Source organism: Pseudomonas sp. TAE6080 (genome assembly GCF_018732265.1).
Classification (GTDB): domain Bacteria; phylum Pseudomonadota; class Gammaproteobacteria; order Pseudomonadales; family Pseudomonadaceae; genus Aquipseudomonas; species Aquipseudomonas brenneri.
On sequence record NZ_JAHIDY010000011.1, the window covers coordinates 1 to 57,671 of the forward strand.

General features: G+C 61.0%; 41 protein-coding genes, 2 pseudogenes and 1 riboswitch (1 of these 44 running past the window's edge). Of the genes and pseudogenes, 19 read left to right on the forward strand and 24 right to left on the reverse strand.

Annotated elements, in window-relative coordinates:
• Positions 1-141 precede the first annotated feature (141 nt).
• Positions 142-2,031, reverse strand: a complete 1,890-nt coding sequence (gene thiC, locus KL786_RS10395; protein ID WP_065942887.1) for a phosphomethylpyrimidine synthase ThiC — start codon at positions 2,029-2,031, stop codon at positions 142-144.
• 150 nt (positions 2,032-2,181) lie between these two features.
• Positions 2,182-2,287, reverse strand: a riboswitch (TPP riboswitch).
• A 196-nt stretch (positions 2,288-2,483) separates the two neighbouring features.
• Between thiC and KL786_RS10400 the strand changes: the two genes are divergently transcribed.
• Positions 2,484-3,920 carry a TolC family outer membrane protein gene (locus KL786_RS10400; RefSeq protein WP_215517566.1) on the forward strand — a complete coding sequence of 479 codons (1,437 nt, stop codon included), beginning with the start codon at positions 2,484-2,486 and terminating at the stop codon, positions 3,918-3,920.
• A gap of 10 nt (positions 3,921-3,930) precedes the next feature.
• Here the strand turns inward: KL786_RS10400 and waaA are convergent, their stop codons facing one another.
• Together waaA and KL786_RS10410 are read right to left on the reverse strand one after the other, a co-directional pair.
• Positions 3,931-5,208: a lipid IV(A) 3-deoxy-D-manno-octulosonic acid transferase gene (waaA, locus tag KL786_RS10405; protein ID WP_215517567.1), complete on the reverse strand. Its 1,278-nt coding sequence runs from the start codon at positions 5,206-5,208 to the stop codon at positions 3,931-3,933.
• 23 nt (positions 5,209-5,231) lie between these two features.
• Complete coding sequence (locus tag KL786_RS10410) at positions 5,232-6,122, reverse strand: LysR family transcriptional regulator (RefSeq protein ID WP_215517568.1); 891 nt, start codon at positions 6,120-6,122, stop codon at positions 5,232-5,234.
• A gap of 201 nt (positions 6,123-6,323) precedes the next feature.
• On the opposite strand from KL786_RS10410, the gene KL786_RS10415 reads away from it, so the two are divergent.
• The 4 genes from KL786_RS10415 to KL786_RS10430 all read left to right on the forward strand — a co-directional run bounded on the left by KL786_RS10415 (position 6,324) and on the right by KL786_RS10430 (position 9,785).
• The gene (locus KL786_RS10415; RefSeq protein WP_029299169.1) at positions 6,324-6,659 is read left to right on the forward strand and encodes a DMT family transporter; all 336 of its coding nucleotides are present in this window, start codon (positions 6,324-6,326) and stop codon (positions 6,657-6,659) included.
• A 134-nt stretch (positions 6,660-6,793) separates the two neighbouring features.
• Complete coding sequence (locus KL786_RS10420) at positions 6,794-7,969, forward strand: NAD(P)/FAD-dependent oxidoreductase (RefSeq protein WP_215517569.1); 1,176 nt, start codon at positions 6,794-6,796, stop codon at positions 7,967-7,969.
• Positions 7,966-8,778, forward strand: coding sequence for an aldo/keto reductase (locus tag KL786_RS10425; RefSeq protein ID WP_215517570.1), 813 nt, complete (start codon positions 7,966-7,968; stop codon positions 8,776-8,778). The genes KL786_RS10420 and KL786_RS10425 overlap by 4 nt, the downstream gene beginning before the upstream one ends.
• A gap of 41 nt (positions 8,779-8,819) precedes the next feature.
• The gene (locus tag KL786_RS10430) at positions 8,820-9,785 is read left to right on the forward strand and encodes a hypothetical protein (protein WP_032862097.1); all 966 of its coding nucleotides are present in this window, start codon (positions 8,820-8,822) and stop codon (positions 9,783-9,785) included.
• Positions 9,786-9,812: 27 nt separating this feature from the next.
• Here the strand turns inward: KL786_RS10430 and KL786_RS10435 are convergent, their stop codons facing one another.
• From KL786_RS10435 to msbA, 3 genes are all read right to left on the reverse strand, one after another.
• The gene (locus tag KL786_RS10435; RefSeq protein WP_215517571.1) at positions 9,813-10,742 is read right to left on the reverse strand and encodes an NAD-dependent epimerase/dehydratase family protein; all 930 of its coding nucleotides are present in this window, start codon (positions 10,740-10,742) and stop codon (positions 9,813-9,815) included.
• Between the two features lie 11 nt (positions 10,743-10,753).
• On the reverse strand, positions 10,754-12,190 hold the full coding sequence (hldE, locus tag KL786_RS10440) for a bifunctional D-glycero-beta-D-manno-heptose-7-phosphate kinase/D-glycero-beta-D-manno-heptose 1-phosphate adenylyltransferase HldE (protein WP_032862101.1): 1,437 nt from the start codon (positions 12,188-12,190) through the stop codon (positions 10,754-10,756).
• Between the two features lie 105 nt (positions 12,191-12,295).
• Complete coding sequence (gene msbA, locus KL786_RS10445) at positions 12,296-14,116, reverse strand: lipid A export permease/ATP-binding protein MsbA (RefSeq protein WP_215517572.1); 1,821 nt, start codon at positions 14,114-14,116, stop codon at positions 12,296-12,298.
• 124 nt (positions 14,117-14,240) lie between these two features.
• On the opposite strand from msbA, the gene KL786_RS10450 reads away from it, so the two are divergent.
• A complete protein-coding gene (locus KL786_RS10450) occupies positions 14,241-14,897 on the forward strand; it encodes a phosphotransferase (RefSeq protein WP_215517573.1) in 657 nt (218 codons plus the stop codon).
• A 2-nt stretch (positions 14,898-14,899) separates the two neighbouring features.
• On the opposite strand, the gene KL786_RS10455 is transcribed toward KL786_RS10450, so the two are convergent.
• The 4 genes from KL786_RS10455 to KL786_RS10470 form a co-directional block, all read right to left on the reverse strand.
• Entirely contained in the window at positions 14,900-16,306 is a 1,407-nt protein-coding gene (locus KL786_RS10455) for a hypothetical protein (protein ID WP_353844659.1), read from the reverse strand.
• 227 nt (positions 16,307-16,533) lie between these two features.
• Complete coding sequence (locus KL786_RS10460) at positions 16,534-17,439, reverse strand: glycosyltransferase family 2 protein (RefSeq protein ID WP_090292814.1); 906 nt, start codon at positions 17,437-17,439, stop codon at positions 16,534-16,536.
• The gene (locus KL786_RS10465; RefSeq protein WP_065942896.1) at positions 17,432-19,186 is read right to left on the reverse strand and encodes a carbamoyltransferase family protein; all 1,755 of its coding nucleotides are present in this window, start codon (positions 19,184-19,186) and stop codon (positions 17,432-17,434) included. Before KL786_RS10465 ends, KL786_RS10460 begins: the two co-directional genes overlap by 8 nt.
• Before the next feature lie 150 nt (positions 19,187-19,336).
• Positions 19,337-19,678 (reverse strand): YceK/YidQ family lipoprotein, encoded by a 342-nt coding sequence (locus tag KL786_RS10470; protein WP_032862107.1) that lies wholly within the window; start codon positions 19,676-19,678, stop codon positions 19,337-19,339.
• Positions 19,679-19,842: 164 nt separating this feature from the next.
• Here KL786_RS10470 and KL786_RS10475 point away from each other — a divergent pair, with 164 nt between their 5' ends.
• Positions 19,843-21,954 (forward strand): TonB-dependent receptor family protein, encoded by a 2,112-nt coding sequence (locus KL786_RS10475; RefSeq protein WP_215517575.1) that lies wholly within the window; start codon positions 19,843-19,845, stop codon positions 21,952-21,954.
• A gap of 155 nt (positions 21,955-22,109) precedes the next feature.
• Here KL786_RS10475 and KL786_RS10480 read toward each other — a convergent pair whose 3' ends face one another.
• The 9 genes from KL786_RS10480 to glnE form a co-directional block, all read right to left on the reverse strand.
• Positions 22,110-22,424, reverse strand: a complete 315-nt coding sequence (locus KL786_RS10480; protein WP_215517576.1) for a hypothetical protein — start codon at positions 22,422-22,424, stop codon at positions 22,110-22,112.
• A gap of 126 nt (positions 22,425-22,550) precedes the next feature.
• Positions 22,551-23,999, reverse strand: a complete 1,449-nt coding sequence (locus KL786_RS10485; protein ID WP_215517577.1) for a lipopolysaccharide kinase InaA family protein — start codon at positions 23,997-23,999, stop codon at positions 22,551-22,553.
• Entirely contained in the window at positions 23,999-24,751 is a 753-nt protein-coding gene (locus KL786_RS10490; protein ID WP_215517578.1) for a lipopolysaccharide kinase InaA family protein, read from the reverse strand. The genes KL786_RS10485 and KL786_RS10490 overlap by 1 nt, the downstream gene beginning before the upstream one ends.
• On the reverse strand, positions 24,748-25,482 hold the full coding sequence (locus KL786_RS10495) for a lipopolysaccharide kinase InaA family protein (protein ID WP_215517579.1): 735 nt from the start codon (positions 25,480-25,482) through the stop codon (positions 24,748-24,750). Before KL786_RS10495 ends, KL786_RS10490 begins: the two co-directional genes overlap by 4 nt.
• Positions 25,482-26,288 carry a lipopolysaccharide core heptose(I) kinase RfaP gene (gene rfaP / locus KL786_RS10500; RefSeq protein WP_215517580.1) on the reverse strand — a complete coding sequence of 269 codons (807 nt, stop codon included), beginning with the start codon at positions 26,286-26,288 and terminating at the stop codon, positions 25,482-25,484. Before rfaP ends, KL786_RS10495 begins: the two co-directional genes overlap by 1 nt.
• Positions 26,288-27,409: a glycosyltransferase family 4 protein gene (locus tag KL786_RS10505; protein ID WP_215517581.1), complete on the reverse strand. Its 1,122-nt coding sequence runs from the start codon at positions 27,407-27,409 to the stop codon at positions 26,288-26,290. Before KL786_RS10505 ends, rfaP begins: the two co-directional genes overlap by 1 nt.
• Positions 27,409-28,470 (reverse strand): lipopolysaccharide heptosyltransferase I, encoded by a 1,062-nt coding sequence (gene waaC / locus KL786_RS10510; RefSeq protein WP_215517582.1) that lies wholly within the window; start codon positions 28,468-28,470, stop codon positions 27,409-27,411. Before waaC ends, KL786_RS10505 begins: the two co-directional genes overlap by 1 nt.
• Before the next feature lies 1 nt (position 28,471).
• Positions 28,472-29,506, reverse strand: a complete 1,035-nt coding sequence (gene waaF, locus KL786_RS10515; protein ID WP_215517583.1) for a lipopolysaccharide heptosyltransferase II — start codon at positions 29,504-29,506, stop codon at positions 28,472-28,474.
• Between the two features lie 198 nt (positions 29,507-29,704).
• Positions 29,705-32,644 (reverse strand): bifunctional [glutamate--ammonia ligase]-adenylyl-L-tyrosine phosphorylase/[glutamate--ammonia-ligase] adenylyltransferase, encoded by a 2,940-nt coding sequence (gene glnE, locus KL786_RS10520; RefSeq protein ID WP_215517584.1) that lies wholly within the window; start codon positions 32,642-32,644, stop codon positions 29,705-29,707.
• A 383-nt stretch (positions 32,645-33,027) separates the two neighbouring features.
• Here glnE and aceE point away from each other — a divergent pair, with 383 nt between their 5' ends.
• The 4 genes from aceE to msrA all read left to right on the forward strand — a co-directional run bounded on the left by aceE (position 33,028) and on the right by msrA (position 41,142).
• Entirely contained in the window at positions 33,028-35,673 is a 2,646-nt protein-coding gene (gene aceE / locus KL786_RS10525) for a pyruvate dehydrogenase (acetyl-transferring), homodimeric type (RefSeq protein WP_215517585.1), read from the forward strand.
• A gap of 11 nt (positions 35,674-35,684) precedes the next feature.
• A complete protein-coding gene (aceF, locus tag KL786_RS10530) occupies positions 35,685-37,325 on the forward strand; it encodes a dihydrolipoyllysine-residue acetyltransferase (RefSeq protein WP_215517586.1) in 1,641 nt (546 codons plus the stop codon).
• 411 nt (positions 37,326-37,736) lie between these two features.
• Positions 37,737-40,427: a putative bifunctional diguanylate cyclase/phosphodiesterase gene (locus KL786_RS10535; RefSeq protein ID WP_215517587.1), complete on the forward strand. Its 2,691-nt coding sequence runs from the start codon at positions 37,737-37,739 to the stop codon at positions 40,425-40,427.
• Between the two features lie 67 nt (positions 40,428-40,494).
• On the forward strand, positions 40,495-41,142 hold the full coding sequence (gene msrA, locus KL786_RS10540) for a peptide-methionine (S)-S-oxide reductase MsrA (protein WP_032862125.1): 648 nt from the start codon (positions 40,495-40,497) through the stop codon (positions 41,140-41,142).
• 119 nt (positions 41,143-41,261) lie between these two features.
• Here msrA and KL786_RS10545 read toward each other — a convergent pair whose 3' ends face one another.
• The gene (locus KL786_RS10545; RefSeq protein WP_032862126.1) at positions 41,262-42,098 is read right to left on the reverse strand and encodes a 23S rRNA (adenine(2030)-N(6))-methyltransferase RlmJ; all 837 of its coding nucleotides are present in this window, start codon (positions 42,096-42,098) and stop codon (positions 41,262-41,264) included.
• A 277-nt stretch (positions 42,099-42,375) separates the two neighbouring features.
• Between KL786_RS10545 and KL786_RS10550 the strand changes: the two genes are divergently transcribed.
• Together KL786_RS10550 and KL786_RS10555 are read left to right on the forward strand one after the other, a co-directional pair.
• Positions 42,376-43,323 (forward strand): hypothetical protein, encoded by a 948-nt coding sequence (locus KL786_RS10550; protein ID WP_215517588.1) that lies wholly within the window; start codon positions 42,376-42,378, stop codon positions 43,321-43,323.
• Positions 43,313-43,687 carry a hypothetical protein gene (locus KL786_RS10555; RefSeq protein WP_215517589.1) on the forward strand — a complete coding sequence of 125 codons (375 nt, stop codon included), beginning with the start codon at positions 43,313-43,315 and terminating at the stop codon, positions 43,685-43,687. Before KL786_RS10550 ends, KL786_RS10555 begins: the two co-directional genes overlap by 11 nt.
• A gap of 82 nt (positions 43,688-43,769) precedes the next feature.
• On the opposite strand, the gene putP is transcribed toward KL786_RS10555, so the two are convergent.
• Both putP and KL786_RS10565 read right to left on the reverse strand, forming a co-directional pair.
• Complete coding sequence (gene putP / locus KL786_RS10560; RefSeq protein ID WP_032862131.1) at positions 43,770-45,254, reverse strand: sodium/proline symporter PutP; 1,485 nt, start codon at positions 45,252-45,254, stop codon at positions 43,770-43,772.
• Positions 45,255-45,477: 223 nt separating this feature from the next.
• Positions 45,478-45,684: a hypothetical protein gene (locus tag KL786_RS10565; RefSeq protein WP_154841359.1), complete on the reverse strand. Its 207-nt coding sequence runs from the start codon at positions 45,682-45,684 to the stop codon at positions 45,478-45,480.
• Between the two features lie 29 nt (positions 45,685-45,713).
• On the opposite strand from KL786_RS10565, the gene putA reads away from it, so the two are divergent.
• A complete protein-coding gene (gene putA / locus KL786_RS10570) occupies positions 45,714-49,667 on the forward strand; it encodes a trifunctional transcriptional regulator/proline dehydrogenase/L-glutamate gamma-semialdehyde dehydrogenase (protein WP_215517590.1) in 3,954 nt (1,317 codons plus the stop codon).
• Between the two features lie 349 nt (positions 49,668-50,016).
• Positions 50,017-51,819, forward strand: a complete 1,803-nt coding sequence (locus KL786_RS10575; RefSeq protein WP_215517591.1) for an acyl-CoA dehydrogenase — start codon at positions 50,017-50,019, stop codon at positions 51,817-51,819.
• Here the strand turns inward: KL786_RS10575 and KL786_RS10580 are convergent, their stop codons facing one another.
• Both KL786_RS10580 and KL786_RS10585 read right to left on the reverse strand, forming a co-directional pair.
• The gene (locus KL786_RS10580) at positions 51,820-52,113 is read right to left on the reverse strand and encodes a cell division protein ZapA (RefSeq protein WP_032862135.1); all 294 of its coding nucleotides are present in this window, start codon (positions 52,111-52,113) and stop codon (positions 51,820-51,822) included. It lies immediately after the preceding gene.
• Positions 52,110-52,340 carry a hypothetical protein gene (locus KL786_RS10585; RefSeq protein WP_032862136.1) on the reverse strand — a complete coding sequence of 77 codons (231 nt, stop codon included), beginning with the start codon at positions 52,338-52,340 and terminating at the stop codon, positions 52,110-52,112. Before KL786_RS10585 ends, KL786_RS10580 begins: the two co-directional genes overlap by 4 nt.
• Positions 52,341-52,681: 341 nt before the next feature.
• Between KL786_RS10585 and KL786_RS30095 the strand changes: the two are divergent.
• From KL786_RS30095 to mscK, 4 genes and pseudogenes are all read left to right on the forward strand, one after another.
• Positions 52,682-53,338: pseudogene (locus KL786_RS30095) on the forward strand (MCP four helix bundle domain-containing protein); the annotation flags it as partial.
• 303 nt (positions 53,339-53,641) lie between these two features.
• Positions 53,642-54,241: pseudogene (locus KL786_RS30100) on the forward strand (methyl-accepting chemotaxis protein); the annotation flags it as partial.
• 147 nt (positions 54,242-54,388) lie between these two features.
• Positions 54,389-56,131, forward strand: coding sequence for a potassium/proton antiporter (locus tag KL786_RS10595; RefSeq protein WP_215517593.1), 1,743 nt, complete (start codon positions 54,389-54,391; stop codon positions 56,129-56,131).
• Between the two features lie 70 nt (positions 56,132-56,201).
• Positions 56,202-57,671: the 5' portion of a mechanosensitive channel MscK gene (gene mscK / locus KL786_RS10600; protein WP_215517594.1), read on the forward strand. 1,869 nt of this gene lie beyond the right edge of the window; 1,470 of the gene's 3,339 nt are visible here — the first part of the coding sequence; it begins with the start codon at positions 56,202-56,204; the stop codon falls past the right edge of the window.

Sequence of the window (57,671 nt, forward strand, 5' to 3'; positions counted from 1 at the left end):
ACTCATGCTGCTGAGGCTGCTAGCTGAAACTGTCCAACTTTTCGGGGGCAGTCCATTCGACCGCATTCCAGATGTGGAACTCGATCGAGTGGGAGCGGGCTTGCTCGCGATGAGGCCCTTACAGGCGCCTGCGATCTCGGATCAGACCTTTTTGTAGAGCTGGCTACCTTCCTGCTTGAACCGCTCCGCCTGCTCGGCCAAGCCCTTGGCCACATCCACATCCACCGCCTCGATACGCTGGTTGGCCGCGTACTCGCGCACTTCCTGGGTAATTTTCATCGAGCAGAATTTCGGCCCGCACATCGAGCAGAAATGCGCGACCTTGGCCGAATCCTTGGGCAGGGTTTCATCGTGGTAGGAGCGCGCGGTGTCCGGGTCCAGGCCGAGGTTGAACTGGTCTTCCCAGCGGAACTCGAACCGCGCCTTGCTCAAGGCGTTGTCACGGATCTGCGCGCCTGGATGACCTTTTGCCAAGTCTGCCGCATGGGCCGCGATTTTGTAGGTGATGATCCCGGTCTTCACGTCATCCTTGTTCGGCAGGCCCAGGTGTTCCTTGGGCGTGACGTAGCAGAGCATCGCGCAACCGAACCAGCCGATCATCGCCGCACCGATGCCTGAGGTGATGTGGTCGTAGCCCGGTGCAATGTCAGTGGTCAGCGGGCCGAGGGTGTAGAACGGCGCTTCGTCACAGCACTCCAGCTGCTTGTCCATGTTCTCCTTGATCAACTGCATCGGCACGTGGCCCGGACCTTCGATCATGGTTTGTACGTCGTGCTTCCAGGCGATCTTGGTCAGTTCGCCGAGGGTTTCCAGCTCACCGAACTGCGCGGCGTCGTTGGCGTCGGCAATCGACCCCGGGCGCAGGCCATCGCCGAGGGAGAAGCTGACGTCGTAGGCCTTCATGATTTCGCAGATTTCATCGAAATGCGTGTAGGTGAAGTTCTCTTTGTGATGCGCCAGGCACCACTTGGCCATGATCGAGCCGCCACGGGAAACGATACCGGTGACACGCTTGGCGGTCAGCGGTACATAGCGCAGCAGCACGCCGGCGTGGATGGTGAAGTAGTCGACGCCCTGCTCGGCCTGTTCGATCAGGGTGTCGCGAAACAGCTCCCAGGTCAGGTCTTCGGCAGCGCCGCCGACTTTTTCCAGGGCCTGGTAGATCGGCACCGTACCAATCGGCACCGGCGAGTTACGGATGATCCACTCGCGGGTTTCGTGGATGTGTTTGCCGGTGGACAGGTCCATCACGGTGTCCGAGCCCCAGCGAATGCCCCAGGTGAGTTTCGCCACTTCTTCTTCGATGGACGAGCCCAGGGCGCTGTTGCCGATGTTGCCGTTGATCTTCACCAGGAAGTTACGGCCGATGATCATCGGTTCCAGTTCGGTGTGGTTGATGTTGGCCGGGATGATCGCGCGGCCGCGGGCGATTTCTTCGCGCACGAACTCCGGGGTGATGATTTTCGGCACGCTGGCGCCGAAGCTGTGGCCGGCGTGTTGCTGGGTCAGCAGGCCGGCCGCGCGGGCTTCTTCAAGCTTCATGTTTTCGCGGATGGCGACGTATTCCATCTCGGCGGTGATGATGCCCTGGCGCGCGTAGTGCATTTGCGTGACGTTGGCCCCGGCCTTGGCACGGCGCGGATTTTTAACGTGGGCAAAACGCAGGGCGGTCAGTTCGGCGTCGCTCAGGCGCTGCTGGCCGAAGTGCGAACTGAGGCCCGACAGGCGCTCGGTGTCGCCACGGGATTCGATCCACGGCGAACGCACATCGCCCAGGCCCTTGCGCACGTCAATGATGACATTCGGGTCGGTGTACGGGCCGGAGGTGTCGTAGACCACCACGGGCGCATTGATTTCGCCGCCGAAATCGGTGGGGGTCACGTCGAGGCTGACCTCACGCATCGGTACGCGGATGTCCGGGCGGGTGCCCTGCACATAGACTTTTTGCGAGCGGGTAAACGGCTGCACGGATCCCGAGTCAACCTTGGCCGACTCACTCAAATGCACGGTGTTTTTTAGTTTTGTACTCATCACGGGCTCTCCAGACACATCCAGGCAGTGGATTTTTGTCGGAGCGAACCTGTGACGGACGGACGCACTGGAACCAGTGCTGTGCTTGGCGCACGAGGGCTGTTCGATTGTCGAACAACATCCCGGACGAAGCACAAGAGGACTCGCCGGGTGACGAGAAATCTTGTTCCCTACGCAGGCGCTAACCTGATCAGGTTCAACGGGATCCGGTATTTACCGATCTCAGCCTCATAGCAAGGCACCCCGACAAGAACGCGGCCAGTCTAGACCATGAAGCAGGCAAATTGCCAATAGCGGTGCATTCAGCGTGATGAATGGCGCAATTACAGGATTGTTGCGCCGTGATACGGCCACTACACTCGGCTACTGTCTCAACGCCTTGACGCTATGGATTGCTCGTCGTAGCCTTGGGCGCTAAATTATCGCCGTAATATTTATCTAGGGATCGCCTCATGCTGCGCAAACTTTCACTGGCTCTTGCCGTGTCTTGTGCGACCAATGGAATGGTCTGGGCAGCTGAAGCGCCCTTGTCGACCAAAACCGACCTGGTCAGCGTCTACCAGGAAGCGGTGGACAACAATGCCGACCTGGCCGCCGCCCGCGCCCAATACGGCGCGCAGAAAGAAGTGGTGCCCCAGGCCCGTGCCGGCCTGCTGCCCAATCTCTCGGCCGGTGCCGACATCAACAATGTGCGCACCCAGATCGACACACCGTCGGCCACCGCCAATCGCGACGCCCACACCTGGCGCGCAACCCTGAGCCAGCCGCTGTTCCGTGCCGACCGCTGGTTCCAGTTGCAAGCCGCCGAAGCCGTCAACGAGCAGGCTGCGCTGCAACTCTCGGCCACCGAGCAGGAACTGATCCTGCAAAGCGCCGAGAACTACTTCGCCGTGCTGCGTGCCCAGGACAACCTGGCCTCGACCAAGGCCGAAGAGGCTGCCTTCAAGCGCCAACTGGACCAGTCCAACGAACGTTTCGACGTGGGCCTGTCGGACAAGACCGACGTGCTGCAATCCCAGGCCAGCTACGACACCGCGCGGGCCAACCGGATCCTCGCCCAGCGCCAGGTGGATGATGCGTTTGAAGCGCTGATCACCCTGACCAACCGCCAATACAACGCGATCCAGGGCATCGTCCACACCCTGCCGGTATTGCCGCCGTCGCCCAACGACGCCAAGGCCTGGGTCGACACCGCCGGCCGGCAGAATCTGAATTTGCTGGCCAGCAACTATGCAGTCACCGCCGCCGAAGAAACCCTCAAGCAACGCAAGGCCGGCCACGCGCCGACCCTGGATGCGGTGGCGCAATACGAGAAAGGCGACAACGACGCCCTAGGCTTCAGCAACCCCAACCCACTCGGTACTTATCGCGGCGATGTCGAACAACGCACCATCGGCCTGCGCCTGAATATCCCGCTGTACAGCGGCGGCCTCACCAGTTCCCAGGTGCGCGAATCCTATTCGCGCCTGGGCCAGACCGAGCAGCAGCGCGAAGGCCTGCGCCGCCAGGTGGTGGAAAACACCCGCAATCTGCACCGTGCGGTGAATACCGATGTGGAACAGGTGCAGGCACGCCGCCAGTCGATCATCTCCAACCAGAGCGCAGTGGAAGCCACGGAAATCGGTTACCAGGTGGGCACGCGCAATATCGTCGATGTGCTGGATTCGCAGCGCCAGCTCTACGCGTCGGTGCGCAACTACAACAACAGCCGCTACGACTACATCCTCGACAACCTGCGCTTGAAGCAGGCAGCGGGGACATTGAACCCGGGGGATCTGCAGGATCTGGCGCGGTACCTGAAGGCTGACTACAACCCGGACAAGGACTTCCTGCCGCCAGACCTGGCCAAGGCTGCGGCCGAACAACTGAAGGCCCGCCCCGGCTACTAAACCCACAAGGTCAGCGGTTGATCAGGCGATCGAGGCCATCGAGCAAGCGCTTCAACGCCCCCTGATTGCCCTGCATCACCTTGAGCCCCGCCTGCGCCATCTTCCGGGCATCCTGCGGCAGTTCGAACAACTGCCGCACCGCCTCGGCCAATCCCTCGGCATCCTCCACCTCCCGCAACGCCCCGGCTTCGCGCATCATCGCGGCGATTTCAAGGAAGTTGAACAGGTGCGGGCCGCTGATCACCGGCTTGGCCAGCGCTGCGGGCTCCAACAGGTTGTGCCCGCCGTTGGGCACCAGGCTGCCGCCGACAAAAGCACTGTCGGCCAAGGCATACAAAAACAGCAACTCGCCCATGGTGTCGCCCAGCAACACCGAGGTCTGGGCGTTGACCGGCGCGCCGCTGGAGCGCCGTACCGTGGCAAACCCCTGCTGCTGGCACAGCTCAAACATCGTGTTGAAACGCTCCGGATGCCGGGGCACCAGAATCAACAGGGCGTTGGGATAGCTGGTCAGCAACTGCCGATGGGCCGCCAGCACCACTTCATCTTCACCCTCGTGGGTACTGGCGGCGATCCACACCGGGCGCTCGCTGGCCTGCCACTGCTCGCGCAACGCGGAGGCACGCTCTAGCAATTGTGGATCAATGGTCAGGTCAAACTTGATCGAACCGGTGACTTCGACCGTTTCCGGGCGTGCGCCCAGGCTACGAAAACGCTCGGCCTCGGTGGCGGTCTGCACGGCGAACAAGCTCATTTCTGCCAGCATCGGTGCTGTCAGTTTGGCGAAACGTCCGTAGCCCTTGGCCGAGCGGGCCGACAGCCGCGCATTGGCCAGGACCACGGGAATCCCGCGCTTGGCGCACTGGTGGATATGATTGGGCCACAACTCGGTTTCCATGATGACCGCCAGCCTGGGCTGGACCCGGTCCAGAAAGCGTTTGGCGGCACACGGCAAGTCATAGGGCAGGTAGCAATGCTGGATGCGCGGCTCATTGGCGAACAACGCCTGGATCCGCTCGGAACCAGTGGGCGTCATACAGGTGACGGTGATCGGCAACTCAGGGTGGCGCTCCAGCAAGCCGCGGATCATCGGCGCGGCGGCAATGCTCTCGCCGACCGACACCGCGTGCACCCAGATCCCACCGGGCTTGAGTACCGGCAAACCGTAGGAAAAGCGCTCGCTGACGCGCTTGGCGTAGGCCGGCGCCTTGCGTGCCCGTAGCCATAGACGTAAGGCCACCAACGGCAGCGCCAGATAAAACAGACAGCTGTAGAGAGTTCTATTCATGGCGGCGGAGTTTATCGGCTTTTTCAGCCGATCGCCTGCAAACACTCGGTAAAACGTTCGGCCAGAAAGCGCGCCGCCGGGCCCAAGGGTTCATCCCGGCGCCAGACCAGCTCCACCACCAGGGCGGGCGGGGTCCATTCACTGTCCAACTCAACCATCTGCCCCTGATATGTCGGGTATTGCACCACATGCCGCGGCAGCCAGGCCCAGCCCAGGCCACGGGCCAGCCACTCGGCCAACACGTAGAAGCTGTCGGCACGCCAGACCTGCGGGCTGGCCGCCTCGCTGCCAGGGTAGACGCTGGTCTGGGTCGACATCAGCAACTGGCGAAACTGCGCCAGGCGCTGACAATCGACAAAACCGCCCCTGGCCAGCGGATGCCCGACGCCGCACACCGTGACCATCTCCACGCTGCCGACCACCCGCCGCTCCAGCGCTTCGGGGATCTGGTCGTGATAGAACAGCAACCCCAGGTCCGCTTTGCGCTCGACTAATTTGCGTGCGACATCCCCCTGGGCCGTGCTCGATAATTGCACTTCCAGGCTAGGAAACTTCCCGGCCAGCGCCTCAAGGCTGTCGAGTACCGGCTGATACAGCATGGCTTCGTCCTGGGCCAGGCGCAGCCGTGCTTCTTCGCCACGCATCAGGGACAAGGCGCGGCCATTGAGGCGCTCGCACTGGCGCAGCACTTCCCGAGCCTCCTCCAGCAGCACCGTGCCGGCCTCGGTCAACCGGGGCTGGCGGCCGCTGCTGCGATCAAACAGGCTCACGCCCAGGTCGGCCTCCAGTAAGGCAATACCACTACTTACCGCCGATTGCGCCTTGCGCTGGTCCCGCGCCACCGCTGAAAACGAGCGCTGCTCGGCGACGCTGACAAACAGGCGCATCTGCTCCAGGTTCCATTGCACGCTCATGGGTTAAACCTATCTTGAATTCGGATAGGTAATGACTTTACCCCATCTGAGAACGCACTAAAATGCCCACCTTTGTAGGAGCGAGCTTGCTCGCGAAAACCCCAAGAACACCACGTTCAACCAGGTTATACGCGTAATCGTTAACGATTTTCGCGAGCAAGCTCGCTCCTACAGTATTGAGCCCATCCCGAGGATTGCCCCATGAACGTCGCCTACTACTACCTGGCTATCGCCATCTGCTCGGAAGTGATCGCCACCGTTTCCATGAAAGCGATCAAGGGCTGGAGCACACCGATCCCGTTGTTGCTGGTTATCGTCGGCTATGGCGTGGCGTTCTGGATGCTGACCCTGGTGGTGCGCACCGTCCCGGTGGGCGTGGCCTATGCGGTATGGGCCGGGATGGGCATTGTCATGGTCAGCATCGCGGCGCTGTTTATCTATGGGCAGAAGCTCGATCTGCCGGCGATGCTCGGGATGGGCTTGATTGTGCTGGGGGTGGTGGTGATTCAGTTGTTTTCGAAAACGGCAGGGCATTAGAAAAACAGCTGCAAGTTTCAAGCGGTAAGCGGTAAGAAAAAGCAAGGTTGCCCGCTTCTAACTTGACGCATGCAGCTTGAAACTTGCAGCTGCGCGGTATACTGCCTCTTTTCAATCGCCGAGGTCAGCCGCGCATGCCATCCGTTATTTCCACCGACGTCCTGATTGTCGGCGCCGGGGTTGCCGGCCTCTGGCTCAATGCGCGCCTGCGCAGCCAGGGGTTTTCCACGATTGTGGTGGAGAACGCGACCCTGGGTGGCGGGCAGAGCGTGAAGTCCCAGGGGATCATTCACGGTGGTGCGAAATACGCCTTGCACGGTGCCCTGACCGGCGCCTCCGAAGCCATTGCCGATATGCCGCGACGCTGGCGTGAAGCGCTGGCGGGTACAGGCGAGTTGGACCTGACGGGCGTGCGCCTGCTGTCCCAGGCCCATTATCTGTGGTCGCCGGGCACCCTGGCCGGCAATCTCACCAGTTTCTTCGCCAGCAAAGCGGTGCGCGGCCGTGTCGATCAGGTCAAGGGCGACGATTTGCCGCCAGCCCTGCAAGACCGTCGCTTCAAGGGCAAGGTCTATCGCCTGGCCGAACTGGTGGTGGATGTGCCGAGCCTGATCGAACGCCTGGCGCAACTGGCCGGTGACGGCCTGCTCGCCGGGCAACAGATCGAGCCACTGCTTGAGGGTGGCATCCTGGTTGGCCTGAAAGTCGATGGCCGGGCGATTCGCGCCCAGCGCATCGTGCTGAGTGCCGGCGGTGGCACCGCCGAGCTGCTGACGGCCCTGGGCCTGAGCCAGCCAGCCATGCAAAAGCGCCCGCTGCATATGATCATCGCCAAGGGCCCCGGCCTCAAACCTTTGTACGCGCATTGCCTGGGCGGCGGCACCAAGCCACGGATCACCATCACCACGCACCCAGCCGCTGATGGCAATTGGGTGTGGTACATGGGCGGCGACATTGCCGAGGCCGAAGGCGTGCACCGCACGCCCGCCGAGCAGATCGCCACGGCGCAAAAGGAGCTGGCGCAGTTGCTGCCGTGGATCGACATGAGCCAGACCCAATGGGCAACCTTGCGTGTAGATCGCGCCGAGCCCCTGCAATCAGGCCTGACCCGGCCGGACAACGCGTTCCTCGCCGAACAGGGCCGCCTGCTGGTGGGCTGGCCAACCAAGCTGGCCCTGGCACCGGACTTCGCCGACCGAGTGCTCAACGCCCTGGAACGTGACGGCATCCAGCCAGCACCCAGCGAACCCTTGCCGCAACTGCCGCGCCCAGCCATCGCCCAACCTGCCTGGGAGCAATTGTTGCCATGAGCCTGCCGACCCTGCACGACCTTCATCGCCCCCTGGGCAGCACCGGCCTGCTGGTGTCGCCACTGGGCCTGGGCACCGTGAAGCTGGGGCGCGACCAAGGCGTGAAGTACCCCAGTGGTTTCCAGATCCCCGATGATGAGCAGGCGCGGATGTTACTGCGCCAGGCGCGCGAGCTGGGGATCAACCTGATCGACACCGCCCCCGCCTACGGCCACAGCGAAGAACGCCTGGGCCCGCTGCTGCGTGGCCAGCGCCAGGATTGGGTCATTGTCAGCAAGGTCGGCGAAGAGTTTGTCGACGGCGTGTCCCATCACGATTTCAGCGCGGCCCACACCCGGCTGTCCGTGGAGCGCAGCCTGAAACGCCTGGAAACGGATTTTATCGATCTGGTGCTGGTGCACTCCGATGGCAACGACTTGCATATCCTCAACGACTGCGAGGTCTACCAGACCCTGGCGGACCTCAAGGCCGAGGGCAAGATTCGCGGTTTCGGCTTCTCCGGCAAAACCGTCGAAGGCGGCGTGAAGGCTCTGGAACAAGGTGATTGCGCCATGGTCACCTACAATCTGAACGAGCAAAACGAAAAGGCCGTGATTGATTACGCCGCCGCCCACGGCAAAGGCATCCTGGTGAAAAAGGCCCTGGCCAGTGGTCATGCCTGCCTTGAGCCAGGAGTGGATCCAATTCACGCCAGTTTCATCTTGTTGTTTGCGCAAACGGGCGTGGCCAGTGCTATTGTCGGGACCATCAACCCGTTGCACCTTGCCCACAATGTGGCAACCGCTGCCAAGATCATTCGCCAATCCTGATGCCGCCGACGCGGCCGACCCCGACGCAAGAAGGAGCCGACATGCCGCGAACGCTCATAAGAAAAAACCCCAGTAACTTTAAAACACTGCCGCTGTACGTCGAAGCCACCCCCGAAGGCCTGAGCTACCAGAGCGTGGGCATGCCGCTCAATTTTGCCCAGACCCTGCAGCGGCGCAAGCCGGTAGAAGTGGCCGACGCCGAGCGCTTTGCCCTGGAACTGGCCAACCTTGGGGTGTCGGTGCGCCTGACATTGCATTGGCAAAACCGCGATTACTGGGTACTGGTGCGCCAGCGTCGCCAGGACCGTGGCGATGTGGTGCTCAAGCTGATTTCCGGCTACGTACCGGCCCACGAGTTGAACCTGCCGCTGCACACCGCCATTCAGGAAATCGCCGAGGAATGCCTCCTGGAAACCCCGGAGGGCTGGCTGGGCGGACGTTTCAACGATACCTGGCTGCCGGCGCCCTACTCCAGCGCGCTGCATTACCGTGAGGCCTTGCCGTTTCGTCTGTCGCCGTTGTCCGGCGCTGCCCGCCCTGTGCGCTGCGCCAACATGCAGTTGATCGAACGCCCGCGGGCCTATGTGCACCTGCCCACAGCCTCACTGCAATTGATCTACGACCTGCGCCTGGAAGTGCCGAAGGAAGCCAAGTCCCTGAGCTTGTTCCATGTGGATGAACGCCTGGAGGGCGATCAACTGGTGGCACGCCTGGACCGCCAGCGCCCGGACTTGTACCTGATGCCCCTGAAGGACGGCCAGCCTTGCGCCGAGCTGTATACCCTGAAGAAGGATCAACTGGTGCCGGCGAGCACGCGCGGGCTGTACCTGGCCGAAAGTTTTGCCCAGCAGGAAGGCTGGCTGGTGCGCGATGAGCGGATCCGCTGGAAGGACTGGCTCAGGCAACAGGGCCTGAGCGCACCGGAGAAGGAATCGAAGTTGAAACAGCTGACTGGCCGGGCCCGGCAGATCTTGCGCAAGATCGTACCGAAGAAGGCGGGTCACTAAAGCAGCCCCGCCTGTGGCAAGTGGTACTTACTGGTTGAGCAGTTTTTCCAGCCCAACCTTCAGCGGCGTCGGCTCAGGCAATGTGAAACTCGCTGCCAAGCGCTGGTTATTGGCCCTTGAGTGCCGGATGTCCCCCGAACGCGGTTCTGTGTAGCTGACAGGCGGCAACGAACCGACGATTTCCGACAGCGCCTGCAGCAACTGCTTGAGCGTGGTGGTGCGGTTCCAGCCGACATTGATCGCACCCAGGGGCGCCTCGGCCATTTCCACCGCTTGCACCAACACCGCCACCAGATCCCCGACGTACATGAAATCCCGGGTTTGCTCTCCGTCGCCAAACACCGCAATCGGCAGGCCTTTTTGCGCACGCTCGCTGAAGATGCTGATCACCCCGGAATACGGCGATGAAGGATCCTGGCGCGGGCCAAAAATATTGAAGAAGCGGAAAATCACCGGCTCCAGGCCATGCTGGCGACGGTAGAAGTCAAAGTAGTGCTCGCTGGCCAATTTGTCCGAGGCATAAGGCGTCAGCGGCGCCTTGGCGGTTTGCTCATCGATGGAGTCGCCCTCGCCGTTGTTGCCATACACCGCGGCACTGGAGGCAAACACCACGCGCTTGACCCCGGCCTGGCGCATGGCTTCGCAGACATTCAGGCTACCAACGAAGTTGCTCTGGTGCGTACTGACCGGGTCATCCACCGATGCCTGCACCGAAGCGACTGCCGCCAGGTGCACCACCGCCGTCGCCCCTACAGCCGCGCGGGCAACCAGTGCAGCATCGGCCACGTCGCCTTCGAGCAATTGCAGGCGCGGGTTGTCCAGTGGCAGGTTACTGCGCTTGCCGGTGGACAGGTTATCCAGCACCCGCACCGCATAGCCCTTGGCAAGCAGTGCATCGACCAGGTTGGAACCGATAAAGCCGGCACCGCCGGTAATCAGTACGAGAGCATCAGACATAACGGTAAAACCTATTGAGCGGCATCGTTGGTTTGGCGGATTTTTTCGACAATCGCGGTAGTCGAGCTGTTTTCCACCAACCCGAGAACTTTGACCTTGCCACCATAGGCGTTGACGATATCGGCGCCGACCACCTGGTCGACCGAGTAGTCACCGCCCTTGACCAATACATCAGGCTTGACCTGGGCCAGGAGGTTTTCCGGGGTGCCCTCGGAGAAGCTGATCACCCAGTCCACCGCGCCCAACCCAGCCAGCACCGCCATGCGCCGGTCGACACTGTTGATCGGCCGACCCGGCCCTTTCAGGCGGCTGACCGAAGCATCATCGTTGATCGCCACGATCAGGCGATCACCCTGGGCGCGAGCCTGCTCCAGGTAGGTCACATGCCCGGCGTGCAGAATGTCGAAACAACCGTTGGTGAAAACGATGCTTTCGTTATGGGCACGGGCATCGTCAATCGCCAGCAGCAGTTGGTCCAGGCTCAACACACCACGCTCCGAGCCTTCCTCGCGCTGGATCGCGCGACGCAGTTCCGGGGCACTGATGGACGCCGTACCCAGCTTGCCCACCACGATGCTCGCTGCCAGGTTGGCCAGGGCTACCGCATGGGGCAACTCCTCCCCCGCCGCAATCGCTGCCGCCAGGGTCGAGATCACGGTGTCGCCGGCGCCCGTGACGTCGAACACTTCCCGCGCACGCGCCGGCAAGTGCATCGCCGGGTGACCGGGGCGCAGCAGGGTCATGCCGTGTTCGCCACGGGTCACCAGCAAGGCACCGAGGTCGAGCTCGGCCATCAGGCTTGCGCCTTTGCTCACCAGTTCGTGCTCATCGGCGCAGCCGCCGACGATGGTTTCAAATTCGCTGAGGTTCGGCGTGATCAGGCTGGCGCCCCGGTAAACCGAGAAGTCCTTGCCCTTGGGATCGGCCAGCACCGGGATGCCACGGGCCTTGGCGGCCTGGATCAGCATCTGGTGGTTTTTCAGTGCGCCTTTGCCGTAGTCCGACAGCACCAGCACCTTGATGCCTTCGAGCAACTCGTCGACCTGCTCACTGAGGGCCAGGGCGTCGGTAGCAAAAGGTTCTTCAAAATCGATACGCAGCAATTGCTGGTGACGGCTCATGACCCGCAGCTTGACGATGGTCGGCTGATGGGCAATGCGCTGGAACAGGGCACGCACGCCAGCGCCGCGCAGGCTGTTGGTCAGGCTGTCGGCGGCTTCGTCGTCACCGGTCACGCCGACCAGGGAGGCCGGGGCGCCGAGTGCGGCGATGTTAAGGGCGACGTTGGCAGCGCCGCCTGGACGGTCTTCGATTTGCTCGACCTTGACTACCGGTACCGGTGCCTCAGGGGAAATCCGTGAGGTACCGCCATGCCAGTAACGGTCGAGCATGACATCGCCGACCACCAAGACAGGGGCTTGATCGAATCGCGGCATGGACAACTTCATGGAGCAACCCACATACAAAATGAACAGGGGCGCGATATTAGCACAGGGAAAAGCATCGACCGCTTCAATCCTGGCGGTCGATTCCAGCCCGGCGGCAATGACGCCTCAATAGGCATCCGTCACGTGGGAGGGCGCCACCGGGTCGCCTTCTTCGAACTCCTTGGCGTGCAGGCGGGCGTAGTAGCCATTCTTCGCCAGCAACTCGACATGGGTGCCGCGCTCGACAATCTGGCCATCGTCCATCACCAGGATCAGGTCGGCTTTCTCGATGGTGCTCAAGCGGTGGGCAATCACCAGGGTCGTGCGGTTCTTCACCACATGGTCCAGGGCGGCCTGGATATGGCGCTCGGACTCGGTATCCAGGGCCGAGGTGGCCTCGTCGAGAATCAGCAGCGGTGCATCCTTGAGCAGGGCCCGGGCAATCGCGATGCGCTGGCGCTGGCCACCGGACAGCAGCACACCGTTCTCGCCCACCATGGTCTCGTAGCCCTGGGGCATCTTCACAATGAACTCGTCGGCATACGCTTCGCGAGCGGCGTGCTGTACCGCTTCGATGGGCGCTCCGGCCAGGTCGCCATAGGCGATGTTGTTGGTCACGGTGTCGTTGAACAGCGTGACCTGCTGGGTCACCAGGGCAATTTGCCGGCGCAGGTTGCGCAGGGTGAAATCCTGCACGCGCACGCCATCAAGCAGAATCTGCCCCTGCTCATGCTGGTAGAAGCGCGGGATCAAGCCCGCCAGGGTCGACTTGCCGCTGCCCGAACGCCCCACCAACGCGACCATTTGCCCAGGCTCGACGATAAAGCTGATGTCGTTGAGCACCTTCTTGTCGCTTTCCGGGTATTGGAAGCTGAGGTTGCGCACTTCAATGCGCCCAGCCAGACGCTCATGCTCAATCACGCCCTGGTCGACTTCTACCGACTCATCCAATTGCTCGAAAATACTCTCGGCACCCGCCACGCCCTTCTGGATGGTCGAGCTGACTTCGGAAAGCTGGCGAATCGGCTTGGGCAACAGGCCAGCCATGGTGATATAGGCCACCAAGTCACCCGGCGAGGCATCGCCACGCAAATACAGGACCAGGAACATGACCACGGCCATTGCACTGTAGGTCACCAGTTGCAGCATCGGCGTGTACACCGCGCCGGTCTTGGTCATCGCCAGTTGTTTCTCGGTATTGCTCAGGCTCGCCTGTTCGAAGCGCACCTTTTCATACTGCTCGCCGCCAAAGCTGCGGACCACGCGGTAACCGTGGATCGTCTCGGATGCCACATGGGTCACGTCGCCCATGGACACCTGGATCTTCTTGCTTTGCTTGCGGAATTTACGGCTGGTGCTGTTCACCATCATGCCGATCACCGGCAGGATCGCCAGCATCACCAGGGTCAGCTTCCAGTTCATCCACACCAGGGTGCAGAACAGGAAAATCACGGTCATGCCTTCACGGATAACCACCTTGATCGCATCGGTGGCAGCCCCGGTGACCATGGTGACGTTGAAGGTAATGCGCGAAATCAGGTGGCCGGAGTTGTTCTTGTCAAAGAAGCGGTTTGGCAGCTCCAACAGCTTGTTGAACAGCACCACGCGCAAGTCGTGGACCAACCCCAGGGAAACCCGGGCCAGGAAGAAGTTGCCAAGGAAAGAACCCACACCCTGCCATGCGGCGATCAGGACGATCATCAGCGGCACGGTTTCCAGCAACTGCAATTTGCCAAGATAAGGGTTACCGGGGAACAGGCTGGCCTCGGGGTTCGCCAGGCCATCGACGAAATACTTGAGGATGTAAGCGAGCATCGGCTGGGTCGATGCGAAGATCAGGAACCCGACGATACTCAGGATGAACAGACCCACATAAGGCCGTACGTAAGTCAGGAGGCGAAAGTAAATCGCCAGCGTCGACTGGGTTTTCGGTTCAGGACTGCTCATGGGAATCCGCGCAAATCAGTAAGGCGCGGATCATATCACAGGCCTCTTCGCCCCAAAAAACACGAGCAGGGGCCAGCCTTGCACCAAGTCGGTTAAGATAGCCGGCTATTGATGGGAGTCAGGCATGCAAGTAATCGATCACAACACCTACGAGGCATTGCGCGCTGGCGCGCAGGTGCTGGAAGCCGATGGTTCTGGCGACAAGGTGCTCCGGTTGACCGATGGTTGCATACTCAAACTGTTCCGGCGCAAGCGTCTGCTCAGTTCAGCACTGTTCTACCCGTATGCACAACGCTTCGCCAACAACACCCGCGCGCTACAGCAACGGGACATCCCCTGCCCGCGCATCATTGCGGTGTATCGCATCCCCAGCATTGCGCGGGATGCGGTGTACTACAGCCCGCTGGCCGGGGAAACCATCCGCCAGCTCAAACTCGCCAAGCAAGACGCCGACGCCCTGCGTGGGCGCCTCGGCTGTTTCATCGCGCAATTGCATGAGAAAGGCGTGTACTTTCGCTCGCTGCACTTTGGCAACGTGGTCCTGACACCGGAAAACACCCTGGGGCTGATCGACATTGCCGACCTGAGCTGCCAGAGCGTCCCGCTGAGCCAGAGCAAGCGGCTGCGCAACTTCAGCCATCTGCGGCGCTATCCCGAGGATCGGCAATGGCTGCTGGGCGATGATGCCGGGCAAGTCTTCTTCGATGGCTATCGCCAGGGCTTGCCGGCAGGCAGTCAGCAGGCGCCGTTGATTGAGCGCCTGCGGCAATTACTGGGCTGATTTTACTGGGTGATGACCAGTACCGTGGCGCCTCGGCGATTGGCGAAGCGCTCGACGATGCGCAGGTTGCGCTCGGCCAGCCAGCTGGTGAGCCAGGGTTCGTTACCGCGGGCTTCGATCAGGAAGTAGCGGAATTTATCTGCATGGGCCGGTGACATGGCCGCTTCCCGGGTCAATTGCTTGAGCAGATAACCACGCCCGGCATAATAGCCGATCCGGCCGTCGTCGAAATAGGCCGGGACGTCCGGCTCGACATTCGCCGCCATCCAACGCCCAGCGTCGACGTACTGGACCTTGCCCGGCCCGGTGGACACCACGTTGGATAGCATCACCAGCAAGCATACCGCCACCAAGACCTTACCGAGGCGCGGGAACTGCCGGGCAAACATTTGCAGCGCTATCGCCAACGCTGGCACAAACAGCAGGTTCAAGAAGCTCATGTAGCGTGCGTTCATGAACTGCTGCTGGATAAAGAACAGCAGCAGTACCAGCAGGTACAACACCGCCGCCCAGGCAAAAGGCCGATACTCATGCCAATAGCGCTTGATCGCCTGCCAATTGCGGCCCAGCAAGAACGGCACGGCAAACAGGCCGGACATATTCACAAAGCTGATGACCATGGCCGCCAGCAGGCCGAAAAAGATGATGCGTCCGGTTTCATCCTGGGAATACTTGTTGATCAGCGAGTTGGAAAATTGCTCACGCAGTAAATCGAATGACGCCAGCACACTGCTTGGGTTGATCAGGTCCAGATAGTAGGCCACACGGGCCGATGTAAAACCGCCCGTCACCGAGACCAGCACCATCCCCGCCACAACCGCAAGCAGCGGCAGCGCGACAAACTGCAAGAGCGCCAGGCGCCGCTCGCGTATCCATAGGCCAGGCAACTGCCACAAACCCAACGCAGGCAACAGCAACAACGCTTCCAACCGGAAGGCTGCCGCCGCGACAATCGCCAGATGGATGGTTATTGCCCGCAGCCACCCGCCTCGGGTGTGCCAACGCATGGCCAGCCAGAGCGTCAGGATGCAGAAGAACCAGAAACCGAACTCACGCAGGATTTCGCCACGAAACTGGTTGAACGCCGGCATCGCCAGCACCACCAGGCAAGCCCATGGCGCCACCTGCACCGAGCGCTGGCGCACGCAGTCAACCAGCAGCGCACAGGTACCCGCGGCAAACAGCGAGCACCACAAGTAAGCGCTCAGTTCTATGGGCAGGCCTGAAACCGAATGGGTACCCGCCAGGAGCAGAGAGAACCAGGGCCAGTTGAAGACAGCAAAGGCGGCTTTCGGGCCGTGGACTTGAGCGTCCTGGGCAATGGTCAGGTAGAAAGCAGCATCACGCCCGACAGTCGCCGCGCCCAGCACGGCGATCAGGGAGAGCAGCAGGCTCCCAAAAAATGCCACTCGAACGGGATGTTCGACGACCACATTCAAAGCCCGAGCCCACACCTTGCTACCTATACCAACCACACCCCCCCCTTAAAACCTGGCGTCACATCGCGTGCACAAGATTTGGAAAACATCCATTTCAGAAAACCATCACGCCGCCAAAAACCAAGCGCCCGGTCGTTGCAATCAACTCAGGCGCTGTATTGGTGATTCACGGCGTAGCCTAACAGGCTATAAAACTCTTACTTGAACAACAGCTGAAGCGCCTTGCGGGTATACGACCAACGTGTCAGCGCGCGCCAGTCGGTACGCACCGCCTGGCAGTAAAACTGCCGGGCCAGCGTGTATTCACCAGCGCTCAGGCAATTGCGAAACAAAGACAGGCAGCGCTGCGCGAGAAACGCACTGCGCAGGCCTTGCAACGCCTTGGGCATACGCACTGGCGAGAAGACCTCGTCAACCAGGCTCACGCCCGCTGCCACGCTGTGATTGATGTCATGCCGCAAGCTGTCGGCATGCTTGTAGATCAACGCCAGTGGCTGATCGATGACCGTACAGGGCACGCGTGCCAGGGCCTGGGCAAACACCGGAATATCCTCGGCGTTACGCATGCGCTCCGGGTAGTTGCCCACCGAGAAGATGTCTCGATGCATGGCGCAGGCGCCATTGGAGATCGCGATGGTCTTGTCCAGCAAATACCCGCGCACCCGCAGATAAGGCGTGGCAGGCAGCGGCTTGACAGCATGCAGGCGGCGCTTGCCATCCTCGAACACCGACCAGTGGCCACCGATGATCAAGCGACTGTCCGGGTGAGCGGCAATATGCTGCGCGACCAGGGCCAGCGCACCGGGTGCCATTTCATCATCGGCATCCAGGAACATCAGGTACTGGCCAGCAGACTCTTCAATCCCGCGATTGCGCACCGAGGCCAAGCCGCCATTGGGCTTGCGCAAGGCCCGGAAACGTCCCGGGTGCTTGGCCAACAGAGCCTCCAGCACCTGCGGCGTCTCATCGGTAGAGCCATCATCAATCACCAACAACTGCGCATCGGCTTCGTCGAGTTGTGCCAGCACCGATTCAACCGCGCGCCCCAGGGTGCGCGCGTAGTTGTAGGCGGGGATGACGACGCCAATCAGTGCTTCAGTCAATGACTTGCCCTTCCACACCGTCTTTGACGACCAGGATGTCTTCCATGATCAGGTACTGCAGGTCGGAGCCGAAGAACATGTTCAGTGCGTCGGTCGGCGAGCAGATCATCGCTTCGCCACGGCGGTTGAGCGAGGTGTTCAGCGAGACACCGTTACCGGTCAGCACTTCCAGCTCTTTCATCATGTCGTAGTAGCGCGGGTTGTATTCGCGCTTGAGCACCTGGGCGCGGGAGGTGCCATCTTCATGGACCACTTCCGGCACGCGGGTTTTCCATTCCTCCGCCACTTCAAAGGTGAAGGTCATGAACGGGGCCGGGTGATCGACCTTGATCATCTGCGGGGCCACGGTGTCGAGCATCGACGGGCAGAAAGGCCTCCAGCGCTCGCGGAACTTGATCTGGTGGTTGATCCGGTCAGCCACGCCCACGGCGCTCGGGCAACCGATGATCGAACGACCGCCCAAGGCACGCGGACCGAACTCCATGCGGCCCTGGAACCAGGCCACCGGGTTGCCGTCGACCATGATCTGGGCGATGCGCTTTGGCATGTCGTCGATCTGGCGCCACTTCGGCTTGCTCGGGTGCTTGGCGCACGCGGCAATCACTTCTTCGTTGCTGTAGGACGGGCCGAGATAGACGTGCTCCATCTTCTCTACCGGTACACCACGGGCATGAGACACATAGGCCGCCGCGCCCACGGCGGTGCCGGCATCGCCGGACGCCGGCTGCACGAACAGCTCCTTGACGTCATCGCGGGCAATGATCTTCTGGTTCAACTTGACGTTCAGCGCACAGCCGCCGGCGAAGGCCAGCTTGCCGGTTTCCTTGAGGATATCGCCCAGGTAATGGTCGATCATCTGCAAGGCCAGTTTCTCGAACAGGGCCTGCATGCTCGCCGCGTAGTGGATGTACGGCTCGTCGGCGATATCGCCTTCGCGCTTGGGACCCAGCCACTCGATCAGTTTTGGCGAGAAGTAGAAACCCTTGCCCTTCTCTTTATAACGGCGCAGGCCGATGACGTTGGCGTAGTCGGTATTGATCACCAACTCGCCGTTTTCAAAGGAGGCCAGGCGCGAGAAGTCGTACTTGCTGGCATCGCCATACGGCGCCATGCCCATGACCTTGAACTCGCCATCAAGCATCTCGAAACCGAGGAACTCGGTGATCGCGCCGTACAGGCCGCCGAGGGAGTCCGGATCGTAGAACTCCTTGATCTTGTGGATCTTGCCGTTCTCGCCGTAGCCGAAGAAGGTAGTGGCGTACTCACCCTTGCCGTCGATCCCGAGGATCGCGGTCTTCTCCTGGAAACCCGAGCAGTGATAGGCGCTGGAAGCGTGGGCCAGGTGGTGTTCAACCGGCTCGATCTTGATCTTCTTCGGATCGAAGCCCAGTTGCTCCAGGCACCAGACAATCTTGTTGCGATAGCGCTTGTAGCGGCGGTTACCCATCAGGATCGCGTCAAGGGCGCGGTCCGGGGCGTACCAGTACCGCTTGGCATAGTGCCAGCGGGCCTCGCCGAACAAGCTGATCGGGGCGAACGGGATCGCTACCACATCAACGTCGGAAGGCTTGATACCGGCCTGCTCCAGGCAGAATTTCGCCGATTCGTAGGGCATGCGGTTCTTTGCATGTTTATCGCGTACGAAGCGCTCTTCTTCGGCAGCCGCGATCAGCTTGCCGTCGATATACAGGGCTGCGGAAGGATCATGGCTAAGGGCGCCGGACAGGCCAAGAATCGTCAATGCCACTGGGGTCTAGCCTCTTTTAGTCTGCAAGCAGGCGCTTGCGCCTGAAAAATGTGTGCCCCTCGCCTCGGCGAGAAAAGCTAAAGGGCGGGATTATAGCTTAAAAGAGGCAAAACGCCTCTAGCTGCAAATGGCAGGGAGAAACAAGAGGTGTTATCGGAAAATCTCGATACTGCCATCGCGACTCTGCCGGTAGACGGTGTAGGGCAGTACCAAAGTATCGAGAACGCCTGACAGGGCGAAATCAACGGCAATCCACGGCAGCGGGCCGATCTGCTGGTCGTCCAGGCTTTTCTTGCTGTTGGGTTCGCCATTCAGGGAGCAGAAGTCGTACACCACGCCGCTGTAGATACGGGGCACGCTCTCGCAATGGCTGCGCAGGTCCTTGAGTTTCTGGCTGGCCACCGCGTCTTCGCGAAACACCGTATCGATGGTGCCACAGGCCGTGGTCGAAAGGACAATGGCGGCAAGCAGCAGAATGTTTGTAGGATTCACGGGCAACCCTCCTTTGGCATGAGGCGGGCAGCCTAACCCAAGACTGCGTAAGACGAATATGCCGAAATTGTGCGGGAATATTCTTCGGAAAAGCCTCACAGAATCGTTAAACTCGCGCCCTTTTTTCCGCGCCCGCGCTGCGCGTCATGGAAGTTGGTTCGCTCATGAAAGTCGTTGTCCCCACCTGTTTTGCGATGTTGCTCCCCGGCCTGCTGGGCCTGCAGCAACCCGCCCAGGCAGAAGATGCCCCGCTGATCCTCGACCCCAGCGTGGTGACAGGCTCGCGCAGCGTCAGTCGCAGTTTCGACCTGCCCTACTCGGTGGACAGCATCAGCCGTGAACAGATCAGCGATGGCCAACTGGGCATCAACGCTTCGGAGGCCCTGGCCCGCGTGCCGGGGCTGGTGGTGCAGAACCGTCAGAACTATGCCCAGGACTTGCAGATTTCGTCCCGCGGCTTTGGCGCGCGCTCGGCGTTTGGCGTGCGCGGGATCAAACTGATTGCCGATGGCATCCCCGCCAGCACCCCGGATGGCCAGGGCCAGGCCGCCACGTTCAACCTTGACACTGCCGAGCGCATAGAAGTGCTGCGCGGCCCAGCTGCCACCTTGTATGGCAGCAACGCCGGCGGGGTGATCCAGATGTTCTCGCGCAACGGCGAGGGCCCACCTCGCATCGGCGCCGAAACCCTATTCGGCAGCGACGGCCTGAACAAGAACCACCTCAGTGCCGAAGGCGCGGTGGACGGTGCCGGGTTTGTCCTCGACGCCTCGCGCATGGACACCAACGGCTACCGCGACCACAGCAGCGCCCGCCGCGACCAGACCTTCGCCAAGCTTAATGTCGAGCCCGATGACGACAGCAAGCTGGCCCTGATCTACAGCAGCCTGGAGCAGAACGGCACCCAGGATCCACTGGGGCAAAAGTGGGCTGACTATAAGGCCGACCCGCATTCGGTCACCAGCAACGCGTTGACGTACAACACGCGCAAGAGCATTGACCATCAGCAGTTGGGGATGAATTACGAGCGGTACATTGGCGATGCGACGTTGCAGGTGAATGCGTATACCGGGCGGCGGAGTGTGATTCAGTATTTGTCGATTCCAGACAAGTTCCCCAATGGCAACCCCAACCCCGCCAATGCGCGCGGAGGGGTAGTGGCTTTTGACCGCAAATTCTATGGAGGCTCATTCCATTGGCTACAACCTATCGTCAGCGCTCCGGGAGAGCTGACCCTGATCACTGGCCTCGACTACGACCGTAGTGAGGATGATCGTCAAGGGTACTCCAACACCGTCAATGGTGAGCATGGCGTAAAAGGCGCCTTGGGCCGTGACGAAATTGACACTGCCACCAGCATAGATCCGTTCATCCAGGCCAACTGGCTACTGGGCAATTGGACCCTGCAAGCTGGACTACGCCACAGCACGATGAAAATGGAAGTCGATGATCACTTTGTGAGTGGTAATGACGGCAACGATAGCGGCAGCAAGACCTACCAAAAAAACACACCATCGATCAGCGCCATGTATGCCTTCACTCCCGACTTGCACGCTTATGTGAGTGCTGGGAAAGCCTTCGAAACACCAACACAGGCAGAATTGGCCTATTCCAGTGCAGCAAATGGCTTCAACTTTGCGCTAAAACCCTCAGTCAGCAAGCAGTATGAGGTCGGTCTGAAAGCACGGGTTGGTCAAGATACCCGAATCAACGCAGCGCTGTTCCAGATCACTACGGATGACGAGTTGGTGGTACAGCAATCCAGTGGCGGTCGCAGCACTTACCAAAACGCCGGCCGCACCCTGCGCCGTGGCTTTGAACTGGGCATCGAAAGTCAACTGAGCGAACAGTGGAGCGCCAACCTCGCCTACACCCGCCTGCAAGCCACCTACGACAGTGACTTCAGCAACAACGGCAAATCCATCGACAAAGGCAACTACCTGCCCGGCGTCCCGCAGACCCTGCTGTTTGCCGAGCTGAACTGGAAACCACGGGATTGGCTCAGCACCGCTGTCGAAGGCATGTACCGCAGCAAGATCTATGTCGAGGACACCAACCAGGAGCGTGCTGCGCCGGGCTACAGCGTCTTCAACTGGCGTGCACGGTTTGAGCAGAAGGTGGAGCACTGGACCTTTCATCAGACTTTGCGCCTGGATAATTTGCTGGATCGCCAATACGTCGGGTCGGTGATCGTAGGCGACAGCAACCAGCGCTATTACGAGGCCGCGCCAGGCCGATCCTGGTATGCCGGCGCAGGAGCCCAATACAGTTTCTGAACAATACAAAACCGATGGGCAACTTGCGCTGCCCAATCGGCTCCCATATTAATCAAAGACATTACCTACAAACCATCAGCAAAATAACTACATACCAAACAACAACATCACTTAACACAACAACAAAACGAAAGCCCCATGCGACTTTCAAGCAATCACCTGTTGTCGTTTGATTGCACCCAATCACCATTCGGTCCAGCCACTATTTCAAAATCTATAGGCTCCCGATACGGATCACCGAGATTTGCATATCCACCGCTTCCCTTGCCATCAGAGGCCGTTGGCTGCCACTCCTGGGTTTCAGCACTGAAATACTCGGCATCATCGCCAGCAGTCTGGTCCAGCGGATTACGAGAACCCGACTGCACGTTATCTATTGGCCGAACAGGGTTCACGGGATCTATTGGTTTGTTTTTATTAGCAAGATCATTATAAAAAGAAAATGAGGGGGAACCAGTAATTGATGTCATTTGCACACTCCCAAGATTAAGTCACCGGACACTTGATGAAACTATCCAGACAGACAAACCCACCAAGTACCGGCACAACTTATTAACCCCGAGAAATAAAGTCCAGAGTGCAACTTAGTCAAAACATTAATCAGGCGCGATTCCCTTGGGCAAACGCTGATCAATTACCCGGTAAAGCGCGCTACTCACAGGCCAATTGCGCATAAACCGCGCGCGATCCTTGGCAAACGCCGGGGCGAAACTGCCTAGGGATCCATGCTGGCACATCGAGTCCAGGTCAATCATCACCCAGCGCCCCTCCTGCCAGAACAGATTGCGCCCCTTGAAATCACCATGACTGATCCGCTCGCGAATCAGTTCGCCAAACAAGCGCTCCAGGGCCAGCAGTTCCGGCTCGGGCACCTCGCCGTTTTCCACGTACGGCGCCAGATGCTCAATCAGGTCCGGCCCGGTCAAGTGTTCCGTCACCAGATAAGCCCGGCTGCGCAGCCAGAAAAACCGCCGCTCCAGGAGTGCCAGCGGCTTGGGCGTGGCAATTCCCAGGAACGCCAGGCGGTTGCCTTCGCACCAGGCGTGCCAGGCGCGGCTTGGTCGCCAGAAGCGCTTGAGCCAGTGGGCAAAGCCCTTGATATTGTAACGCTTGATCACCAGCGGACGGCCCGCGACATCCACCCTGGCCACCGTGGCCGAGGCGCCGGCCTTGTACATTTGGCCCTGGTCGATAAACGCATCGACCTGCGCCAGCACCGGCAGCAGGGTTACTTCTTCTTCACGACGGATCGCCCGCAGCCCAAAGGCCCCGCGCACGACACTGAACAAGGTACATTCGCGGCCAACCTTGCCCAGGAAGTCTTTCAGGCGCCAGGCCCGGACTTTGCGCACCTGCTTTTGCAGGGCTTCAAGGGGCAAGGCGTGCTCGCCATTGCTTAACAGGTAATGCACCAGCAATTCTTCGGTAAACGGCTCAAGGTTGCTCGGCAACTGGGCAAAAAACACCCCGAGGTTTTCCAGTACTCGGTTGCGTGACAGGGGGTTTCCCGCCTGTTCGACGCAGATCCCGCCACCATCGATCAAATACAGTTTTTCGCCCTGGCGCATCAGGTTGTCCAGGTGCAAGTCTTCCTGCCACAGGCCCTTGGCGTGCATCTGTGCAATCGCGCCCAGCGCTTCGGCCAACACAGCCTGCTGTTCATCCGCCAGTGGCGGCATGGCTTCAACAGCCGCCCAGGCCTCAGCCAGGCTTTGTGCACCTTCGAGAAATTCGAACAGCAGCCAGCCGCCCTCACCGTCTTGCAGACCGTCAGCCAGCAACAGCGGCGTGCTCAGGCCTTGTTCGGCCAGCAGGCGCACACCCTGGAGTTCACGCTGGAAATGCCGGGCAGCGCTGCCACCCACCAGCAACTTGGCCAGCACCGGCCGGCCGCGCCAGATAGCCGCGCCCACATAACGCTGGCCCGGCAACACCCGCAGCAGGCTCAGCAGTTGCAATTGCCCAGGCCCCGCCGCATCCGCCAACTCAATACTCAAGGGCAGCGCCGGGGTGCGCCCGGCGTTTTTGAGTTCAGACAGGCGCATCAGCGGGCCTCCTTGTGACTGCGCCGACCCGCCAGGAGCTGCGCCCAGTTATCGACCAACGAGCTATCCAGAGGCTGATCGAGGTAGGCCGCCAGAAACTGTCGTACTTGCTCTTGCGACCACGCCCCGGCGCGGCGCAGCAGTGGCTCAAGGTCCTTGACCCGATCGCGCCGGCCCAGCAACAGCGGCCGGGTTTTTTCCAGGTCGATCAACTGCGCCGCGTAACCGTCGCCGGTGGCCTGCAGGAAGATATGCTTGGGGTAAAAACAGCCATGCACCTGGCCGACGCCATGGAGCTTGCGCGCCAATTGGCCACAGGCCACGAGGATCGCGCGGTGCTGGGCGTCGCTCAGGGTCGACCACTGCTCCAGCAGTGAGTCCAGGTCATTCCAGCCATCCAGCGCGCGGGTCAGCAGCAAGGCGCGGTATTCGCCGGCGACTTTGCGCTCACCATAAAAGGCCGCCTGCAAGGCCGGGATCGCCTTCTGCCGATAGCGGCTGATGTTGCGAAATTCACGGGCAAAGGTCGGCTCGCCAAACGGCCGATGCAGGGTGCGCGTCAGGTAGTTGCTCTGGCGCTTGAGGTAAAAGCCACGGCCTTCCAGCTCCAGGCGAAACACGCTGCTCCAGCCACCGCGACTGGTGTTGGGTTCATCCACCGCATCCAGTTGCCTGGCCCACAGGGCATCGAAATCAGCCAGGCCATGCCGTTCCAGCAATGCCCGGTCTTCAGTTGCCAGGAAGTCGTTCATTCGCGTCCCTCGAAAAACTTCAGCACATGGCGAATCCGTTGCTTGTCCGACACGCTCAAGTGCTTGCGCCGACAATATTGCATGTAGAAACGCAGGCGCTGGGTGGCCGACAGATGGTATTTGGCGACCTTGTCCAGGCACGCCAGGTCCTTGGTGATCCGGTACTTGAGCCAGAACCCGCGCCAGAAGTCGCCGTTGGGGCAGTCGATCAGGTACAGGGTCTGCTGGTCGTCGATCAGCAGGTTGCGCCACTTCAAATCGTTGTGGGTAAACCGCTGGTCGTGCATGGTCCGGGTGTATTCGGCGAGCTGGCGACTGACCTTGTCGACCCACACCGGGTCAGACAGTTGCGGATCCTTGCGCTCGGCCAAGGCTGCCAGGTCTTCGGTCCTGGGCAACTCACGGGTGATCATCGCCCCACGGTCATAGGCCAGGCCCTTGCGCTCCAGGCCCCAGGCCACGACTTCGGCGGTGGGAATGCCCCACTTGGCGAAGCGCTTGAGGTTCTGCCACTCGGACTTGACCCGTGGCTTGCCCAGGTAACGGCGCAAGCCTTTGCCGGCGCCGGTGTAGCGCTTGACGTAATAGTTGACCCCGCCGCGCTCTACACGAATCACTTCGGACAACGGGTCGCGGGTCAGCCGCTCGCCTTGCAGGGCAAACACTGCGTCGAGGCTACCAAAATCGTCCACAAGCTCCGAGTAAGCAGGTTCCAGGTTCCAACCCGCCATCAGAGCGCGCCTCCGTACCGGACTTTGCGGTCATAGAGCTTGCTGGCCTTGCGCTCCAGCCACTGCAGCAACGCGCCTTCCTCAGCCAGGATCTGGCGCAGGGGCTGCTGGAAGTAGCCTTTGAGGAAGCGCAACTTGTCGCGGCGGGTCAGGCCGATATCCAGGATCGAGAAATACAGGGCCGCCAGGTCCTTGTTGCGCCAGCGCTGGCTGATGCGCGGCCGCACCTGGGCACGGTGCAGGTCGATCACCGAGAGCTTGAAGTCATCGGCCGTCACCGGTTTGTCGGTGTGCAGCAGGAAATGGCAGATGTAGCAGTCGCGATGGTTGACGCCCCCGCGATGCATCATCCCGGTCATGCGCGCTACTTCGGCAATCAGCGCGCGCTTGAGACGCGGCTCTGGCGGTTGCTTGAGCCAGTCCATGCTCAAGTCTTCCAGGCTGATGGTCGGCGCCAGCTCTTCGGTGACAATAAAGGAATGCTGGTCGGCCGGGTTGGCGCCGCGTTCGCCGTAGGCCACGGCGGTCATGGTCGGTACGCCAACTTCGTGCAGGCGCTGAATTGCCTGCCACTCCTGCCCGGCGCCCAGCACCGGCAATTTGGCGGTGAACAGGTTCTTGAAGATTTCACCCCAGCCGATGCCACGGTGGATTTTCACAAAGTAGCCGCGCCCATCCACCTCGGTACGCAAGGTGCGACGGGCTTCCAGTTCACGGTAAACCTCGCCGTCCAACAGCTCGACTTCGGCGAACGCATCGCGCCCGGCCCAAAGGCTTTTGAACGGTTCGGCAAGAATCAACTTCATCAGTGTTGCTCCGCCAGAATTACATCCGCAGCGTGCTGCGGCATGCTATAGAGGTCGGCCGTCTCGGCGAAGGCCAGACCATTGCGGCTCCAGGCCGCACGTTGCTGCTGATCACTGAGCATCCCGGCCAGGTAGTGGTTGAGCTGGGCCTGTTCGAACGGCTCGTCCAGCACGCGCCCGCAATCAGCCTCGCTGATGTAATGGGCATAACCACACACTGCCGTGACCAACACCGGCAACCCGGCCACCACTGCTTCGAGCAGCACAGTCCCGGTATTTTCGTTGTACGCCGGGTGAATCAACAGGTCGGCGCCCAGCAGAAAACGCGGGATATCACTGCGCCCCTTGAGGAACTGCACATTGTCGCCCAGGCCAAGGGTAGCACTCTGCAATTGGAATACTTTGGGGTCGTCCTGGCCAATTACAAACAGGCGGGTGCGTTTTTTCAGATCCGCGGGCAGTGCAGCCAGCGCCTTGAGGCTGCGGTCCACGCCCTTGGTCTTGAAGCCCGAACCGATCTGCACCAGCAGCAAATCGTCGTCCGCCAGGTTGAATTCGGCGCGGAACCCGGCACGAATCTCGGCCGCATTCGGCGGCGCCCGACGATCCTGGGCAATGCCCGGCGGCAACAGGTGGAAGCGCTCCAGCGGCGTGTCGTAATGCTTGATAAACAGCGGCTGCTGGACCTCGGAGATCATCAGGACTTCAGTCTTGGCGTCCTTGGCAAACACCGCGCGCTCGTACTCGGAAAAGTGCCGGTAGCGACCAAAACTGCGGTACAGCGAGTGGCGCAGGTTTTGCGCCTTGTCTTCAAAACAGCCGTCTGCCGCGTAGTACACATCCAGGCCTGGCATTTTGTTGAAGCCGATCAAGCGGTCCACCGGGCGCTTGGCCAGGTCAGCCTGCATCCAGGCGGTCAGCTTCTCGTTGCGGCGGTGGTTGAAGAACGCCTTGACCGGCGCCACCAGCACTTCAAAGCCTGGCGGGATGTCGCCTTCCCAGATCAGGGTATAGACACGGATCTGGTGGCCGCGCTGCTGGCACTCAAGGGCAATGCGCATGAAGTCGCGCTGCAAGCCACCAAAGGGGAAATATTTGTACAGAACAAATGCCAGTTGCATCAGTGCAGCTCCTCAGCCAATAACAACGTGCTCAGTCGGCTGGCCACACGCTCAGGGTTCAGGCGAGTAAAGCACAGTGGCCACTCGCGCTTGAGATCAAACCGACGCTGGTCTTCAGCGGTCGGTTGGTAGGTGCATTTCTTTTGCAGGCATGGCGCGCAGGGGAAATCGCTGCCCAGATGGATCTGCGCCTTGCCATAGGCACCGGTCAGGCCCGGGTTGGTTGGGCCGAACAGGGAAATCGTCGGTACATCCAGTGCAGCCGCCAGATGCCCCAGGCCGGTATCCACGGCAACACAGGCCCGGGCGCTAGCCAGGACCCGCGCCACACCGGCCAGATTCAATTTAGGCAACACTTCGGCGTTGGCCAGGCCTTGGGCCAGGCGCTCGGCACGGGCTTTTTCGGCGGCATTACCCCACGGCAACTTCACATCCACGCCCAGGCTGCCCATGCGCTCGGCCAGGTCGCGCCAGTAGGCTTCGGGCCAATGCTTGGTGTCCCAGGTGGTGCCATGAAGCAGCAGCACGAATGGTTTTTTCGGCGGCAGGCCCAGCAGTTTTTCGGTGCTCAGGCCGTAATCCCCCAGGCCCTTGGGCAGGTCATAACCCAGGGCCACGGCGAACAACTGGCGCAAGCGCTCAACCGCATGCTGGCCACGGGCAACCGCCAGGCGACGGGAATAAAAGCGTGCGGCGATTGGCTCGCGGGCCGACTGCTTGTCGAAGCCGGCCACCGGCGCCCGCACATAGCGGGTCAGCCAGGCGCTTTTGAGCAAGCCCTGGGCGTCGATCACCAGGTCATATTTGGTGGACTGGACCTGCTTCTTGAAGCGCCGCCACTCGCCGCTCTTGAAGGTCTGCCAGAGGTTCTTGCGCCAGCGGCGAATCGCTACCGGGATCACCTTGTCCACCGCCGGATGCCAGGTGGGGATTTCGGCGAAGCCTTCTTCCACCACCCAGTCGAAACGAATCCCCGGAATCGCCCGGGCCGCGTCGGTCAATGCCGGCAAGGCGTGAATCACATCGCCCAGGGATGAGGTCTTGATTACCAGTACCCGCAACTCAGTGAACCTCGACCACGTTGCCCTGCAACCGCTGCAAGGCTTCAGCCACCGGTTCTGGCAGCAATTGGCGCAGGCAATTGTAGTGACCGAAACGGCAGGTGCGGTCAAAACAGGGACTGCAATCGAGGCCCAGGCGCACCACTTCGACCTTGTCGGCCAACGGCGGCGTAAAGCCTGGCGAAGTGGAACCATACACCGCCACCAGCGGGCGGTTCAGCGCAGCAGCCACGTGCATCAGGCCGGAGTCGTTGGACACCACCGAATCGGCACAGGACAGCAGGTCAATGGCCTCGGCCAGCGAGGTATCGCCACTGAGGTTGACCGCTTCTTCGCGCAGGCCGGGGATCAGGCGCTGGCGGATGTCTTCACCCACCGAATGATCGTTTTTCGAGCCAAACAGCCAGACTTGCCAGCCTTCGCGGATTTTCAGCTCGGCAACCTTGGCGTAATGCTCCGACGGCCAACGCTTGGACTCGCCAAACTCGGCACCAGGGCACAGCGCCAGCACCGGCCGGTCCAGGGTCAGGCCGAACTTGACCAGGGCCGCATCGCGGGTAACCGGGTCGATTTGCAGGCTCGGGCGTGGATACGGCGTCGGTAACTCGGCATCGGGCGCGTAGGCCAGGGCCATGAAGCGCTCGATCATCAGCGGGTAGCGGGCCTTGTCGAGCTTGCGCACATCATTGAGCAAGCCATAGCGGAACTCGCCGCGCCAGCCGGTGCGCTTGGGGATGCCGGCGAAGAACGGCACCAGCGCCGACTTCATCGAGTTGGGCAGCAGGATCGCCTGATCATACTGGCCGGCCAGGGACTTGCCGATCCGCCGTCGGGTCGCCAGCTCCAGCGCGCCATGGCCGAGCGGGAAGCTCAAGGCCTGGCGCACCTCGGGCATGCGCTCCAGGATCGGCCGGCTCCACTCGGGGGCGAGCACGTCGATTTGGCAGTCGGGATGACGCTGTTTCAGGCACTGGAACAGTGTCTGCGCCATCACCATGTCACCGACCCAACTGGGCCCAACGATCAAAATATTCATGTAGTTTCCACAAACGATTCGGGGAGGCTCATGCCTCCCCGCCTCGATAATTACTGTAGGTCACGGTTTGTGTGGGAGCGGGCTTGCCCGCGATAGCATCACCACGTGCTGCCAGCCAGACCGCAGCGCCTGCATCGCGGGCAAGCCCGCTCCCACATAAAGCCGGTCTCCACATTCAATTGGGGTCGCTGTAGTGTTTTAGCTTAACCCCAGCTCATGCCAGATCCGTTTCACCTGGCGCCGTTCGTCAGCAAACTGATCTCCTGCAACCACCCCAGCCTCGTTCTGCAAGGCCTGGCGATGGGCCGCCGAGCGATAGGCCTTATACACCTCACGCAACAGGTGGGCATCGGCGGCGGGCATCAGCCCGACCTGCTCCAGGCCTTCCAGGATGCGGATGTTATCGGTATAGCGCAGCAACGATGGATGTTGCGCAGACCACGCCAAAGCGGCGTATTGCACCATAAATTCAATATCGACGATACCTCCGGCGTCCTGCTTGAGATCGAACACCGCCGTGGGCTCGAAGGCATTCGCCGCTGTGCCGGCCCCGGTCGACTTGGTGCCCAGGTTGTCGCGCATCTTGGCGCGCATCTCGCTGACCTCCTGGCGCAGCTTCGCCAGGTCCTGCGTGCGCCCCAACACCTGCGCCCGCACGCCTTCAAACGCGCGGCCCACATCCTGACTGCCGACCAATACCCGCGCCCGCACCAGGGCCTGATGCTCCCAGGTCCAGGCCTCGTTTTCCTGATAGCGGGCAAAGGCGCCCAGGGAGCTGACCAGCAGCCCGGATGCGCCAGAAGGTCGCAGGCGCATATCCACTTCGTACAATTGCCCGGAGTTGGTCTGGGTGGTCAACAGGTGAATGATCCGCTGGCCCAGGCGCGTAAAGAACTGCGCACCATCGATTGGCTTGGCGCCATCGGTTTCGGCCTGCGGGTCACCGTCATGGATAAACACCAGGTCCAGGTCCGAGCCATGGCCCAGCTCGATGCCGCCGACCTTGCCATAGCCGACGATGATAAATCCGGGATCGCACAAGGTGCCGTCCAGGCGCTGCGGCGTACCGTGGCGGGCCACGGTCTGGCGCCAGGCCAGGGCCAGCACTTGCTCAAGAATCGCCTCGGCGAGCCAGGTCAGGTAATCGCTGACTTTCATCAAGGGCAGGCTGCCGGCGATTTCCGACGCGGCGACCCGCAGGCGGTGCGCCAACTTGAAGTGGCGCAAGGCCTCCATCTGCTGCTCAAGATCATCCTCAGGGATGCGCGTCAGGCGCTCGCGCAATTCGGCAGCCAACTCCGGCGCCAACGGCGGCTTGAACAGGCGGCCTTCGTTAAGCAACTCGTCCAGCAGCAATGGGAAGCGGGTGATCTGCTCGGCAATCCACGGGCTGGCGGCGCATAGGGTCAACAGCCGACGCAGGGCGTCAGGGTTTTCCGTCAACAGCACCAGATACGCAGAACGTCGGGCGACGGCTTCTACCAGCGGCAGTACGCGCTCCAGCACCAGGTCCGGGTTGGCGTGCTCGACCGCCTGGGCCAACAGGCGCGGGATGAATGCGTCCAGACGCTCACGCCCCAGGCGCTGCATCGCCCGCAGTTGCGGGCTACTGCGCAGGCCGGCCAAGGCTTTCAGGGCCTTGGGCGCGTCGGCAAAGCCGCCTTCAGCCAATTGGCGACAGGCAGCCTCTTCATTTTGGGATTCTTCCCACAGGGGCAACCACTCGCCGCCGACCACCAATTCGCTTTCTGCACCGTCCTCTTCGTCCGGATCGGCAATCACCTGACGGAAATGCCAGTCCACCCGGCCACGCCAGTACATCAATTGCTCATGGAACGCGGTCCAATTGGCAAAGCCCAGCATGAACGCAATTCGCGCCTGGTCTTCGTCATTGTTAGGCAGCATCTGTGTCTGACGGTCGGCGATGGCCTGGATCGCATGTTCGGTGTAGCGCAGGAATTCATAGCCGCTGCGCAACTCGGCAATCACCGCCGGCGGCAGGTAGCCCTGGCCTTCCAGGGTACCCAGCACCTTCAACAATGGCCGTTGTTGCAGGCTCAGGTCACGACCGCCGTGGATCAACTGGAACGCCTGGGCGATAAACTCCACCTCGCGGATGCCACCTGCGCCCAGCTTGATATTCTCGGCCATGCCCTTGCGCCGCACTTCCTGCTGGATCAGCTGCTTCATGGTGCGCAGCGCTTCGATGGCGGAAAAGTCCAGGTAGCGCCGGTAAACGAACGGACGCAACAGATCGAGCAACTGCGCGCCGGCCTGTTGGTCGCCGGCCACCACCCGCGCCTTGATCATCGCGTAGCGTTCCCAGTCGCGGCCCTGATCCTGGTAGTACTGCTCCAATGCATTGAAACTGAGCACCAGCGCCCCGGCCGAACCATAGGGCCGCAGGCGCATGTCGACACGGAACACAAAGCCGTCGACGGTCATCGGGTCCAGGGCCTTGATCAGTTTCTGGCCCAGGCGGATAAAGAACTCCTGGTTATCCAGGGCACGCTTGGCGCCCACGGTCTCGCCGCCTTCGGGGTAGGCGAAGATCAGGTCGATGTCCGACGACAGGTTCAACTCCACCGCGCCCAGCTTGCCCATGCCGAGGATGACCATCTGCTGCGGCTCGCCGCTGCGCCCGCCGGTGGGGGTGCCGAATTGCGCGCAGTGGCGCTGGTACAACCACTGGTACGCCTGGTCGATGCTGGCATCGGCCATGTCCGACAGGTCACGGCAGGTCTGCACCAGGTCCGCCTGTCGGGTGAGGTCGCGCCAGATAATCCGCACTTGCTGGCGAGTGCGTTGGCGACGCAGCACGCGGCCCAGTTCATCTTCTGTTTCAGCCTGTTGCACCGCTGCGGCAATCTGCCCGCACAGTTCATCGGGCGCAAAGCCGCGGTCCAGCTCGCCCCTGGCCACCAGTTCGAGCAACATCAAAGGGTCACGAACACTCTGTTCAATGACGAAATCACTGGCAGCGCATACCCGGGAAAAGTCAGCCCAGCGTTGCGGCGTCCACGCGGACAGGCCATGATCGGCATCCAGCATGGCCACCGCGTCACGAAATGACTGCTCAGCCCTGCTCGCAAATGGCAACAGAATGGCTGGGAGTTCAACCAGCATTGGAAGGCTCATGGTCTATCCTTGATCGGCGCGCAAATGGCTTGTGGCTGTGAACGCAAGAACCGCGCGCGATGAAGGACTGTCGAACAAAAGTTAGAAATAGCTGAAAAAACATTAATTTTGGCAGGCAACATTAAACTTCTACCTTTTCTCGTTCGCAAAAGATCAACAATAACGATTATGCTCACCAGCCAGACCGAGCCATACGCTCAGTCTTGTGTAGTTTTACTACTCGTATATACATTCGAAAGGCTGAAATGGCCGACGATTTGTAGTAAAACTACAGGACGCCGAAGCAACCTTCGGCCATCCAAGAATTTATGTCGTCTGCCCACAAGGCCAGTCGCAAACTTCAGGCAACCGATTCTGGTAGCCTTTCCGCCCTGGAGCAAGCCATGCAAGACCTCGATCCCGTCGAAACCCAGGAATGGCTGGACGCCCTGGAATCGGTTCTCGATAAAGAAGGCGAAGACCGTGCTCACTACCTGATGACCCGTATGGGCGAACTCGCGACCCGCAGCGGCTCGCAACTGCCCTACGCCATCACCACGCCATACCGCAACACCATCCCTGTTACCCACGAAGCACGCATGCCTGGCGACCTGTTCATGGAACGCCGCATTCGCTCGCTGGTACGCTGGAACGCGATGGCGATGGTTATGCGCACGAACTTGAAAGATTCTGACCTGGGCGGTCACATCTCCAGCTTCGCTTCCAGCGCAACCCTGTATGACATCGGCTTCAACTACTTCTTCCAGGCCCCGACCGACGAACACGGCGGCGACCTGATCTACTTCCAGGGTCACACCTCGCCAGGCGTCTACGCCCGTGCGTTCATGGAAGGTCGCATCACCGAAGACCAGATGAACAACTTCCGCCAGGAAGTCGACGGTGGCGGCCTGTCGTCGTACCCGCACCCTTGGCTGATGCCTGACTTCTGGCAGTTCCCGACCGTTTCCATGGGGCTGGGCCCGATCCAGGCGATCTACCAGGCACGTTTCATGAAGTACCTGGAAGCCCGCGGCTTCATCCCCGAAGGCAAGCAGAAGGTCTGGTGCTTCCTGGGCGACGGCGAGTGCGACGAGCCGGAATCCCTGGGCGCTATCTCCCTGGCCGGCCGCGAGAAGCTGGACAACCTGATCTTCGTCATCAACTGCAACCTGCAGCGTCTCGACGGCCCGGTTCGCGGCAACGGCAAGATCATCCAGGAACTCGAAGGCGTGTTCCGCGGTGCTCAGTGGAACGTGACCAAAGTCATCTGGGGCCGTTTCTGGGACCCACTGCTGGCCAAGGACGTCGACGGCATCCTGCAACGTCGCATGGACGAAGTCATCGACGGCGAGTACCAGAACTACAAGGCCAAAGACGGCGCGTTCGTACGTGAACACTTCTTCAACACGCCTGAACTCAAGGCGATGGTTGCCGACCTGTCCGACGACGAGATCTGGAAACTCAACCGTGGCGGCCACGACCCGTACAAGGTCTACGCGGCGTACCACGAAGCGGTCAACCACAAAGAACAACCTACCGTCATCCTGGCCAAGACCATCAAGGGTTATGGCACCGGTGCCGGCGAAGCGAAGAACACTGCGCACAACACCAAGAAAGTCGACGTCGACAGCCTGAAGTTGTTCCGTGACCGCTTCGACATCCCGGTCAAGGATGAAGAGCTGGAGAACCTGCCGTTCTTCAAGCCAGAGCCGAACAGCGCCGAAGCCCGCTACCTCAGCGAGCGTCGCACTGCCCTGGGTGGTTTCGTGCCACAGCGCCGCGCCCAGAGCTTCAGCGTACCGACACCGGACCTCAGCACCCTCAAGGCAATCCTTGATGGTTCGGGCGACCGTGAAATCTCCACCACCATGGCCTTCGTGCGGATCCTCGCGCAGCTGGTCAAGGACAAGGAAATCGGCCCGCGCATCGTCCCGATCATCCCGGACGAAGCCCGTACCTTCGGTATGGAAGGCATGTTCCGTCAGTTGGGCATCTACTCCTCCGTCGGCCAGCTCTACGAGCCAGTCGATAAAGACCAGGTGATGTTCTACAAGGAAGACAAGAAGGGCCAGATCCTCGAAGAAGGCATCAACGAAGCGGGCGCCATGAGCTCCTTCATCGCTGCCGGTACTTCGTACTCCAGCCACAACCAGCCGATGCTGCCGTTCTACATCTTCTACTCGATGTTCGGCTTCCAGCGTATTGGCGACCTGGCTTGGGCAGCAGGCGACAGCCGTACCCGTGGCTTCCTGATCGGCGGCACCGCCGGCCGTACCACGCTGAACGGCGAAGGCCTGCAACACGAAGACGGTCACAGCCACATCCTGGCTGCCACCATCCCGAACTGCCGCACCTTTGATCCAACCTACGGCTACGAGCTGGCGGTGATCATCCAGGACGGCATGAAGAAGATGACCGAAGAGCAGCAGGACGTTTTCTACTACATCACCGTGATGAACGAGTCCTACCAGCAACCTGCCATGCCGGCCGGTGTTGAAGAAGGCATCATCAAGGGCATGTACCTGCTCGAAGAAGACACCAAGGAAGCGGCACACCACGTACAGCTGATGGGCTCCGGCACCATCCTGCGCGAAGTGCGTGAAGCGGCGAAGATCCTGCGTGAAGAGTTCAACGTCGGCGCTGACGTGTGGAGCGTGACCAGCTTCAACGAACTGCGTCGCGACGGCCTGGCCGTGGAGCGCAGCAACCGCCTGCACCCTGGCCAGAAGCCAGCCAAGAGCTATGTCGAAGAGTGCCTGGCCGGCCGTAAAGGTCCAGTCATTGCCTCTACCGACTACATGAAACTGTTTGCTGAACAAATTCGCCAGTGGGTCCCGTCCAAGGAATTCAAAGTCCTGGGCACCGACGGTTTCGGCCGCAGTGACAGCCGCAAGAAGCTGCGTCACTTCTTCGAAGTCGACCGTCACTTCGTGGTGTTGGCAGCCCTGGAAGCCTTGGCTGACCGTGGTGAGATCGAACCCAAGGTGGTGGCTGATGCCATCGTCAAGTTCGGGATCAACCCGGAAAAACGCAACCCACTGGACTGCTGAGGAGACTATCTGTGAGCGAGCTCATTCGCGTACCTGACATCGGCAGCGGTGAAGGTGAAGTAATTGAACTGTTTGTGAAGGTCGGCGACAAAGTCGAAGCCGATCAGAGCATCCTGACCCTGGAGTCGGACAAGGCGAGCATGGAAATCCCTGCTCCCAAGGCCGGCGTGGTCAAAAGCCTGAAAGTGAAGCTGGGCGACCGCTTGAAAGAAGGCGACGAACTGCTTGAGCTGGAAATCGAAGGTGCCGCTGATGCGGCCCCTGCGGCGGCCGCTCCTGCTGCTGCCCCGGCTCCCGCTGAAAAGCCTGCCGCTGCTGCCGAGGCCCCAGCGGCCCCGGCTGCTGCACCTGCCGCCGCTGCTACCGTCCAGGACATTCACATTCCGGACATCGGCTCGTCGGGCAAGGCCAAGATCATCGAGCTGCTGGTTAAAGTCGGCGACACCGTCGAAGCCGACCAGTCGCTGATCACCCTGGAGTCCGACAAGGCCTCCATGGAAATCCCTTCGCCGGCTGCCGGCGTGGTGGAAAGCATTGCCGTGAAGCTGGAAGACGAAGTCGGCACTGGTGACTTCATCCTCAAGCTGAAAGTAGCGGGCGCTGCGGCTCCTGCTGCTGCCGCTCCAGCCGCCGCTGCTCCGGCCGCCAAGGCTGAAGCTGCACCTGCTGCTCCGGCGCCTGCGGCAAAAGCCGAGGCCGCTCCGGCCCCGGCTGCTGCCCCAGCACCAAGCGGTGCCAAGACCCATGCCGGTCCTGCGGTGCGCCAACTGGCCCGTGAATTCGGCGTCGAGTTGAGTGCAGTCAGCCCAACCGGTCCGCACGGTCGTGTGCTCAAGGAAGACGTACAGGTTTACGTCAAATCCATGATGCAAAAAGCCAAGGAAGCTCCGGCTGCCGGCGCTGCTACCGGTGGCTCGGGCATTCCGCCAATCCGCACCGTAGACTTCAGCCGCTTCGGCGAAATCGAAGAAGTGCCGATGACCCGCCTGATGCAAATCGGCGCAGCCGGTCTGCACGCCAGCTGGCTGAACATTCCGCACGTGACTCAGTTCGACCAGGCCGACATCACCGACCTGGAAGCTTTCCGCGTTGCGCAGAAAGCCGTGGCCGAGAAGGCCGGCGTGAAACTGACCGTACTGCCACTGCTGCTCAAGGCCTGTGCGCACCTGCTCAAGGAACTGCCGGACTTCAACAGTTCGCTGGCACCCAGCGGCAAAGCGATCATTCGCAAGAAGTACGTGCACATCGGCTTTGCGGTCGACACCCCGGATGGCTTGCTGGTACCGGTCATCAAGAACGTCGACCAGAAGAGCCTGCTGCAGCTGGCTGGCGAAGCGGCTGCACTGGCTGCCAAGGCCCGTGACAAGAAGCTGACTCCGGACGACATGCAAGGCGCCTGCTTCACTATCTCCAGCCTCGGGCACATCGGCGGCACTGGCTTCACGCCAATCGTCAACGCGCCGGAAGTGGCGATCCTCGGTGTCTCCAAGGCCACCATCCAGCCAGTGTGGGACGGCAAGGCCTTCCAGCCAAAGCTGATGCTACCGCTGTCGTTGTCCTACGATCACCGTGTGATCAATGGCGCGGCCGCTGCACGCTTCACCCAGCGCCTGAGCCAGTTGCTGAACGACATCCGCACGATCCTGCTGTAACCCAACGGGCCTCCCCTTCACCGGGGAGGCCTGGCTGCACCGATTTCCGAGCGCCACGCTCGTACCTCAACCCCGCCAATTTGGCGGGGCTTTTTTTGCCCACCTGAATTGCCCGTGCCCTTCTGTAGGAGCGAGCTTGCTCGCGAAAAACTCAAGGACGCCACGCTCATTCAGGTTAGGCGCGTTATCGTTAACGATTTTCGCGAGCAAGCTCGCTCCTACAAAGGGCATGCAGGATAACCGTCCATCATTGCGACTGTAGAAAACCGCTGCGCGGCCGATAACCCACTTATAGCACTTAGCCTTCATCCTCACTTGTCAGTCCGTGCTGCATGATGCAACCTTGCCGCAGACAACAGTAAAGAGGGCGATAGCCCGGCGCGATGCGCATTTTTCCAAGCGAGTTTCCCCATGAAAAGCCAACCCGATGTCGCCCGAACGGCGGCCGAGGTCGTGACGCAATTACCGGTGCCTTCGCGCCTCGGTATGCTGCGTTTCGAGCGGCTGAATGAGGCAAGCTGGGCGCTGCTGTACCTCGACCCCAATTGTGAACGCCAATTCGGCCTGCCCGCGGTAGAGCTGTGCTCGCTGGTCGGCTCGCCCTACGCCAGCCTGATGGAGCCCCAGGCGCGCTACCAACTGCACGATGCGATCCAGCAGCAACTGACCCTCAGCCCCCATTACCTGGTGCGCTACACCCTGCACACCAACGACGGCCCGCTGAGCCTGCTGGAGGTGGGTGAGGCCTACAAGCAGCACAATCGCCATCTGCTGCGCGGCTACCTGATGGTGGTGGACGGTTTGTTCAGTAACCTGACACCTGTGCCCGCCGCCGACCTGGAAGACCAGAACAGCCGCCTGCAGATCGCCCTGGAGCTCAACCAGCGCGCACAGCAGGAGCAGTTGCAGCACCTGGAACGGGTGCGCGCCCAGCAGGAACTGATCCTGCTGCTGGCCCGCCAGCGCTACAGCACCAACAACTCCCTGCAAGAAGCCGCCGAACTGATCACCCGCAGCGCCTGTGACATCTACCAGATCGACTGTGCCAGCATCTGGAACCTGGAAGGCCAGCAACTGGTGCCAATTTCGGCCTTTAATCGCGCCGACCAACAGCACCATCTGCCATTGTCGATTGATGCCAGCGGCTTCCCGGATTATCTGGAAGCCCTGCACAGCAGCCGTGCCATCGATGCCAGCAATGCGATGCGCGACCCGCGCACCCGGGAAATGGTCGAAACCCTGCGCCCCATGGACATCCACGCGATGCTCGATGCCAGCATCCGCATCGACGGCCAGGTAGTGGGCGTGCTGTGCCTGGAGCAAAGCACCGGCACCCGGGATTGGCTGTCTGATGAGATAGCCTTTGCCGGCGAGTTGGCCGACCAGTTCGCCCAGGTCATCAACAACCATAACCGCCGCGCCGCCACCAGCGCCCTGCACCTGTTCCAGCGTGCCGTGGAGCAAAGTGCCAATGCCTTCCTGCTGGTCAATTGCGACGGCGTGGTGGAGTACGTCAACCCCAGCTTCACCGCGATCACCCAGTACAGCACCGAGGAAGTCCACGGCCATCGCCTGGCCCAGTTGCCGGCCCTGGAAAACCTCAGCGAACTGTTGTTCGACGCGCCCTCCAGCCTGGCCAAGAGCAACAGCTGGCAGGGCGAATTCAAGAGCCGGCGCAAAAACCTCGAACCGTACTGGGGCCAACTGTCGATCTCCAAGGTCTATGGCGACAACCGCGAACTGACCCACTACATCGGCATCTACGAAGACATCACCCAGACCAAACTGGCCCAGCAGCGTATCGAGCGCCTGGCCTACACCGACAACCTGACCAACCTGGGCAACCGCCCGGCGTTCATCCGCAACCTCGATGAGCGCTTTGCCCGTGACAGTGACGCGCCCATCAGCCTGCTGCTGGTGGACATCGACAACTTCAAGCGGATCAACGACAGCCTTGGCCACCAGACCGGTGACAAGCTGCTGATCAGCCTGGCCCGGCGCCTGCGCAACAGCCTCAATGCCGGCGGCAGCCTGGCGCGCTTTGCCAGTAACGAATTTGCAGTGCTGCTGGATAACGCCGACCTTGAGGCCGGCCAGCAGATGGCCTGCCAGCTGTTGATGACCCTCGACAAACCGATGTTCGTCGACAACCAGTTGATCAGTGTCACCGGTTCCGTAGGCCTGGCCTGCGCGCCGCTGCATGGCCGCGACCCACAGACCCTGATGCGCAACGCCGGCCTGGCGCTGCACAAGGCCAAGGCTAACGGCAAGCACCAGGTGCAGGTGTTTACCGAAGCCCTGAATGCCGAGGCCAGCTACAAACTGTTCGTGGAAAACAACCTGCGCCGCGCCCTGACCCAGAACGAGCTCGATGTGTTCTACCAACCCAAGCTGTGCCTGCGCAGCGGGCGCCTGCTGGGCATGGAAGCGTTGCTGCGCTGGAACCATCCGGAAAAGGGCATGATCCGCCCGGACCAGTTCATCAGCGTTGCCGAAGAGACCGGCCTGATCATTCCCATTGGCAAATGGATCGCGCGCCAGGCCTGCCGCATGAGCAGGCAACTGAGCGCCGCTGGCATGGGCAACCTGCAGGTGGCGATCAACCTGTCGCCCAAGCAGTTTTCCGACCCGGACCTGGTGGCGTCCATCGCCAGCATCCTCAAGGAAGAGCAATTGCCCGCCAACCTGCTGGAGCTGGAGCTGACCGAAGGCCTGCTGCTGGAAGCCACCGAGGACACGCGCCTGCAACTGGACCAGTTGAAGAGCCTTGGCCTGACCCTGGCCATGGATGATTTCGGCACCGGTTACTCATCCCTGAGTTACCTGAAGAAATTCCCCATCGACATCATCAAGATCGACCGCAGCTTTATCCATGAAATCCCGGACAACCAGGACGACATGGAAATCACCTCGGCGGTGATCGCCATGGCGCACAACCTCAAGCTCAAGGTGGTTGCCGAAGGCATCGAGACGGCCGAGCAACTGGCGTTCCTGCGCCGCCATCGTTGCGACGTCGGCCAGGGCTACCTGTTCGACCGGCCAATCCCCGGCTCCGAGCTGCTGGACAAGCTCAAACGCTATCCACGCGGGCCAATCGCCTGACAGCGCTGTAACACTCGGGCACACTGGTGGTCTGAACTGTTAACTCAACCTGACGAGAGGACTGATCATGGTCTTGCGCTCGGAAATCCTGGTGAATAAAAACGTGCTGCCTACTGCCGAACAAGCTTTGCCTGGTCGTGAAACCCCGATGAGCCTGCCCGAGACGCACTTCGTCAACGGCAACCCGCTGCTCGGCCCGTTCATGGATGATGTGGGATTTGCGATCTTTGGCCTGGGGTGTTTCTGGGGCGCCGAACGCAAGTTCTGGCAGCGCGACGGCGTGGTCAGCACCGTGGTCGGCTATGCCGGCGGCTTAACGCCAAACCCGACCTATGAAGAAGTCTGCTCGGGCCTGACCGGCCATAGCGAAGTGGTACTGGTGGTGTATGACCAGGCCAAACTCAAGTACGAAGACCTGCTGAAGATGTTCTGGGAACTGCACAACCCGACCCAGGGCATGCGCCAGGGCAACGACATCGGCAGCCAGTATCGCTCGGTGATCTATGCCACCACCCCTGAGCAACTGGACGCTGCGAATGCCAGCGCACAGGCCTATCAGCAAGAACTGACCAAGGCTGGGCTGGGCGAAATCACCACTGAAATCGACCAGGCGCCGACGGTGTACTTCGCCGAGGCCTATCACCAGCAGTACCTGGCGAAGAATCCGCAGGGTTACTGCGGGATCGGCGGTACTGGCGTGACCTGCCCGATCTAAAAATGTGGGAGCGGGCTTGCTCGCGAATGCGGTGTGTCAGTCAGAGAATATGGCGACTGATACACCGCTTTCGCGAGCAAGCCCGCTCCCACATTTGTTCTGTGACCGACTTGATGCCGTTACTCGGCAATCAGCCAATCCATCTGCCAACCACCCTGGGTCTGCCCCAGCTTCTTCGACAGCCACGGCAGCAACTCACGCAACTCCTCCTCAAGGCCCCACGGCGGGTTGGCAATCGCCAGGCCCGAGCCGGTCAGGGTGTTGGGGGTGTCCAGCGGGTGCACCAGCAACTCCACGCGCAGCAACTTTGGCGCGCCGGTGCCGGCCAGGTCCTGGTAGAAGCGACGCAACATGCGCTGGTCCTTCACCGGGTACCAGATCGCGGCGACCGTCTGGCGCATGCGGCCCACGGCTTCCTTGAGGGAGGCGGCGCAGCGCTGCATCTCGTCGAGTTGCTCGAACGGCGGGTCGATCAGCATCAACGCGCGTTTTTCCGGTACCGGCAGCAAGGCCCGTGGCACATGCCAACCTTCGCCCAGATGCACCTTCACCCGGCGGTCACCCTTCATGTTGTCCTTGAGCAGCACGCCGTCTTCCGGGTGCTTTTCATTGAGCAGCACGCGGTCCTGGGGACGAGTCAGGCGCCGCGCCAGCTCTGGCGAACCGGGGTAATAGCGCAACTGGCCATCCGGGTTCATCTCGTGCAGCACTTGCATGTAGTCCGCCGTCAGCGCCGGCAGGTCCGCCTCGCCCCACAGGCGGGCGATGCCCTCCAGGTATTCACCGGTACGGTTGGCCTGGTCGCCTTGCAGGTCGTACAGACCAATCCCGGCGTGGGTGTCGAGATAGGCAAACGGCTGCTCCTTGCGCGACATCAGGGCGATGAGGCGGGTCAAGGTCAGGTGTTTGAAGACATCGGCGTGGTTGCCGGCGTGAAAGGCGTGACGATAATTCATGGTTGCTCCTGCGCAGGGGGCGAAGTTTACCTTTTACCGGGGTAAAGGTGCAGGGCTGCATGCCGGGCGGTGCTTTTTGTCGGACACCGGATTGGATTGAGTAGCCCATTTCCCAAAACTGTAAACGTCCCCCGAATTCAGCCGCCACAAGCACGACAGAGGTGAGTCGGGTCTTTAAATTGCTGCGTCATCTTCATTCAAAGGAATGCCTGTATGACACGCAACCACCCTATTGCGAAATGCCTCCACACCGACAAAACCTGCTGAGGCATTTTCAATGGCTCAGCCCTACGGATTTATCAATAACCGGCAACAAACCTCAGTGGAGCTCAAGGCACGGTTAGGCTTGAGCAAACAAGCTGAAACCAAATTCGACGTGCTCAACATCCACATCCGAAATGCCGTGGTGCAACCTGGGCAACTGGTGATCATTGGCGACGACAGCACCCTGACATGCACCCTGGAAGAGTCCCGCCTGATGCAAGCCGCCTGGAACATTCGTCATAGTGTGACGTCCGAGGGCGGCGATGCCTTCGCCTTGCACAACTACGACCTGTTGCAAAAACTGCTGGGCTTCGCTTCGCTGGGTATAGGTACGGGTGGCGATGCCTGGAGTCGACATCTGCAAGACATTGGCAAAACCCTTGAAGACATTGATGCCCTGCACAAACAGTCACTGCGCCAGGGCGGGGGCACGGTTCGAGATGATTTCCTGGCCCGACGCCAAACCTTGTTTGCCAAGCTGGAGTCGCAGATGCGCGGGTTCGCCCGATATGGCACGGGTTTGCGCAATGAGGGCTCGATCAAGAAGATGCTGGGGATATCCACCAGGAGTTATCTGCATACCGGGGAGATCACTCGGTATGCCGAAACCGTTGCGCGGGTTTCAAAGACCGCGAAGCTGCTTAAGAACGGCACGCCACTGGGGATTGCGTTGAGTACGACCTCGACAGCGTTGCAAATTAAGGAGGCGTGTTCTACTGGAAGAGAAGAGCAGTGCAGGATGGCAAAATATACCGAACTGGGAAAATTGGCCGGCGGGGTTGCTGGTGGCTCACTCGGTGGCGCTGCCGGATCGCTACTATGCCTCACCATTTTAGCCCCCACCACTGGCCCAGGAGCCTTGGCTTGCCTGCTGATTGGCGCAGGGATCGGCGGCGCAGCAGGTGGGAGCCTCGGGGGCACGGGCGGCGAAAAGGCAGGATTACTTTTGTATGAATATTGATTATTTCTTGAATCTCCCTGCCAGCGCCCAGATCGTAATCGGCTCGCTAACGGCGGTAGTTATTACCAATATTCTCGGAGTATTTTTGTGTTATCGAAAGCTTGAGGCTATGGAAGCTCATTTAAACAAGTGTCGACTCGTCAGCTTTCACGGCAGTTACCTCGGGAACTCACCGCGAGGAAGAATGATGAGGCTTTGCGCAGTGTATGCAGCCATTGCACTGCCCAGGCTGAATGCGCGACGTGGTGTCGTTGACCTTCAGCAGGTACAGGCCTTTCCACGCGACATCAAGATTCTGCTTCACGGAACCGCCCTTCTGGGGGTGGCCGGTATGGCAGGGCTGATCATCACTTACTTCGATTAACTTTGGGCAAAAAAACGGCCCGCCATCCAAAGGATGCGGGCCGTTTTCAGTTCAGCGGGCCCTCAAGGCCCGCATGAACGCCTCATTTATTGAGGTTGTAGTCTTTCTCGGCAGCAGTGAAGCGCTCAACCATACCGGCAGTCGGTGCGCCCATCTTGCTCACGAAGTAGATCGCCAGGCTGGCGAAGATAAAGCCTGGGATGATTTCGTACAGGCCCAGCAGTTCGAAGTGCTTCCACACGATCACGGTGATCGCGCCGACCAGGATACCGGCCAGTGCGCCGTTGCGGGTCATGCCTTTCCACAGTACAGAGATCAGGACCACTGGACCGAACGCGGCACCGAAACCTGCCCAGGCGTAGCTCACCAGGCCCAGTACACGGTTTTCCGGGTTGGCAGCCATCGCGATGGCGATCAGCGCAACCACCAACACCATGATGCGGCCGACCCATACCAGTTCAAGCTGGGAAGCGCCCTTGCGCAGGAAAGCCTTGTAGAAGTCTTCGGTCAGGGCGCTGGAGCACACCAGCAACTGGCAGCTCAGGGTGCTCATCACCGCAGCCAGGATGGCTGACAGCAGCACGCCCGCGATCCATGGGTTGAACAGCAGCTTGGCCAGTTCGATGAATACACGCTCAGGGTTTTCGGTCACGGGACCTGCAACTTCTGGGTGCGCCGAGAAGTAGGCAATACCGAAGAAGCCTACAGCCACGGTACCGGCCAGGCACAGGATCATCCAGGTCATGGAGATGCGACGCGCCTTGGCAATCGACTTCACCGAATCCGCCGCCATGAATCGCGCGAGGATGTGCGGCTGGCCGAAGTAGCCCAGGCCCCAGCCCATCAGCGAGATGATGCCGATGAAGGTGGTGTTTTTCAGCATGTCGAAGCTGGTTGGATCTTTCGCTTCAATGGCCAGGAACGTGGTGTCCACGCCGCCGGTAGCCAGCAGCACGATGATGGGCGTCAGGATCAACGCGAAGATCATCAGGGTGGCTTGTACGGTATCTGTCCAGCTCACTGCCAGGAAACCACCGATGAAGGTGTAGGCAATTGTCGCCGCAGCACCGGCCCACAGCGCCGTCTCGTAGGACATGCCGAAGGTGCTTTCGAACAGACGGGCACCGGCCACGATGCCGGAGGCGCAGTAAATGGTGAAGAACACCAGGATCACGACGGCCGAGATAATCCGCAGCAGGCCGCTTTTGTCTTCAAAGCGGCTGGAGAAGTAGTCCGGCAAGGTCAGGGCGTCGCCGTTGTGTTCGGTCTGCACGCGCAGGCGACCGGCCACAAACAGCCAGTTCAGGTAAGCACCGACAACCAGGCCGATGGCGATCCAGCTTTCCGACAGGCCCGACATGTAGATGGCACCTGGCAGGCCCATCAACAACCAGCCGCTCATATCCGAGGCGCCAGCCGAGAGTGCGGTGACGACGCTGCCGAGGCTGCGACCACCTAGAATGTAATCGGAGAGGTTATTGGTGGAGCGATAGGCCATGAGACCAATCAACACCATTGCCGCGATGTAGATCACAAATGTGATCAGGGTTGGATTACTTACGCTCATTGAGTTACGCCCTGGCTTTGTTTTTATGTAGCGGCGGTCTGTCAGCCCACCTACAAGAGAGTAGCTTGTAGACGAAGCTGCGTGCCGCGCATTTATGACTGACGTTTCCCCAGGAAAGCCATCAGCCGATGAACCGAACTTTGCAGATGGTTGCACCTTGGTGCGCGAATGCTATTCAACAAAGCAAATAAGGTGCAACCAGTTTCGTAGGAATTAGTTGCACCTAAGCGCGTTTTTCGGCAAACGGCGGTTTTTTGCTCCTTTTCGGAGCAAGAACAGCCAAATCCAGAAGCAAACGCACCAATATCAAGCCGATTCCGTCGAGTGAAATTGTTTTCTGACGAGCAGCGCGGGTTTCATGAAGAAAATGGGTTGCACCCGGTTGCACCTCGTTCAGCGCAAAGCTAATCTTGCCGCCAGCTGATGCCACGCAGTAGTGGCACCCATGAGGATAAAAATATGGCTACGACCACCCTTGGGGTCAAACTCGATGACCCAACCCGCGAACGCCTCAAGGCCGCCGCGACCTCCATTGATCGCACGCCGCACTGGCTGATCAAGCAGGCAATTTTCAATTACCTGGAGAAACTTGAGGGTGGTGCAACCCTGACCGAGCTCAACGGCTCGGGCATCAAGGACGCAGACGACGCCGGCGAGGTGCAGAACGATCACGCCCACCAGTGCTTCCTGGAATTCGCCGAAAGCATCCTGCCGCAATCGGTGCTGCGCGCTTCGATCACTGCTGCTTACCGTCGCCCCGAGCCGGAAGTGGTGCCGATGCTGATCGAGCAGGCACGCCTGCCGGCCCCAATGGCCGAGGCCACCAACAAGCTGGCCGCCTCGATTGCCGAGAAACTGCGCAATCAGAAGAGCGCCGGCGGCCGTGCCGGGATTGTTCAGGGCCTGTTGCAGGAATTCTCCCTGTCGTCCCAGGAAGGCGTGGCACTGATGTGCCTGGCCGAAGCGCTGCTGCGCATCCCGGACAAGGGCACCCGTGACGCGCTGATCCGCGACAAGATCAGCACCGGCAACTGGCACCCACACTTGGGTAACAGCCCATCGCTGTTCGTCAACGCCGCCACCTGGGGCCTCTTGCTGACCGGTAAACTGGTGGCCACGCACAACGAGGCGGGCTTGACCTCGTCCCTGAGCCGCATCATCGGCAAAAGCGGCGAGCCGATGATCCGCAAGGGCGTCGACATGGCCATGCGCCTGATGGGCGAGCAGTTCGTCACCGGCGAAACCATCGCCGAAGCCCTGGCCAACGCGAGCAAGTTCGAAGCCAAGGGTTTCCGTTATTCCTACGACATGCTCGGTGAAGCCGCACTCACCGAACACGATGCACAGAAATACCTGGCCTCGTACGAACAAGCCATTCACTCCATCGGCAAAGCTTCCCATGGCCGTGGGATTTATGAAGGCCCGGGTATCTCCATCAAGCTGTCGGCCCTGCACCCTCGCTACAGCCGCGCCCAGTACGAGCGCGTGATGGACGAGCTGTACCCGCGCCTGCTGTCCCTGACCCTGCTGGCCAAGCAATACGACATCGGCCTGAACATCGACGCCGAAGAAGCCGACCGCCTGGAACTGTCCCTGGACCTGCTGGAGCGCCTGTGCTTCGAGCCGCAACTGACCGGCTGGAACGGCATCGGTTTCGTGATCCAGGCTTACCAGAAGCGTTGCCCGTACGTGATCGACTACGTGATCGACCTGGCACGCCGCAGCCGTCACCGCCTGATGATCCGCCTGGTAAAAGGCGCGTACTGGGACAGCGAAATCAAGCGCGCCCAGGTCGAAGGCCTGGAAGGCTATCCGGTCTACACCCGCAAGGTGTACACCGACGTTTCCTACATTGCCTGCGCACGCAAGCTGCTGTCGGTACCGGAAGTCATCTACCCGCAGTTCGCCACGCACAACGCCCACACCCTGTCGGCCATCTACCATATTGCCGGCCAGAACTATTACCCCGGCCAATACGAGTTCCAGTGCCTGCACGGCATGGGTGAACCGCTGTACGAACAGGTTGTAGGCAAGGTTTCCGAAGGCAAGCTGAACCGTCCGTGCCGCGTGTACGCTCCGGTCGGCACCCACGAAACACTGCTGGCCTACCTCGTGCGTCGCCTGCTGGAAAACGGCGCCAACACTTCGTTCGTCAACCGTATCGCCGACCAATCCATCTCGATCCAGGAGCTGGTGGCCGATCCAGTGGCCAGCATCGAGCAGATGGCGACGCTGGAAGGCGGCTTCGGCCTGCCGCACCCGCGTATCCCGCTGCCGCGTGACCTGTATGGCAGCGAGCGTGCCAACTCGGCCGGTATCGACCTGGCCAACGAACACCGCCTGGCATCACTGTCCTGCGCCTTGCTGGCCACCGCGCACAACCACTGGAAAGCCGCGCCGATGCTCGGTTGCGCGTCCAGCAATGAAGTTGCTGCGCCGGTGCTGAACCCGTCCGACCTGCGTGATGTGGTCGGCCATGTCCAGGAAGCCACCGTCGAAGACGTCGACAACGCGATCCAGTGCGCCCTCAACGCCGCACCGATCTGGCAGGCCACCCCGCCGGCCGAACGCGCGGCGATCCTGGAACGCGCCGCTGACCTGATGGAAGGCGAGATCCAGCCATTGATGGGCCTGCTGGCCCGTGAAGCCGGCAAGACCTTCGCCAACGCCATCGCCGAAGTGCGTGAAGCCGTGGACTTCCTGCGTTACTACGCGGTGCAGGCCCGTAACGACTTCACCAACGACGCCCACCGCCCATTGGGCCCGGTGGTCTGTATCAGCCCGTGGAACTTCCCGCTGGCGATCTTCAGTGGCCAAGTCGCCGCTGCACTGGCCGCCGGTAACCCGGTGCTGGCCAAGCCGGCCGAACAAACCCCGCTGGTGGCCGCGCAGGCCGTGCGCCTGTTGCTGGAAGCCGGCATTCCGCAAGGCGTGCTGCAACTGCTGCCGGGCCAGGGCGAAAGCGTCGGTGCCCGCCTGGTCGGTGATGAGCGCGTCAAAGGCGTGATGTTCACCGGTTCCACCGAAGTGGCGCGCCTGCTGCAACGCAACGTCGCTGGTCGCCTGGATGCCCAGGGCCGCCCGATTCCGCTGATCGCCGAAACCGGTGGCCAGAACGCAATGATCGTCGACTCCTCGGCCCTCACCGAGCAGGTGGTGATCGACGTCGTCTCCTCGGCCTTCGACAGTGCCGGCCAGCGTTGCTCGGCCCTGCGTGTACTGTGCCTGCAGGAAGATTCGGCAGACCGCGTCATCGAAATGCTCAAGGGTGCCATGGCTGAATGCCGCCTGGGCAACCCGGAGCGCCTGTCCGTGGATATCGGCCCGGTGATCGACGCCGAAGCCAAGGCAGGCATCGAGAAGCACATCCAGGCCATGCGCGACAAAGGCCGCACCGTGTACCAGGTGGCGATTGCCGACAGCGAAGAAATCAAGCGCGGCACCTTCGTGATGCCAACCCTGATCGAACTGGAAAGCTTCGACGAGCTGCAACGGGAGATCTTCGGCCCGGTGCTGCACGTGGTGCGCTACAAGCGTAAAGAGATCGACCAGTTGATCGGCCAGATCAATGCTTCTGGCTACGGCCTGACCCTGGGCGTGCACACCCGTATCGACGAGACCATCGCCAAGGTGATCGACAACGTCCATGCCGGTAACGTCTACGTCAACCGCAACATCGTCGGTGCCGTGGTCGGCGTGCAGCCATTCGGCGGCGAAGGTTTGTCGGGCACCGGCCCGAAAGCCGGCGGCCCGCTGTACCTGTACCGCTTGCTGTCGACGCGCCCTACCGATGCGATCGAGCAATCCTTCGTACGCGGTGATGCTCTGGCCGCGCCGGATGTACGCCTGCGTGACGCCATGAGCCAACCACTGACCGCCCTGAAAACCTGGGCCGACAGCAACAAGTTCAGCGATCTGAGCGCCCTGTGCAACCAGTTCGCGGCGCAATCGCAAAGCGGCATCACTCGCCAACTGGCCGGCCCGACCGGCGAGCGCAACAGCTACGCCATCCTGCCCCGCGAGCACGTACTGTGCCTGGCAGAGGCGGAAGGCGACCTGTTGTCGCAACTGGCGGCCGTACTGGCCGTGGGTAGCTCGGCAGTGTGGCCGGAATCCGAACTGACCAAGGCGCTGTTCCCACGGCTGCCGAAGGAAGTTCAGGCGAAGATCCAGCGCGTGGCCGACTGGACCAAGGACGAAGTGATCTTCGACGCCGTCCTGCACCACGGCGACAGCGACCAACTGCGTGGGGTTTGCCAGCAAGTGGCCCAGCGCAGTGGCGCGATTGTCGGGGTCAACGGGCTGTCTTCGGGCGAAACCAACATTGCGCTGGAGCGCCTGGTGATCGAGCGCGCGTTGAGCGTCAATACTGCTGCGGCCGGCGGTAATGCGAGCTTGATGACTATCGGCTGATCAATGCCAACGTGGGGCGCCTGCAATGGGCGCCCCACTGCATTGCATCTGCCTACACCGGATAAATGTAGGAGCGAGCTTGTCTCCGGGCGGCGTTCCGACGAAAAACTTACAGGCGCCGCATTCATTCAGTAAGCACACGTTATTGTTGACGTTTTTCGCGAGCAAGCTCGCTCCTACAGAAGGCGATGACCGCTTAACTGACTGGCATTAAGGCAAGCCAGCTCCTACATTGACCGCGTCATACCTTTACGTTGTGTTTTGCTGCTCCATCACCCAGATCAATCTTGCTATCGCGCCTCTATTCCCAGACTTAGACTCCGGCCTATTCCCTCATAGGTAAGCCGCCATGTCCGAGACGCTCCTCAGTTCCCGCAATCTGGCTTTCGAGCTGTACGAAGTCCTTGATGCCGAGGGCCTGACCCAGCGCGAGCGGTTTGCCGAGCACAACCGCGAAACCTTCGATGCCGCCATTGGCACCGCCCGCAACATCGCCGAAAAGTATTTCGCACCGCACAACCGCAAGGGTGACGAGAACGAGCCGCGCTATGAAAACGGTCAGGCCATCCTGATTCCAGAAGTGAAACCTGCCGTGGATGCCTTTCTCGAAGCCGGTTTCCTCAACGCCGCCCGCAGCTTCGAAGCAGGTGGCATGCAACTGCCGACCCTGCTGTCCCAAGCGTGTTTTGCGCACTTTCAGTCAGCCAACGCGGCCTCGACCTCGTACCCGTTCCTGACCATGGGCGCGGCCAATCTGATCGAGAGTTTTGGCACCGAGGAGCAGAAGCAACGCTTTCTGCAACCGATGATCGAAGGCCGGTTCTTTGGCACCATGGCCCTGACCGAGCCCCATGCCGGTTCGTCGCTGTCGGATATCCGCACCCGCGCCGAGCCCGCGCCAGATGGCACCTACCGCCTCAAGGGCAACAAAATCTTCATCTCCGGCGGCGATCACCCGCTGTCGGAAAACATCGTACACATGGTGCTGGCCAAGCTGCCGGATGCGCCCGCCGGGGTGAAGGGCATTTCGCTGTTTATCGTGCCCAAGTTCCTGGTCAACGATGATGGCAGCCTGGGCAAGCGCAACGATGTGTTGCTGGCCGGGCTGTTCCACAAGATGGGTTGGCGCGGCACCACCTCCACCGCACTGAATTTCGGCGATAACGGCGAGTGTGTCGGCTATCTGGTGGGCAAACCGCACCAGGGCCTGGCCTGCATGTTCCAGATGATGAACGAGGCACGGATTGGCGTCGGCATGGGCGCGGTGATGCTCGGCTACGCCGGTTACCTGTATTCCCTGGACTACGCCCGGGAGCGCCCGCAAGGCCGCCTGCCGGACAGCAAGGACCCGAACACCGCACCGGTGTCGATCATCCAGCACGCCGATATCAAGCGCATGCTGCTCACGCAAAAAGCCTATGTGGAAGGCGCCTTCGACCTGGGCCTGTATGCCGCGCGGCTGTTCGATGACACCACCACCCTGGACAGTGAGGTCGGACGCAAGCAGGCCCATGAGTTACTGGACCTGCTGACCCCGATCGTCAAGTCCTGGCCCTCGGAGTTCTGCCTGAAGGCCAACGAGCTGGCGATCCAGATTCTCGGCGGCCACGGTTACACCCGTGAATACCCGGTGGAGCAGTACTACCGCGACAACCGCCTGAACCCGATCCACGAAGGCACCCACGGCATCCAGTCCCTGGACCTGCTGGGGCGCAAGCTTGCGCAAAATGGCGGCGCGGGCTTGAAGCAGTTGATCCGCCTGATCGCCGAGACCGGAGCCCGGGCCCAGCAATATGAGTCACTCACAGCATTGCGCGAGCCGTTGGAGCAACTGGTGGCACGCCTGCAAAGCGTGACCCTCGGGTTGTTGGCGGATCTCGCCCAGGGCAAGGTCAACAGCAGCCTGGCGAACTCGGCGCTGTACCTGAAAGTGTTTGGGCATACGGTGATTGGCTGGCGCTGGCTGGAACAGGCGATCCGCGCCGAAGAAGGGCTGGCCAAAGGCAATGCGGCGGATGTGGCCTTCTATAAAGGCAAGCTGCAAGCGGCCCGGTACTTCCTGACCTGGGAAATACCGGGGTGCCATCATGAACTGGCGATCCTGGAAGCGCGGGACGATACGTGCCTGGCCATGCAGGACGAATGGTTCTGATCAGGGCTGGCCGATGGCCTTGGAAATCACCTCGACCGTGGCGCTGACTTGCTCTTGGTAACGGTCGAGTTCCTGCTGGTGACGCTGCTGCATCTCGATCTGCTCGGCACATAGGTTCAGCGCCGCCAACACCAGCAGTTTGTCGCCGATCAAGGTCGGGTACTTCTGCTTGGTCGTGGCCAAGGATGCCTTGAGCAGGGTCACAGCCTTGAGCAGGGTGTTGTCTTCCCCGTCCGGGGCCTTGATCGAGTAATCCTCACCGAGAATCGAAACGACCTTTATCCCTTCATTCATGCGCTGACAGGACCTGCGCTCACACGCTCAACCAACGCCTGGATACGGGCTGCGGTGGCGCCCTGCTTTTCTTCCTGCTCCATCAGGTTCAGCTGCAAGCTGTCGTTTTCGTCCTTGGCGCGGGCCAGTTCCGCCTTGAGGGATTCATTGGTGCCCAGCAGTTCCTGATTCTGCTGTACCAGGTCACTGACCAGTTGTTCCAGTTGGCTGAGGGATGTTTCTAACATTTTGAATTCTCGGGCTTTTTCAAAGGGCGGTGACGATAAAGAAAATTCACCGTGGAAGCCAGGGATATCCTGGCGCGCAGCCTTGATTGCACGGGGCAGGCCACGCTTGCGAGCCTTAGTGACTGCATTTACGCCATCTGGTTCCTGAATCCATTCCGATCCACCGAGGGTGCGACAAAAGCGCGCACCCCCTCAAGACTTTAGTCGTACGTCCGATAGGTCATGCATACCCCGCCTCAACGCCGCACGGATCGCGCCTCTCCCAGGACCATTGCATGTCTCTTCGTAATATGAATATCGCGCCGCGCGCGTTTCTCGGCTTCGCGTGCATTGGTGCGCTGATGTTGTTTCTCGGTATTTTTGCCCTGAACCAGATGAGCAAGATCCGTGGCGCAACCGAAGACATCACCCTGCGCAGCGTGCCAAGCATTCGCGCCCTCGATGACTTCACCCAACTGACCCTGCGCCTGCGTGTGCTGTCCTACCGCTTGCTGACCAACCGCGAGCCGGAGGTGCAACAAAAGACCCTGGAAGCCTTCGAATTGCGCAACCAGCAGATCCGCGAAGCCCAGACTGTCTACGAAAAGCTGATCGACAGCCGTGAGGAGCGTTCGGCCTACGATGATTACGTGCGCCTGCTGGGCCAGTACCGCCAGATTGAAGAGCGGATGAAGAGCCTGTCGCGCAACAACCAGACCGAAGAACTGCGCACCTTGCTCAACACTGAACTGTTGAGCAACTCCGAGGCGGTCAACGCGGTCCTGACGCGCCTGCTGGACATCAACAATTCGATGGCCAACGACAGCAACCAGAAAGCCGCCGATCAATATGATTCGGCCTTTGACCTAGTGGTTGCCTTGTTGGTGCTGGCCACGGCGCTGACGGTGCTGTTCGCCTGGCTGCTGACACGCAGCATCACCCTGCCCATCGCCCAGGCCCTGGACGCCGCCGAGAACATTGCCGAGGGCAACCTGACCCGGCCGATCAAGGTCGATGGCGACGACGAAGCCGGCCGCCTGTTGCGGGCGATGCATAAGATGCAGGAGAAATTGCGCGACACCCTGCAGCGTATTTCCGGCTCGGCCACCCAACTCGCCTCGGCAGCGGAAGAGCTGAACGCCGTCACCGACGAAAGTGCTCGCGGCCTGACCCAGCAGAACAACGAGATCGAACAGGCGGCCACTGCGGTCAACGAAATGACCAGCGCCGTCGAAGAAGTCGCGCGCAATGCCGTCAGCACCTCCGAAGCCTCGAAAAACGCCACCACCTCGGCCGGTGATGGGCGTGATCTGGTGCAGGAAACCGTCAGCGCCATTGAGCGCATGAGCGGTGACGTGCAAGGCACAGCCACCTTGATTGGCGCCCTGGCCGAAGAGTCCCGGGACATCGGCAAGGTGCTGGACGTGATTCGCGGCCTGGCCGACCAGACCAACCTGCTGGCCCTGAACGCCGCCATTGAAGCAGCCCGCGCCGGGGAAGCCGGTCGCGGCTTTGCCGTGGTTGCCGATGAAGTGCGGGCCCTGGCCCATCGCACCCAGCAATCCACCAGCGAAATCGAGCGGATGATCGGCAGCATCCAGGCCGGTACCGAACAGGCGGTGGACTCGATGCGCAACAGCACCGAGCGTGCCGAATCGACGCTGAATATCGCCAAAGGCGCGGGAATATCCCTGGATACCATCAACAGCGCGATCGTCGAAATCAACGAGCGCAACCTGGTGATCGCCAGCGCAGCGGAAGAACAGGCGCAAGTGGCGCGGGAAGTGGACCGCAACCTGGTGAATATTCGCGACTTGTCGGTGCAATCGGCGACGGGTGCCAGCCAGACCAGTGCGGCCAGTAGCGAGTTGTCGCGCCTGGCGGTGGATTTGAATGGGATGGTGGGGCGCTTCCGCCTCTAACAGACACCCCAATCAAAATGTGGGAGCGGCGGTGCTGTGTAAACCTGAAAAGCTTTTTGACAGTGCGGCAATTGCACAGGTTAGAATCCCTGGCACGCAGACTGCATGGTCAGTCTGCGCCTCGCCTTTCTTTTCGGAGTACTGCCTTTGAATGCAACGACCATCAACAGCCTGTTCTTGATCGGCGCGTTGCTGGTAAGTGCGAGCATTCTGGTGAGTTCTCTTTCGTCCCGCCTGGGGATCCCGATCCTGGTGATCATCCTGGCCGTGGGCATGCTCGCCGGCGTCGATGGCGGCGGGATTATTTTCGATAACTACCCAACCGCCTACCTGGTGGGCAACCTGGCATTGGCAGTGATCCTGCTCGATGGCGGCTTGCGCACGCGGGTCGCGAGTTTTCGCGTGGCACTGTGGCCAGCCCTGTCGCTGGCGACCGTGGGGGTGTTGATTACCACCGGCCTCACTGGCATGGCTGCGGCCTGGCTGTTTGACCTCAACATCATCCAGGGTTTGCTGATCGGCGCCATCGTCGGCTCCACCGACGCCGCCGCCGTGTTCTCGCTGCTGGGCGGCAAGGGCCTGAACGAACGGGTCAGCGCCAGCCTGGAAATCGAATCCGGCAGCAACGACCCCATGGCGGTGTTCCTCACCGTGACCCTGATCGACATGCTCGCCAGCGGCCAGACCGGCCTGCACTGGAGCCTGTTGACCCACCTGATCCGCGAATTCGGCATCGGCGGCATTATCGGCCTGGGCGGCGGCTGGCTGATGCTGCAACTGGTCAACCGGATCAACCTGGCCAACGGCCTGTACCCGATCCTGGTGATCGCCGGCGGCCTGTTCGTCTTCGCCCTGACCAACGCCTTGCACGGCAGCGGCTTCCTGGCCGTGTACCTGTGCGGCCTGGTGATCGGTAACCGTCCGGTGCGCAGCCGCCACGGCATCCTGCATATGCTCGACGGCATGGCCTGGCTGGCACAGATCGGCATGTTCCTGGTGCTGGGCCTGCTGGTCACGCCTCATGACCTGCTGCCGATCGCCCTGCCGGCCCTGGGCCTGGCGCTGTGGATGATCCTGTTTGCCCGGCCGCTGTCGGTGGCGGTTGGCCTGCTGCCGTTCAAGGCGTTCCATGGCCGCGAAAAAGTGTTTATCGCCTGGGTCGGCCTGCGCGGCGCGGTGCCGATCATTCTCGCGGTGTTCCCGCTGATGGCCGGCCTGCCCCACGCCCAGCTGTATTTCAACCTGGCGTTCTTTATCGTGCTGGTGTCGTTGCTGGTCCAGGGCACCAGCCTGCCCTGGGTCGCCAAGTTGCTGAAAGTAACGGTACCGCCCGAGCCCGCGCCGATTTCCCGGGCGGCCCTGGAAGTGCACGTCACCAGCGAGTGGGAGCTGTTCGTCTACCGCCTGGGTGCCGAAAAATGGTGCATCGGCGCCGCCCTGCGCGAGCTGAAAATGCCCGAAGGCACGCGGATCGCTGCGTTGTTTCGTGGCCAGCAACTACTCCACCCGTCGGGTAGTACAGTGCTGGAAGTCGGTGACCTGCTGTGTGTGATCGGCCATGAACACAACCTCGCCGCCCTCGGCAAACTGTTCAGCCAGGCACCGCAACGGGGCCTGGACCTGCGCTTCTTCGGTGATTTCGTGCTGGAAGGCGACGCCCAGTTAGGCGCGGTATCGGCACTCTACGGGCTCAAGCTCGACGGTATCGACCCGGACATGCCGCTGGGCCAGTTCATCACCCACAAAGTCGGCGGTGCGCCGATTGTTGGCGACCAGGTGGAGTGGAACAACACCATTTGGACCGTCGCGGTGATGGAGGGGAACAAGATCGGCAAAGTCGGCGTCAGATTCCCCGAAGGAAGTCGCCCGGGCCCCGGACTCTTCCTCTAAACTGCGGGGCGACGGCGTGCCATTGGATGCCAGGACGCCCCCTACTCTTGATCTTGTCCGACCGGTCTCTATGACAATTCTGCGCACTTTTTTAGCCACTGCCCTGCTCGGTCTGAGCCTCTGCGTCAGCCCTGTGTATGCCGCCGACCCGCCGAGCACCGAGAGTGTCCAGCAGACCCTGGACAAACTGCCTGACCGCAAATTGCCTGACGCCGACATGAAGGCGCTGCAAAACGTACTACAGCAGACCCTGACTTTCCTCGGCAACAAGCAGGATTACGAGCAGCGCCTGGCCGATCTCAAGCGCCAGTTGGAAGACGCCCCGCGCCAGACCACGGAGAACGCCCGCGAACTGACCCGGCTCAAGGCCAGCAAGGTCGTCCCGGTCGCGCAGCGCTATGCCAGCCTGCCAATCCCGCAACTTGAACAACTGCTGGTGCAGCGCAGCACCCAGCAAGGTGACCTGCAAAAGGAGCTGGCCGACGCCAACAGCTTGAGCATCGCCGCCCAGACCCGCCCCGAGCGCGCCCAGACCGAGATCAGCAATAGCCAGACGCGCATCCAGCAGATCAACGCCACCCTCAAGGCCGGCAAGGACAATGGCAAACCCCTCACTAGCGACCAGCGCAACCTGCTGAACGCCGAACTGGCGGCGCTCAATGCCTTGATCCCGTTGCGCCGCCAGGAGCTGGCGGGCAACAGCCAACTGCAAGACCTGGGCAACAGCCAGCATGACCTGGCAGTGGAAAAAACCGCCCGCCTGGAGCAGGAGATCCAGGACCTGCAAACCCTGATCAACCAGAAACGCCTGGCCCAGTCCCAGGAAACCGTGACCCAGCAGTCCATCGAAGCGCAGAAAGCCGGCGGCAGCAGCCTGCTGGCGACGGAAAGTGCGGCCAACCTGAAACTCTCTGACTACCTGCTCAAGAGCACCGACCGGCTCAATGAGCTGACCCAGCAGAACCTGCAGACCAAACAGCTGCTGGACAACGTAACCCAAAGCGACTCGGCCCTGGACGAGCAGATCAACGTGCTCAAGGGCAGCCTGTTGCTGTCGAAAATCCTCTACAAGCAGAAGCAGGCACTGCCGCGCCTGAAGGTCGACCGCGATCTGGCCGACGATATTGCCAACATTCGCCTGTACCAGTTCGAGGTCAACCAGCAGCGTGAACTGATCAGCTCGCCGAGCACCTACGTCGAAAACCTGCTGGCCAATCAGCCAGAGGATCAGGTTACGCCACAGCTGCGCCGCACCCTGATGGAGCTGGCCGTGACCCGCAGCGACCTGCTGGAGCGCCTGAGCCGGGAACTGAGCGCGCTGCTCAATGAATCCATCACCCTGCAACTGAACCAGAAACAGCTGCTGAGTACCGCCGCCAGCCTGCGCGCGACCCTCGACGAACAGATGTTCTGGATCCCCAGCAACAAACCGCTGGACATCGAATGGCTGGAAACCGTACCCAACCGCCTGGAAAAGCAGGTCGACACCCTGCCCTGGGCTTCCAGCCTCAGCGAGTTGTATGACGGCCTGACCCAACGC

Bases quoted from the DNA above. Each gene is read 5' to 3' on its own strand.
- thiC (WP_065942887.1), bottom strand. From the start codon at position 2,031: ATGAGTACAAAACTAAAAAACACCGTGCATTTGAGTGAGTCGGCCAAG.
- KL786_RS10400 (WP_215517566.1), top strand. From the start codon at position 2,484: ATGCTGCGCAAACTTTCACTGGCTCTTGCCGTGTCTTGTGCGACCAAT.
- waaA (WP_215517567.1), bottom strand. From the start codon at position 5,208: ATGAATAGAACTCTCTACAGCTGTCTGTTTTATCTGGCGCTGCCGTTG.
- KL786_RS10410 (WP_215517568.1), bottom strand. From the start codon at position 6,122: ATGAGCGTGCAATGGAACCTGGAGCAGATGCGCCTGTTTGTCAGCGTC.
- KL786_RS10415 (WP_029299169.1), top strand. From the start codon at position 6,324: ATGAACGTCGCCTACTACTACCTGGCTATCGCCATCTGCTCGGAAGTG.
- KL786_RS10420 (WP_215517569.1), top strand. From the start codon at position 6,794: ATGCCATCCGTTATTTCCACCGACGTCCTGATTGTCGGCGCCGGGGTT.
- KL786_RS10425 (WP_215517570.1), top strand. From the start codon at position 7,966: ATGAGCCTGCCGACCCTGCACGACCTTCATCGCCCCCTGGGCAGCACC.
- KL786_RS10430 (WP_032862097.1), top strand. From the start codon at position 8,820: ATGCCGCGAACGCTCATAAGAAAAAACCCCAGTAACTTTAAAACACTG.
- KL786_RS10435 (WP_215517571.1), bottom strand. From the start codon at position 10,742: ATGTCTGATGCTCTCGTACTGATTACCGGCGGTGCCGGCTTTATCGGT.
- hldE (WP_032862101.1), bottom strand. From the start codon at position 12,190: ATGAAGTTGTCCATGCCGCGATTCGATCAAGCCCCTGTCTTGGTGGTC.
- msbA (WP_215517572.1), bottom strand. From the start codon at position 14,116: ATGAGCAGTCCTGAACCGAAAACCCAGTCGACGCTGGCGATTTACTTT.
- KL786_RS10450 (WP_215517573.1), top strand. From the start codon at position 14,241: ATGCAAGTAATCGATCACAACACCTACGAGGCATTGCGCGCTGGCGCG.
- KL786_RS10475 (WP_215517575.1), top strand. From the start codon at position 19,843: ATGAAAGTCGTTGTCCCCACCTGTTTTGCGATGTTGCTCCCCGGCCTG.
- KL786_RS10480 (WP_215517576.1), bottom strand. From the start codon at position 22,424: ATGACATCAATTACTGGTTCCCCCTCATTTTCTTTTTATAATGATCTT.
- KL786_RS10485 (WP_215517577.1), bottom strand. From the start codon at position 23,999: ATGCGCCTGTCTGAACTCAAAAACGCCGGGCGCACCCCGGCGCTGCCC.
- KL786_RS10490 (WP_215517578.1), bottom strand. From the start codon at position 24,751: ATGAACGACTTCCTGGCAACTGAAGACCGGGCATTGCTGGAACGGCAT.
- KL786_RS10495 (WP_215517579.1), bottom strand. From the start codon at position 25,482: ATGGCGGGTTGGAACCTGGAACCTGCTTACTCGGAGCTTGTGGACGAT.
- rfaP (WP_215517580.1), bottom strand. From the start codon at position 26,288: ATGAAGTTGATTCTTGCCGAACCGTTCAAAAGCCTTTGGGCCGGGCGC.
- KL786_RS10505 (WP_215517581.1), bottom strand. From the start codon at position 27,409: ATGCAACTGGCATTTGTTCTGTACAAATATTTCCCCTTTGGTGGCTTG.
- waaF (WP_215517583.1), bottom strand. From the start codon at position 29,506: ATGAATATTTTGATCGTTGGGCCCAGTTGGGTCGGTGACATGGTGATG.
- glnE (WP_215517584.1), bottom strand. From the start codon at position 32,644: ATGAGCCTTCCAATGCTGGTTGAACTCCCAGCCATTCTGTTGCCATTT.
- aceE (WP_215517585.1), top strand. From the start codon at position 33,028: ATGCAAGACCTCGATCCCGTCGAAACCCAGGAATGGCTGGACGCCCTG.
- KL786_RS10535 (WP_215517587.1), top strand. From the start codon at position 37,737: ATGAAAAGCCAACCCGATGTCGCCCGAACGGCGGCCGAGGTCGTGACG.
- msrA (WP_032862125.1), top strand. From the start codon at position 40,495: ATGGTCTTGCGCTCGGAAATCCTGGTGAATAAAAACGTGCTGCCTACT.
- KL786_RS10545 (WP_032862126.1), bottom strand. From the start codon at position 42,098: ATGAATTATCGTCACGCCTTTCACGCCGGCAACCACGCCGATGTCTTC.
- KL786_RS10550 (WP_215517588.1), top strand. From the start codon at position 42,376: ATGGCTCAGCCCTACGGATTTATCAATAACCGGCAACAAACCTCAGTG.
- KL786_RS10555 (WP_215517589.1), top strand. From the start codon at position 43,313: ATGAATATTGATTATTTCTTGAATCTCCCTGCCAGCGCCCAGATCGTA.
- putP (WP_032862131.1), bottom strand. From the start codon at position 45,254: ATGAGCGTAAGTAATCCAACCCTGATCACATTTGTGATCTACATCGCG.
- putA (WP_215517590.1), top strand. From the start codon at position 45,714: ATGGCTACGACCACCCTTGGGGTCAAACTCGATGACCCAACCCGCGAA.
- KL786_RS10575 (WP_215517591.1), top strand. From the start codon at position 50,017: ATGTCCGAGACGCTCCTCAGTTCCCGCAATCTGGCTTTCGAGCTGTAC.
- KL786_RS10580 (WP_032862135.1), bottom strand. From the start codon at position 52,113: ATGAATGAAGGGATAAAGGTCGTTTCGATTCTCGGTGAGGATTACTCG.
- KL786_RS10585 (WP_032862136.1), bottom strand. From the start codon at position 52,340: ATGTTAGAAACATCCCTCAGCCAACTGGAACAACTGGTCAGTGACCTG.